Genomic DNA, 57671 nt, shown 5'->3' with positions numbered 1-57671 from the left:
GAGCGCGGCCAGCTCGACGCGGCGGAACAGCGCGTTGCGGACCAGTACCCGGAAGGCGCGGGCGTTGGCCGTGACCGGCTTGACCTGGTCGGCGCGCTCCTGGGCCTCCTCGGCCGTCTCCACCTCCGGGTTGGCGAGCTGCTCCCACTCGTCCAGCAGGCTGGAGTCGACCTGCCGCACCATCTCGCCCAGCCAGGCGATCAGGTCCTCGAAGTCGTCCGACTTCAGGTCGTCCGGCACGGTGTGGTCCAGCGCCTTGTACGCGCTCGCCAGGTACCGCAGCACGATCCCCTCGGTCCGCGCCAGGTCGTAGTACGAGGTGAACTCGGTGAAGGTCATCGCCCGCTCGTACATGTCGCGGATGACGGACTTCGGCGACAGCGGGTGGTCGCCCACCCACGGGTGGCTCTTGCGGTAGACGTCGTAGGCGTGCGTCAGCAGCTCCTCCAGCGGCTTGGGATAGCTGACGTCCATCAGCCGTTCCATCCGCTCCTCGTACTCGACGCCGTCGGCCTTCATCTCCGCGACCGCCTCGCCGCGCGCCTTGTTCTGCTGCGCCGCGAGGATCTGCCGGGGGTCGTCCAGCGTCGACTCCACGACCGACACCATGTCGAGCGCGTAGGACGGCGATTCCGGGTCCAGCAGCTCGAACGACGCGAGGGCGAAGGTGGACAGCGGCTGGTTGAGGGCGAAGTCCGACTGGAGGTCCACCGTCAGCCGGACGATGCGGCCCTCGGCGTCGGGCTCGTCGAGCCGCTCCACCACACCGCCGTCCAGCAGGGAGCGGTAGATGGCGATGGCACGGCGGATGTGCCGGAGCTGGTTCTTCCGCGGTTCGTGGTTGTCCTCCAGGAGCCGGCGCATCGCCTCGAAGGCGTTCCCCGGCCGGGCGATGACCGCCAGCAGCATCGCGTGCGTGACCCGGAACCGGGAGGTGAGCTGCTCGGGCTCGGAGGCGATCAGCTTCTCGAAGGTGTTCTCCGTCCAGCCGACGAAGCCCTCCGGGGCCTTCTTGCGGACCACCTTGCGGCGCTTCTTCGGGTCGTCGCCCGCCTTGGCCAGCGCCTTCTCGTTCTCGACGACGTGTTCCGGTGCCTGGGCGACGACGAAGCCCGCGGTGTCGAAGCCCGCCCGCCCGGCGCGGCCCGCGATCTGGTGGAACTCCCGCGCCCGCAGGGTGCGGACCCGCTGGCCGTCGTACTTGGTGAGCGCGGTGAACAGCACCGTCCGGATGGGCACGTTGACGCCCACGCCCAGGGTGTCCGTACCGCAGATCACCTTCAGCAGCCCGGCCTGCGCCAGCCGCTCCACCAGCCGCCGGTACTTCGGCAGCATGCCCGCGTGGTGCACGCCGATGCCGTGCTTGACGAACCGGGACAGGTTCCGGCCGAACTTGGTGGTGAAGCGGAAGTTGCCGATCAGCTTGGCGATCTCCTCCTTCTCCTCGCGCGAGCACATGTTGATGCTCATCAGCGCCTGCGCCCGTTCGACGGCCGCCGCCTGCGTGAAGTGGACGATGTAGACCGGCGCCTGCCGGGTCTGGAGGAGTTCGGTCAGCGTCTCCGTCAGCGGCGTCGTGCGGTACTCGTACGACAGGGGCACGGGCCGCGTCGCCGAGCGCACCACCGCGGTGGGCCGGCCGGTCCGGCGGGTCAGGTCCTCCTCGAACCGGGAGACGTCACCGAGCGTCGCCGACATCAGGACGAACTGGGCCTGGGGGAGCTCCAGCAGCGGGATCTGCCACGCCCAGCCGCGGTCCGGTTCCGCGTAGAAGTGGAACTCGTCCATCACGACCTGGCCGATGTCGGCGTCCTTGCCGTCCCGCAGGGCGATGGAGGCCAGCACCTCGGCCGTGCAGCAGATCACCGGGGCGTCGGCGTTCACGGAGGCGTCACCGGTGAGCATGCCGACGTTCTCGGTGCCGAAGATCTTGCAGAGGTCGAAGAACTTCTCCGACACCAGCGCCTTGATCGGCGCGGTGTAGAAGGTCACCTGGTCGTTGGCGAGCGCCGTGAAGTGTGCCCCGGCCGCCACCAGACTCTTCCCCGAGCCGGTCGGCGTGGAAAGGATCACGTTCGCCCCGGAGACCACCTCGATCAGCGCCTCCTCCTGGGCGGGGTACAGCGTGATGCCCCGCTCCTCGGCCCAGGTCGAGAAGGCCTCGAAGAGGGCATCGGGGTCGGCATGGCTCGGCATCTGATCGATAAGGGTCACACCCCCATACTGCCTGGCCCCCGCCCGGATCAGGGAACCGGCCGGTCGAACGATGATCATCCGGGCATTACGCTGAGTCGCCGACACGGCGTCAGAAAAGGGAAGACGTCGGAGGTGAAGGGGCGGAACGACCATGATGGGACCGGCGCACTCGCTCTCCGGGGCCGCGGCCTGGCTGGGGGTGGGAGCCGCCGCCGCGGGCGCCGGACATCCGATGCCCTGGCCGGTGCTCGTCGTCGGCGCCCTGATCTGCGCCGGGGCCGCCCTCGCCCCGGACCTCGATCACAAATCGGCCACGATATCGCGCTCCTTCGGCCCGATATCCCGGATCCTCTGTGGCGTCATCGACACCCTCTCCCACAGCGTCTACAAGGCCACCCGCGGCAAGAGCGACCCCCGGCGCAACGGGGGGCACCGCACCCTGACCCACACCGCGGTCTGGGCGGTGCTCATCGGCGCCGGCACGTCCCTGCTGGCCGTGGAGGGCGACCGCTGGGCGGTGCTCGGCATCCTCTTCGTCCATCTTGTGCTGGCCGTCGAGGGGCTGCTGTGGCGGATGGCCCGCACGTCCAGCGACGTCCTGGTCTGGCTGCTCGGCGCCACCAGCGCCTGGATCCTCGCCGGTGTGCTCGACCGGCCCGGCAACGGATCCGACTGGCTGTTCGCCGACCACCCCTACCTGTGGCTGGGCCTGCCCATCGTGCTCGGCGCCCTCGTGCACGACATCGGGGACGCCCTGACCGTCTCCGGCTGCCCGATCCTCTGGCCGCTCCCCATCGCCCGCAAGCGCTGGTACCCGGTCGGACCGCCGAAGGCGATGCGGTTCCGGGCCGGCAGCAAGGTGGAGATCAAGGTGCTGATGCCGCTCTTCATGGTGCTCGGCGGGATAGGGGGACTCGGCGCGCTGGACCTCATCTGAAGCCCCGGCGGGATGGCCCCCGGGCCGCCGAACGGCACGTCACGAAAATCATGACGCCCCGTCGGGCCGTCCCCCTACGGTGGCCCCATGCCTGCCGCCTCACCGATCCCCTCCCTGCTGTACTACGCGGGTTCCCACGACCTGCTGAAGGAAGTCGCCACCCGGCTGCGCCTGACCACCGGCCCCCGCGACCCGCTCCCCAAGGGGCTGTGGGAGAAGAACCGCGCGATACGCCGGCACGCCCAGGAGGCGGCCGAGGACGAGAAGCGGACCACGCGGCGCCGCGCGTCGTTCGAAGGGCTGATGCGGGACCCCGGCCAGGAATGGGCGCGTGCCGCCACCGACTTCCCACCCGGATACCTCGCCCGCACCGACCTGCCGGACTTCCTGGCGGCCTGGCGGGACGGCGAGGCCGCCTGGCCCTTCGCCGGTGCCCCCTTTCCCCGCGACTTTCTCCTCTCCTCCCACCCGCTGCTGCGGCTGCGCGCCCTCCTGCCCGACTGGCCCGAGCCGGGATACCGACGAGACCGCGTCCACCTGGACGCCGGGGAACAGACGGCGGCCGGGCTGCTGCTGGCCCGCGCCGACCGGTACGACCTGCTCGGGCAGGTCGTGGCCGCGGGCGGCCGGGCGCTCCTCGACCCGGTCCGTCCCGCCTTCGAGACGTCCCTGCGCGAGCGCAGCACCCGAGCGCTGCGCACGGCCCTGGCCGCCGAACGGCGCCGCCGCGACCGCCTCTTCCGCGATTTCGCCGCGGAGGCGGACCCGGAGCCCGACGAGCGGTGGATCGCGATCGACTGGGACGCCGTACGGCAGGCGGTGGACGCCGGCGGCCCACTCCTGCGCGAGCGGGCCCCCGAGATCGTGGCCCACCCCGAGTGCCCGCCGGACCTGCGCGTCCTGGTGGCCACCCGAGGAGCGGACGCGTTCGTGTGGTCCCGGCTCCTGTCCGACCGCCCCACGGGCCTGCACCTGCTGCGCACCCTGCCGATGCGGCCGGACCGCTCCCTGGCGGTGCCGTTCTCCTACACGGGCGAGGCCGGCGTCGGCGTCGGCGACCTCCTTGACGTCGCGCACCCCGCCGACCTCCTGCTGAGGGACGCGGCGGGGCTGCCCGGGATCGTACGGTGGCACCCGATGAAGTGCGTGATCACGGAGGACGACGAGCGGGGGCCGAGGCGGCTGGTCCGGGGCATCACGGAGGCGGCCGACCGCCGCCTCGGCGACGATCCCGGAGCCTGGACCATCGGCTGCCGCCTTGTGTCGGGCCGCCGCTTCACCGGCTCGGTGAACGAACTGTTCGAGAGGGCGACAGCCGGCCGCCCTCGCCCGCGGCCCGGCCGTGACGACGGCCGCGTACCGACGGCGGAGGCGCCTGACCCCGGACGACACCCGGCGCCATGAGAACGCCGGCCACCGGACGGTCCCCCTCCGACGCGGGGGCGTTGCGGCCGGCCGCCAGGGGCGGATGATGGACCTCACGGCGGCGCGGGCCGTGGCCCGCTCCCCGCCGGCGCCCCTACGCGAGCGGAGGACCGCGGCATGCCCGGACCGGACGCCGAGACCGAGACGGAGGTGCTGATCGTCGGTGGCGGGCCGGTCGGGCTCACCGCCCGGGCCCTCCTGGAACGCTGGGGCGTGCGGACCCTGCTGGTCGAGAAACACCGCGCGCTGTCGCCTTTCCCACGCTCCCGGCTCGTCAACGTGCGCTCGATGGAGATCTTCCGCGGACTCGGGGTGGCCGCCGGAATCACCGCCGTCGCGTTCGCGCCGGAGTACGGCCGTATCCGCTTCCGCGACACCCGGGACGGCCCGGACTTCGCGTCCGCGGCGATGGTCGGGATCAACGCGCCGGTTCCCGAGAGTCCCGTACGAGGGGTGGTCAGTTCGCAGGACCGCCTGGAGCCCCTCCTGCTCGGCGCGGCGGACGCTCCCGTCCGGTTCGGGACGGAGCTGACCGCCCTGACCGAGGACACCCACGGCGTCGAGGCCCTCGTCGTCGACCGCGACAGCGGTGCCGGGACACGCGTCCACGCCCGTTACGTCCTCGCCGCCGACGGCGCGCACTCCAGCGTCCGGGGCCTGCTGGGCATCGGCACCACGGGCCCCGGCGCCCTGGGGAACATCACCACCGTCGTCTTCGACGCCGACCTCGGCCCCTGGAGCACCGACCGGCCCGCCGGGGTCTACTTCACCGCGCACGGCTCCTTCCTCCCGCTCTATCCGGAAGGCGGCTGGTCCTGGTTCGCCCCCACCCCCGACGACCCGGAGCACGCCGACTGGGCCGGGATCGTCGCCCGTGCCCTCGGCCCCGGCGCGCAGGCGGGGATCGAGGTGCTGCGGGTGCAGCAGTGGGTGATGCAGGCGTTCGTCGCCGACGCATTCCGGCACGGTCGCGTCCTGCTGGCCGGTGACGCCGCGCACGCGATGCCCATCATCGGCGGCCTGGGCATGAACACCGGCGTCGCGGACGCACACAATCTGTGCTGGAAACTCGCGGGGGTACTCCGGGGATGGGCGGGGTCACCCCTGTTGGAGACCTACGCGGCGGAACGCCGGCCCGTCGCCCACCGGACCCTCCGCCAAGCAGTGGCCAACACCCGGCTGCTGCGACAGGTGCAGCAGCACCGCCAGGAACAGATCCGACGCGGCGAGACGACGCCTGAACGGATCGAACTGCCCTGGTCGGAAGAGTACTTCGCCCAACTCGGTCTCGTACTGGGCTCCGCCTACCGCTCCGGTGCCGTCCTCACCGAGCACGGCACCCCACCCGAACCGCCCGACAGCGGCACGGACTACGTCCCCACGCCGGAGCCGGGCCACCGCATGCCGCACCGCCGGCTCGCCTCCGGCCGCTCCACCCTCGACACCCTCGGCGAATGGTTCACCGTCCTCACCCCGGACCCCGCCCGCTGGGAGCGGCAGGCCGGCGCCGCAGCGCACTGGCCGCTGCGCGTCGAGCCCCTCCCGCACGAGCACCTCGACCCCTGCCGCCTCGGCCCGCACGGAGCGCTGCTCGTCCGGCCCGACGGCCACATCGGCGCCCGTTGGGACGACGCGCCGCCCGGCGGCGGCGCCCTCCGCCACGCCCTCACCGCGATCACCGGCTCCACGCCCCCGTGACGAGTCCCGCGAGCCGCGCCTACCGCTGCCAGGACCGCCACAGCGCCGCATACGTCCCGTCCGCCGTCACCAGCTCGTCGTGGCTGCCCAGTTCGCTGATCCGCCCGTCCTCCGCGACCGCGATCACATCGGCGTCGTGGGCCGTGTGCAGCCGGTGGGCGATGGCCACGACCGTCCGGCCCGCCAGCACCCTGGCCAGTGAGCTCTCCAGCCGCCGGGCCGCCCGCGGATCCAGCAGTGACGTCGCCTCGTCCAGCACCAGCGTGTGCGGGTCGGCCAGCACCAGCCGCGCCAGCGCGATCTGCTGGGCCTGGGCCGGGGTGAGGGCGAGTCCGCCCGAGCCCACCTCGGTGTCCAGACCCTTCTCCAGCGCCCGCGCCCACTCCTCGGCGTCCACCACCTTCAGTGCCGTCCACAACTCCTCGTCACCGGCACCGGACCTTGCCAGCAGCAGGTTGTCGCGCAGCGAGCCGACGAAGACGTGGTGCTCCTGGTTGACCAGCGCCACGTGCCGCCGTACCCGCTCGGCCGGCATCCGGGACAGCTCGGCACCACCCAGGGTCACGGCACCGGAACGCGGCGCGTAGATCCCCGCCAGCAGCCGGCCCAGCGTCGACTTGCCCGCACCGGACGGACCGACCAGCGCCACCCGCGTGCCGGGCGGCACGTCCAGGGACACGCCGTGCAGCACGTCCGTCCCCGGGGCGTAACCGAAGCGCACCCCGTCGGCCCGCAGGGCCCGGCCCTCGGGCCGGACCTTCTCGTCACCGCCGGCGGGCTCGATCTCGCGGACGCCCACCAGCCGGGCCAGCGACACCTGGGCCACCTGGAGTTCGTCGTACCAACGGAGCACGATGCCCACCGGCTCGGTCAGCATCTGGGCGAACAGCGCGCCGGTCGTCAACTGGCCCACGGAGATCCACCCCTGGAGGACGAACACCCCACCGAGGAGCAGTACCGAGCCGGTCACCAGCGCGTGCGTCATGGTGACCACCGGGTAGAACACCGTACGCAGCCAGAGTGTGTAGCGTTCCCAACGCGTCCACTCCCGGATCCGCCGGTCCGAGAGCGCCACCCGGCGCGCGCCCAGTCGGTGCGCCTCGATCGTCCGGCCCGCGTCCACCGTCTCCGCCAGGGCCGCGGCGACCGCGGCGTATCCCGCCGCCTCGGAGCGGTAGGCGCGCGGGGCGCGCGGGAAGTACCAGCGGCAGCCGGCGACCAGCAGCGGCAGCGCCACCAGCACGGCCAGTGCCAGCGGAGGCGCCGTCACGGTGAGCGCGCCCAGCAGCAGCGCCCCCCATACCACCCCGATCGCCAGCTCGGGGACGGCCTCCCGCATCGCGTTGGCCAGCCGGTCGACGTCGGTGGTGATCCGGGACAGCAGGTCACCGGTGCCCGCGCGCTCCAGCACGCCCGGCGGCAGCCGCACCGAGCGGACCAGGAAGTCCTCGCGCAGGTCCGCGAGCATCTCCTCGCCGAGCACCGCGCCGCGCACCCGCATCATGCGGGTGAACAGCGTCTGCACGGCCAGCGCCACCGCGAACAGGGAGATCACCGGGCCGAGACGGACGGCCGTGCCCTCCGACAGGTCCTCGACGAGGCCGCCCAGCAGGTAGGGGCCCACCATCGAGGCCGTCACCGCGACGGAGTTGACCGCCACGAGGAGGACGAGTGCCCGCCGGTGCCGGCGTGCCAGCTCCCGTACGCAGCGGCGGACGGTCGCCGGCCCGCCGACCGGCAGGGTGGTCGCCGACTCCGGCGCCGCCGGGTCGTAGGAGGGCGGTGCCACACCGATCATGCCGATTCCCCGATCCGATCATTCGCCGCGGGAGGCCGTCCGCCCGCCGGAGCCGTCCGCCCGCGCACCGCACCGCTCGCCGCTTCCGTGCGGACGGCGTCCGAGTCCTCGTCCGCACCACACACCCCGTCCTCCTCGCGGGTGACCGCCGCGCGGTAGGCCCGCTGCGTGCGCAGGAGTGCCTCGTGCCGCCCCACCGCCACCACCCGCCCGTCCCGCACCAGCACCACGCGGTCGGCCCGGTCGAGCAGCAGGGGGCTGGAGGTGAACACCACCGTCGTACGCCCCTCGCGCAGCGCGCGCACCCCCTCGCCGACCCGGGCCTCGGTGTGCGCGTCCACCGCCGACGTCGGCTCGTCCAGCACCAGCACCTCCGGGTCCACCAGCAGCGACCGGGCGAGTGCCAGCCGCTGCCGCTGGCCGCCCGACAAGGACCGTCCCCGCTCGGTGATGTGGGCCGCGATGGCGCCGGCCGACGGGTCAGCCGCGGATCGCGCCAGCGAGTCCAGGACGTCCTCGCAGCACGCCGCCGCCAGGGCCGCCTCCGGTGCGACCCGCCCGGACGAGGGCACGTCCAGCAGCTCGGCGAGGGTGCCGGAGAGCAGCACCGGGTCCTTGTCCTGAACCAGCACCGCCGCCCGGGCGGCCTCCAGTGGCACCTCGTCCAGGGCCACCCCGCCGAGCAGCACCGACGGCGAACCGGCGGGGGCTTGCGGCGCGTGCCCGCCGAGCCGGTCGGCGAGCAGCCCGGCGGCGTCCGGGTCTCCGCACACCACCGCCGTCAACTCCCCGGCGCGGGCCCGGAGTCCCGTCAGCGGGTCGTGGAGGTCGCCGCCGAGCGCCCGGTCCGTCGGACCGCCGGAGCTCTCTCCGGACGCCTCGGCCGTGCGCCGCAGCGCCAGCAGTCGGGCCGCCCGGTCGGCCGACGGCCGAGAGAAGGAATAGGCCATGGCCGCCTCCTCGACCTGGCGCATCGGGAAGAGGAGGAACGTCACGACGCCGTAGACGGTCACCAACTCGCCCACTCCGACCCGGCCGTCGCGGACCAGCCCCACGCCGAGCCAGACCACCACGATCATCAGCAGTCCCGGCAGCAGCACCTGGACCGCCGCGATCAGCGCCCACATGCGCGCGCTGCGCACGGCGGCCCCCCGGACCTCCTGCGACGCCCGGCGGTACCGCGAGAGGAACAGCTCCTCGCCGCCGATGCCGCGCAGCACCCGCAGTCCCGCGACGGTGTCCGACGCCAGCTCCGCGGCATGACCCGCCGACTCCCGCTGCGCGTCCGCCCGGCGCGTCGCGGGCGGCAGCAACGGCAGGACCGCGAGCACCAGCAGCGGCACGCCGACCGCCACCACCCCGCCCAGCACCGGCTGGTAGAGCACCAGGCCCACGCAGACGGCGAGGGTGGTGCAGACCGCAGAGAGGAACCGCGACTGGGTCTCCACGAACCATCCGACGTGTTCCACGTCCGCCGTCGAGACCGTGACGATCTCACCGGCGGCGACCCGCCGCGTCAGCGCCGAACCCAGCTCGGCCGCCTTGCGGGCCAGCAACTGCTGCAACCGGGCCGCGGCGGTGATCCAGTTGGTGACGGACACCCGGTGCAGCATCGTGTCGCCCAGCGCGGTGAGGGCGCCCAACAGCAGCATCAGGCCGCCCGCCGCCGCCAGCCCGGACCCCGACCGATCGACCACGGCCTGCACCGTCATGCCCACGGCCAGCGGGAACAGGGCCACGGCGGCCATGTGCAGCGTTCCCCAGCCCAGCGCCGCCAGTTGCCCGCCGAGCTGCCTGCGGCTCAGCCACCACAGCAGACGCGGACCGGACCGGACGTCCGGTACTCCGGGGTCGGCATAGGGAAGATCGCGAATACGCATGACGTCCCAAGGGCGCGGAAGGGGAGGGAAGAAGGGAGAGCCGTGCCAGCGTCGCCCTCCTGGCACGCCGAGTTCAACCGAATTTCGGCGTCCCCGCACACCACGCGAACATCAGGCCAAAGGTCTACTGGTGCGTCGCGCGGCGACGCGCTTCACTCCTGCCGCATGAGACGACTGTTGCGCGCACTGTGCGCCGGGGCCGCTGCCCTGGCCCTGGGCACCGGCACCGCCGTGGCCGCGGGCCCGCCGGACCCGCCCGCCGAATTCGGCACCGACTGGCACGACCCCGTCACCGCCGCGCCCCCGGTGGCCGTCCCGGACACCACCTCCTGCACCGTGACCCTCGCGGACACCGAATTCCGTGACTACACGCCCTACAAGAGCACCTATACGCCCCCCAAAGGCTGCGGAGACCGCTGGAACAAAGTCGTCCTCCGCCTCGACGGCTCGGTCGCCGGCCGCCAGTACGACCGACTCGGCTACCTCCGCGTCGGCGGCGTCGAGGTGCTGCGCACCTCCACCCCCGAGCCGTCTCCCGACGGCATCGCCTGGAAGGTCGAGAAGGACGTCACGCGGTACGCCGCCACCCTGCGCTCACCGCAGCCCGTGGAGATGCTCATCGGCAACCTCGTCAACGAGACGTACACCGGCGTCATCAAAGTCAGGGCGACCCTGACCTTCTACGCGGCCGAGGGCCGGGTGCGCCAGGCCGCCACCCCGGACCGGGTGCTGACCCTGGACGGCGCCCACGAGGCGGGCACGGCGTACGAGGGGACGGTGACCACGCCGCGCAACACCGAACGCGTCGTCGCCGAGGTGTACGCGACCGGATCCGGCGGCGGGTGCGAGGAGTTCTGGTACCTGACGGTGCCGAACGCGGCGCCCTACTCCTGCAAGGCCGCCGACGGCCCGTACCGCGAGGTGAGAGTGGCCGTCGACGGCCGGCTCGCGGGGATCGCCGCGCCCCACCCGACCATCTGGACCGGCGGCTGGTCCAACCCCTTCCTCTGGTACGTGATCCCGGCCCCGCGCGCCTTCGACGTGCGCCCGCTGGAGTACGACCTCACCCCGTTCGCCGGACTGCTCAACGACGGCCGGCCACACCGGATCACCGTCTCGGTCGCCGGCGTCCCGGCGGGACAGAGCGGCTGGAGCACCCCCACCAACATCCTCGTCTGGCAGGACGCCAAAGCCTCCCGCGTCACCGGTGAACTCACCGGACACACCGAGAGCACACCGGAGAACGACACGGCGTACACCCCCGGCGCGACCCACCGGTTCACCGCCAAGGGCGGCCACACCCTGACCGTCTCCGGATACCTGGACACCTCGCACGGCAGGGTGACGACCACCGTGCGCCGCGGCGTCACCGCCTCCTCCGCGCACCACTGGACCGAAGGCGAGGGGACGGACGGGCTGCGCGCCCGCTGGGCCGACGACGAGGCGGTCACCGTGCACGGCCGCGGGCCCGCCACGACCACCCGCACCCAGCGCGCGTACACCCTGGACGGCGAGATCACCGGAGCCACCGGGCCGCGCCTGCGGACCGTGATGACGACGGGCGACCGCGCCGAGAGCGTCACCCTGCGGGGCGGCGTACGGACCGGCTGGTCACGGCTGGACGACACCTACACCGGCGACGCCTCCTACAACCAGGACGTGCCGCGCGACCAGCGGCACGCCACCGGTGTCTCACGCGAGCACTACCGCCTCACCGGGCCCGGGCTCTGCCACGACCGGACGATCGCCACCGCCCAGGGCGCCCTCACGGAGGACCGGAGCCGCTGCTGACGCGGGTCAGCGCGGCGGGTGGTGCGGGAGCTGCCCCCGCATCAGCTCGCCCAGCAGACCGCCGAGCACGTCGCGCTGCTCGGCGGTCAGCGGGGACAGGATCTCCTCCACCGCCGCGCGCCGGGCCTCACGCATCGCGCGGAGCGTCTCCCGGCCCTGCTCGGTGAGCTCGATCCTTATCACCCGGCGGTTGCAGGGGTCGGGCACGCGGCGCACCGCGCCGTTCGCCTCCAGGGCGTCGACGAGGGTGGTGACCGCCCGGGGCACCACCTCCAGCCGCTCGGCCAGATCGGCCATGCGCGGCGGCTCCTCGCAGTGCGCGACGGACCGCAGCAGACGGGACTGGGCGGGCGTGATGCCGACCGGGTCCAGATAGCGCTTCTGCGCGCGATTGAGCCTTCGGGTCAGCCGCAGGAGCTGCTCGGCGAGCTGTCCGGACGTGTCGGGGACGGTCATCGGGCCAGATTACCAAGAGCATGTGCATTGTGAGTATAGGTAACAGTGAGCTATGCTCTCTACGAGCGTCGGTGACCGCCCTCGGCCCACGAGGCCTGTGCTGTGCCCCGCCGTGCCGCCATCCGTGGCACCGCCCCGCCGGCCTCCCGCTCGCCCCGCTCGTCTCGTCCGTCCATTGCTCGTCACCGTTCCGCACAACTCGTCCGCACAGTCGCACAGCTCGTCCGCACCGCCTGTCCGTATCGACCGCCGGACCGTCCCCCACCGGACGTACCACCGGACCGCCACGCGCCGAAGGAGCCCCTTGCGCCCCCACGAACCCGAATGGACCCCACCGCCCCCCGACCCGGAACACCCCGCCCAAGTCCGGCGCATCCTGCGCCTCTTCCGCCCCTACCGCGGGCGCCTCGCCCTCGTGGGGCTGCTCGTGGCCGCGTCCTCCCTGGTCACCGTGGCCTCGCCCTTCCTGCTGCGGGAGATCCTGGACGTCGCCATCCCGCGGGGCCGTACCGGGCTGCTCACCCTGCTCGCCCTCGGCATGATCGCCGCCGCGGTCGTCACCAGCGTCTTCGGCGTGCTCCAGACCCTGGTGTCCACCACCGTCGGCCAGCGCGTCATGCACGACCTGCGGACGGCCGTCTACGCCCGGCTGCAGAGCATGCCCCTCGCCTTCTTCACCCGGACCCGCAGCGGCGAGGTGCAGTCCAGAATCGCCAACGACATCGGCGGCATGCAGGCCACGGTGACGTCCACCGCCACCTCGCTGGTCTCCAACCTCACCAGCGTGGTCGCCTCGGTCGCCGCCATGCTGGCCCTCGACTGGCGGCTGACCGTCGTCTCCCTGCTCCTGCTCCCGGTGTTCGTATGGATCAGCCACCGGGTGGGCCGCGAGCGCAAGAAGGTCACCTCCCAACGCCAGAAACAGATGGCCGCCATGGCCTCCATGGTCACCGAGTCGCTCTCCGTGAGCGGCATCCTCCTGGGCCGGACCATGGGCCGGGCCGACTCGCTCACGGCCGCCTTCGCCAAGGAATCGGAACGGCTGGTCGACCTGGAGGTCAGGGCCAACATGGCCGGCCGGTGGCGGATGTCCACCATCGGCATCGTCATGGCGGCCATGCCCGCGCTCCTCTACTGGGCGGCAGGGATAAGCCTGGAAGCCGGCGGCCCCGCCCTGTCGATCGGCACGCTCGTCGCCTTCGTCTCCCTCCAGCAGGGCCTGCTGCGGCCGACCGTCTCCCTGCTGTCCACCGGCGTCCAGGTACAGACCTCGCTCGCCCTCTTCCAGCGCATCTTCGAGTACCTCGACCTTCCGGTGGAGATCAGCGAGCCCGAGCGCCCGGTACGCCTGGAGAAGATCCGCGGCGAGGTCCGCTTCGAGGACGTCGGCTTCGCCTACGACGGCCCGGACGCCGCCCGGGCCACCCTCGCCGGCATCGACCTCGTCGTCCCCGCGGGCGGCAGCCTGGCCGTCGTCGGCCCCACCGGCTCCGGGAAGAGCACCCTCGGCCACCTCGTACCCCGGCTCTACGACGTCACCGGCGGCCGGGTGCTCATCGACGGAGTGGACGTCCGCGATCTCGACTTCGACACGCTCAGCCGTGCCGTGGGCATCGTCTCCCAGGAGACGTACCTGTTCCACGCCTCCGTCGCCGACAACCTGCGGTTCGCCAAACCGGACGCCGACGACGACGAGATCCGCGCCGCCGCCGAGGCCGCCCAGATCCACGACCACATCGCCTCCCTGCCCGACGGCTACGACACCCTCGTCGGCGAGCGCGGGCACCGCTTCTCCGGCGGCGAGCAGCAGCGGCTGGCCATCGCCCGCACCATCCTGCGCGACCCGCCCGTCCTCATCCTGGACGAGGCCACCTCCGCCCTGGACACCCGGACCGAACAGGCCGTCCAGAAGGCCATCGACGCGCTGTCCGAAGGCCGCACCACCATCACCATCGCGCACCGCCTCTCCACCGTCCGCGACGCCGACCAGATCGTGGTGCTCGACGGCGGGCGCATAGCCGAGCGGGGGACGCACCGCGAACTCCTCGCCGCCGACGGCCGATACGCGGCGCTGGTGCGCGGCGACGCCCGCCTCGCGGTGACGGTCTGAGACCGAACACGAGCGGCGGTGGGGGCCGTTCCGCACGGCCCCCGGCCGCCGGGCCTCAGATGCGGCCCGGCGTCGTCAGAGAGTGTCCAGGTCCACGGCCTCCGCCATCAGCCGGTACCCCGCGTCACCCGGGTGCTTGCGGTCGCCCGAGTCGTAGCGGGGAGAGAGGAGTTGGGGGTCATCGGCCGAGACCAGGGCGGCGTCGAAGTCCGCCACCGCGTCGAACTCGCCCGAGGTGCGGATCCACTCGTTGGCCGCCAGCCGCTTCGCCTCCGCCCGAGGCGTGTGGTACTCGGAGCCCTTGAACGGGAGGACGGTCCCGCCGATCACTTTCACACCGCGCTCACGGGCCCGCCGGATCAGCTCCCGGTAACCGGCGATCAGTTCGTCGGCCGACACCTCGACGGCGGGCTTGTACATCGGCAGGTCCACCTCGCTGAAGCCGATGTCGTTGAGGCCCACGTGCACGATCACGGCACGGACCCCGGGCTTGTCGAGCACGTCCCGTTCCAGCCGCGCGGAAGGCCGCTCGCCGAACCACGGCGAGTCATGGAGCAGCAGATTGCCGCCGATCCCCGCGTTGAGCACGGCCCACGGCCGGCCCGCCGCCGCCAGCCGTTCGGCGAGGGCGTCGGGGTAGCGGGCGTCGGCCCCCACGGAGGAGCCGAAGCCGTCCGTGATGGAGTCGCCCAGGGCCACCACCGCCCCCTCGGCCGCTCCCTCCCCGGTCAGCTCGATGTCGGACAGCAGGTACCAGGAGTGCGTGACCTCGTCGAAGCCCGCCCCGGAGGCCGATCCCGTGCGGTCGCCCGCGGCCCGGTAGGTCTCCGCCCACGCCTGCGAGTGAAAGGTCACCGGCCCTGTCGGACCCTCGAAGTACAGCGTCAGCGCCAGGGAGTCGAACGCCGCCACCCGCAGCTCCACCGGGTCGCTCACCACCACGCCGCCCGCCGGTATCCGCACCGACGAGGCGCCGCCGAAGGTGAGCGCCCGCACGGACTCCGGCCGAACCTCCGCCCCGCCCGCGCCGAGCGCCAGCGCCGCCCCGTCGACGGTCAGCGGCCCGGTGCCGTAGCGGTGGGACAGCCGGACACGGGCCGACGTTCCGCCGCCGGTCACCCGGACGATCTGGCGGACGGACTGCCGTGCGAACCCCGTCTCGGACCAGTTCTCACCGAAGCCGGCGCTCGGCCGCTGCACCGCTGCCGCCCACCCGGCCGCCCACCCGGTCCGCGCCTCTCCGCCGACCGGCGCCGCCGTCCCCACGAGCTCCGCTTCCCGTACCGTCATGGTCTTCCTCCTCGTTCGCGTGATCTCCGCCGACGAGGAACAGCCTGCCGGTCCGGCGGCGGCCCACCCAGCCCCCGCCGCTTCGTACGCGGGCCGTGCGTACCAACGCCAGGGTCACCCTCCCGACGCCGCCCGGTCCCCGGCCACCAGCACGACGTCCAGCACCCGCGGCCCGTGCACGCCCTCCACCCGGTCCAGCTCGATGTCGCTCGTCGCCGACGGCCCGGAGATCCACGTCAACGGCCGGGCGGGATCAAGGCGTTCGAGGGCCTGCGGGACGGAGTCCACGAGCTGGTCGGCGGTCCGCACCACGCACACATGGTGGTCGGGAACCAGCGTGATCCGGCGCCGCCCCTGCCCGGGACCCCCGTCGAGGACGACCGTCCCGGTCTCGGCGACCGCCAGCGCGCACCCCGTGACGACGCTGTCCACGGCGTCCAGCTCACGCACCGTCAGGCCGGGGGAGTCCACCACCACCTTCACGTCCGCCCCGGCCAGCCAGCCGTCCGGCAGTCCGGCCGGTACCACCACCCGGCGGGCGCCCCGCCCGGCCAGCACCTCCCGGAGCAGGGCCGGCAGCCCGTCCTCGCCGGTCCGGTGCACGGTGGCCCGGTAGTCCGCCAAGTGCGCGGCGAGCAGCGCCGCCGACTCGGCGGGCGACCGCCGGCCGTGCACCCGCAGGTAGTCGCGGGGCACGGGGTGATCGCGCGGCCGCTCGTACGCCGGGACGTCGGCGAGGGCACGCCGCACCCGGCCGAGGATCCGCGCCCGGCTCGCGCCGCCCGCCGGACGCCCCACCGCTCCCGAGCCCGTACCCGCGCTCACCGCGCACCTCCTCGCGTCCGCGCCCACCAGTCGCGGAACGATTCCTCGGGGATCTCCGGCAGCGCCCGGCCGTCCGTCCACGCCCGGCCGGGGCCCGGAAGCCGTCGTGGGGCGAACCGGCCGGCCCGGGCCACCGGCCGCCGGACGCGGCGGAGCAGCTCCGGCCGGTCCAGGGCCCAGGCCGCGCCCGCCACCACCCACCGTTCCGGAGCGCGCCGCCGGGCCGGACGCACCACCGCCCGGGTACCGCGGACCGTCGCCTGGCCGCCCTCCGCCACCCGTTCCCGCAGGTGGACCAGGACCTCGGGGATGTCGATGGCCACCGGACACACCTCGTAGCAGGCCCCGCACAGCGAGGACGCGAAGGGCAGCGACCGCTCCAGCGGCCCGGCCGTCCCGCGGAGCTGCGGGGCGAGGATCGCTCCGATGGGGCCGGAGTAGGGCGAGCCGTAGGCGTGCCCGCCGGCCCGCTCGTACACCGGGCAGACGTTGAGACAGGCCGAGCAGCGGATGCAGCGCAGCGCCTGGCGGCCGACCGTGTCGGCGAGGGTGTCGGTCCGGCCGTTGTCGAGCAGCACCAGGTGGAACGAGCGCGGACCGTCGCCTTCCGTGGTGCCGGTCCACATCGACGTGTAGGGGTTCATCCGCTCGGCCGTGGAGGAACGGGGCAGCAACTGGAGGTAGATCTCCAGGTCCCGCCAGGTGGGCACCACCTTCTCGACGCCCACGACGGAGATCAGCGTCTCGGGCAGGGTCAGGCACATCCGCCCGTTGCCCTCGGACTCGACGACCACCATCGTCCCGGTCTCCGCGACCATGAAGTTGGCGCCGCTCACGGCCACCCGGGCCCGCAGGAACTTCTCCCGCAGATGCAGCCTGGCCGCCTCGGCGAGGTCGGCGGGACGGTCGGTCAGCCCCTCGGGCGCCGGCCGCCCCCAGTCGGCCATCCGTTCGCGGAAGATCTCCCTGATCTCGCCCCGGCTCCGGTGGATCGCCGGGACGAGGAGGTGGGACGGCAGATCGTCCCCCAACTGCACGATGAGTTCCGCCAGATCGGTCTCGTACGCCCGGATGCCGGCCGCCGCGAGGGCCTCGTTGAGGCCGATCTCCTGCGTCACCATGGACTTGACCTTGACGACCTCCCGTTCGCCGGTGGCCCGCACGAGCTCGGTGACGATCCGGTTGGCCTCCGCCGCGTCGGCCGCCCAGTGCACCGTCCCGCCGGCCGCGGTGACGCGCTCCTCCAGTCGGACCAGGTAGTGATCGAGGTGGCGGAGGGTACGGTCCTTGACGGCCGCGGCGGCGGCGCGCAGTTGGAGCCAGTCGTCGAGTTCGGCGACGGCCGCCGCGCGGCGCGCCCTGATGGTGGTGGTGGCGTGCCGCAGGTTGGCGCGCAGTCGCGCGTCCCGCGTCGAGACGGCGGCGGCCCGGGGGAACGAGGGCATGCCGAGCGGTACCCGACCGGTCATCGCGCGTCCCCCTTCGCGCCGGAGGCCGGACCGGGACCGGACGGTGGACCGGTCTCCGTTCCGCGCCCGGTTTCCTTCCCAGGCCCGGTTTCCGGCTCCGGTTCCGTCCCGGCCGCCGCCTCCGCGCCCGTCGAGGCCAGGATCTCCGCGATGTGCACGGGCCGTACCGCCGCTCCCTGCCGGGTGAGGATGCCGCCGATATGGGCCAGACACGAGTTGTCCGCCGCGCAGAGGGTTTGCGCGCCCGTGGCGACGACGGCGCGGGCCTTGTCCGTGCCCATGGCGACGGAGACGGCGGCGTTCTTGACGGCGAACGTCCCGCCGAAGCCACAGCACTCCTCGGCGCCCGCCGACTCCAGCAGTTCCAGGCCCTTCACCCGTTCCAGCAGCCGACGCGGCCGGTCGCCCAGGCCGAGGGCGCGCAGCCCATGACAGGTGGGGTGGTAGGTGACGGTGTGAGGGTAGTGGGCGCCGACGTCCGTCACCCCCAGGACATCCACCAGGAACTCCGTCAGCTCGTACGTCCGGGGCACGACTTCGGCCACCGCCTCGGCCAGCCCGCCGTCCCGCCCCTCGGCCGCTGCCCGGGCCGCGATCCGCGGGTACTGCTCGCGGACCATGGCCGCGCAGGAGGCGGACGGCGTGACGATGTGGTCGTACCCCCGGAAGGCGTCGGCGTACCGGCGGACCAGCGGCTCGGTGGGCCGCCGGTAACCGGTGTTGAAGAACGGCTGACCGCAACAACTCTGCTCCGCCGGGAACGCCACCCGCACCCCCAGCCGCTCCAGCAACGTGACCACGGCCCGGCCGGTGTCGGGGTACAGCATGTCGTTGACGCAGGTCACGAAGAGGCCGACCACTCCCGGATCCGGGGAGCGGAGAGAGCCGCGTGGGTCGGGAGACGCGAGGGGGCCGGGCGGACGGTGGGGACCACGAGAACCACGGGAGCGTCGCAGCATGATGCGCATGCTACGGATCGGGCCGCGTGAGGGGCACGCCCCGCGGCGCCTTTCCGCCGCAGCGCGCGGGGTGCGGTACGCGGGTCGCGCCATGCGGAACGCACGCCCGGCGTGCGGTGCGGCCGGGGTTGCGGGAAACGCCCGGGGCGCGCCGACCGGCTCGTGACCACGCGGCGCCTCACGAGGCGGAGGCGAGCGCTCGCGTAAGGCTCGTCGTCTGTTGCTGTTCCGGCGGGGCGATCGCTCGGTGGGTCCGTCGTCTGTTGCTGTTCCGGCGAGGCGAGCGCTCACGTGGGCCCAGCGTCCGTTGCTGTCCCGGCGAGGCGACCGCCGGCGCGGACCCGCTGTCCGCTGCCGGCGCACGGGGGCCACCGCCCGCACGGGCTCACCGTCCATCGCCCCCTCATCGAAGCGGTCGCCCGCCGCGCGCACACCGCGCCCGTCGCTATCCCACCGAGGCGACCGCCCGTTCGCGTACACCGTTCGTCGCTCCGACCCCGTCCTCCCCGGCGAGCAGCTTCCGAATCTCCCGTATCGCGCTCCGGCCGGCCCGGTTGGCGCCGATGGTGCTGGCCGACGGTCCGTACCCGACCAGGTGGATGCGCGGGTCACGGAGGACGCGCGTGCCGTCGAGTCGGATGCCGCCGCCGGGTTCCCGCAGCCGCAGCGGTGCCAGGTGGTCGAGTGCGGGCCGGAAACCGGTGGCCCACAGGATGACGTCGGCGGAAACGGTCCTGCCGTCTGCCCAGGCGACGCCCTCGGGGGTGACGCGGTCGAACATCGGCAGCCGGTCGAGGACGCCCGCCTCCCGCGCGCGTTCCATGGCGGCGGTCATCGGCAGCCCGGTGACCGACACGACGCTGCGCGGCGGCAGTCCCTGCCGGACGCGGTCCTCCACCAGCGCCACGGCCTCCCGGCCGCGCGCCTCGTCGAACGGTCCCTCCCGGAACACCGGTGGCCGGCGCGTCACCCAGGTCGTGGCGGAGGCCACGTCGGCGATCTCCAGCAGGTGCTGGACGGCGGACGTGCCGCCGCCGACGACCACCACGCGCAGGCCGGTGAAAGCCTCCGGGCCCGGGTAGCGGGCGGTGTGCAGTTGGCGGCCCCGGAACAGCTCCTGCCCGGGGTAGCGCGGCAGGAACGGCCGGTCCCACGTACCGGTGGCGTTGACCAGTGCCCGCGCCGACCACACCCCGGCCGACGACTCGACCCGCAGCCGCCCGGTCCCGGGCCCGGTCGCAGTCCCGGCCCCGCCGTCCTCGTGTACCGCCCGCACGTCGACGGGGCGCCGGACCCGCAGGTCGAACTCCGCCTCGTAGGCGGAGAAGTAGCCGCCGATCACCTCGGACGAGGGCCGGGCGTCGTCCGCGCCCGTGAGCGGCATCCCGGGCAGTGCGTGCATGCCGTGGACCCTGCCGTACGTCAGGGTGGGCCACCGGTACTGCCAGGCGCCGCCGGGCCGGGGCGCGTGGTCCAGCACGACGAAGTCGCGGTCCGGCTCGTAACCGGCGCGGCGCAGGTGGTAGGCGGTGGAGAGCCCCGCCTGCCCGGCGCCCACGACCACGACGTCCACCGCCCGCACCACCGCCATTTCGTTCATGGTTCTACCAACGAGGCGGCGGGGGGATCTCTTCCCGGGCCTTCAGGACCGAGCCGGTGCGGTGCCCAGCGCGGCCAGGTAGTCGTCCAGCAGCTCGGTCTGGCGCCCGGGCGGGAACGCCGCCGGGTCGAAGAGGGACTGCACCACCAGGCCGAGCACGAAGGCCTGGGCTCCGGCCGCGATCCGGTCGGGGTCGCCGGGCGGCAGCTCGCCGAGCTCCTGAGCGGCGGCGACGAGCTCCCGCAACCGGTCGCGGCTGCGTGCGTACCGCTCCGCGTGGCCCTCGCTCAGTGCCGGGTCGGCGAGCGCGGCGTCCCAGGAGGACACCCAGACGCGGTTGCTGTCGGTGGCGGCCGGGGTGAGCGGCAGGATGTCCAGCAGGGCGGCCCGGACGGCGGGCAGGCCCCGGAGCGCCACGCGCCGCGGCCGGGCGGCGCTGCGCCGGTCGAGCAGGTCGAGGGCGTGGGCCAGCAGGTCCCGTTTGGCGGGGAAGTAGTGGGTGAGCAGACCCGTGGTCGCGCCCAGTTCGGCGGCGACCGCGCGCATCGTCAGCCCGCCGAAGCCGTGCGCGGCGAGTACGCGCCAGACCGCCTCGGAGACGTCGCGGCGCCGGGCTTCGTGATCGCCCTTGGTTCGTGGCATGCTGCCACCGTACATAACCGTAACGCTTGTTGTGTGAATGGGGTCATCATGTTCTCCCTCCCGCTGCGGGACGACGCTCTGCTCCGCCCGCTGGAGATATGGCACGCCGAGGAGTTCGCGGCGCACATGGACCGGGCCCGGGAGCACATCCGCCCGTGGGTCGGGCCCGCGTTCGTCACCGACGACCTCGACGGCGCCCGCTCCACGCTGCGCCGCTACGCCGAGCGCCGGGCGGTGGACCAGGCCGGCCTCTTCGGCATCTGGCGGGAGGGCACCCTGGTCGGCGGTGTGATGTTCGTGGAGTTCGATGCCGCGCTGGGCTCCTGCGAGATCGGCTGCTGGCTGGAGCCGGCCGGCGAGGGCCACGGCCTGGTCACCGCTGCCTGCCGCACTCTGCTCGACTGGGCCCTCACCACCCGCGGCCTGCACCGCGCCGAGTGGCGCTGCCGCGCCGACAACACCCGCAGCTCCGCCGTGGCCGAGCGGCTCGGCATGACGCTGGAGGGTGTCCAGCGCGCGTACTGGCCCTACGAGGGTGCGCGCTACGACAAGCAGAACTGGGCGATCCTCGCATCCGAATGGCAGGACCGCCGGCGCTGAATCGCGGGTGGCGGGACGGAGGCGGCGGACGGCGGCACGCGGCGTCCGGGTTCCGCCGGTTCGCCGTACCGGTGCCACGCCGGCCGGGGGACGGCCCGCTCCGGTTTGCCGATCCCGGGCCGGTGCGGGTAAGGGGTGGTGCATGACCGATACCTTCACCACCCGCACGGTGGACATCACGACCGGCTCGAACGAGACGGTGTACGACCTCACCAGCCACTGCGCCCACTTCTTGCGGGAGGTGGCGGCAGGCCGGGACGGCCTGCTCAACGTCTTCACCCCGCACGCCACCGCCGGCCTGGCGGTGATCGAGACGGGCTCGGGCAGCGACGACGACCTGCTGGCCGCCCTCCGCGACCTGCTGCCGAAGGACGACCGCTGGCGGCACCGGCACGGCACCCCGGGGCACGGCCGCGACCACGTCCTGCCCGCCTTCGTCCCGCCGCACGCCACGCTGCCCGTCGTCGGCGGCGAGCTGGAGCTGGGGACGTGGCAGAGCATCGTCCTCGTCGATACGAACGTCGACAATCCGCACCGCAAGGTGCGGCTCTCGTTCCTCGGCTGATCCGGCACGGGGCTGACCCGGCACGGAGTCGGCCCGGTGCGGGGCTGACCCGGTGCGGCCGCGGGAGGGGCGCCGGGGCCGGGCCCGCGGCCGGGGCGGCGCGCCGGGCGGTCCGTCGAAGGACCGCCGTGCGCGCGCCGGCCGGCCGGGGGCGGCGGCTCAGTCGTGCTGCGCGAAGCTGGGGAGCTGACGCAGCTTCACCTTCGAGGTCGTGTTGAACGACCAGTCCAGCATCTTCACGGCGTCGGGGTACCGCTTGGTCGGGTCGTTGAGCAGCACGCCCACGACCGTGCGCTTGCCGCGCTGGGCGGCGAACACCAGGCACGGACCGGCGGCCGTGCCGGTGCCGGTCTTGATGCCGATGGCGCCCTTGTAGGACCCCAGCAGCTTGTTGGTGTTGTACCAGGTGTACGTGCGGTTGACGTTCGCCGCCTTCTGGCGGGTGCTGGTCGCCTTGACGACCGTGGCGAACGTGCTGTTGCCCATCGCGTGCCGCGCGAGCTTGGCGATGTCGCGCGGGGTGGAGTGGTTCGTCCCCACCTGCGATATGCCGTCGAACGAGTCGTACTTGGTGTTCTTCATGCCGAGCGCGGCGGCCTTCTTGTTCATCTGGGCGATGAACGACTTGGTGCGCGCGGCCTCGGTCTTGCCGGTGCCGAAGTTGTCGGCGAGCGCGTACGCCGCGTCGCACCCGGACGGCAGCATCAGGCCGTACAGGAGCTGCCCGACCGTCAGCTTGTCACCGGCCCGCAGGTCGGCGGTGCTCGCGCCGTTCTTCGTGACGTAGTCGCGGTACGCCTTTTTGATGGTGATCTGCTTGTTCAGGTTGACGCCCCGCGTATCCAGGACCACGGCGGCCGTCATGATCTTGGTGGTGCTGGCCATCTGGCGCTGGGTGTCGGCGTCCTTGGCCCACAACTGCCGGTTGGCGCCGCTGTCGAGCAGGAACGCGCCCTTGGCGGCGATGCCCGTCGGGCCGGTCGACGCCTCGGCCGTGGCCGCGGGCACGGCGACCGCGAACGCGGCGGTCGACGCGGTCACCGCGGCTCCCCACCGACGGGCCCGTCTTCCCCCAGATTGCTGCATATTACGTCTCATTCCTCACGAGTTGTCCCGGGTCTCTCAAGGCCGGGTGGAACCAGCAGATCCTCCCACCCTTCCGGGGCCCGGGGGAAACCGGGCACCGGACGCTTGCCCGGCGGGCGACAACCGGGTCGTGAGGGTGGCGGGAGACGCCCGGGAGCGGCGGACGCGCCGCCGTACGAGGGGAGATGAGGACCGGTCAGACAGTCGGAGGAAACGCGGGCGTCAGATGCCGCCGCCGGCCGCCGGGGCGGTGGAACGCCCGCGGGCGCGGCCCTCGTCCTTCCGCCGGACGTCCTGTTCCACCGCGCGCAGTAGCCCCGTCATGCGGTAGGGGACGCGCTCCCGCAGCACCATCTCGGTCCGGGTGCGCACCACGCCCGGAAACTGCACCAGTCGCTGGATCACGTCCTCCAGGTGGGCGGCGTCGCGGGCGACGACCCGCACCATCAGATCGCCGGCGCCGGTGATGGAGAACGCCTCTATGATCTCCGGCACCTCCGCCAGCGCTTCCGCGACCGGGTCGAGATGGCCCTGGGTGACCTCGATGTGCACGAAGGCCAGGACGGGGTGGCCGAGCGCGGCGGGGGACAGCCGGGGGCCGGTCCCCGTGATCACCCCGTCCCGTTCCAGCCGGTCGAGCCGGGCCTGGAGGGTGCCGCGCGCGATGCCCAGCAGCCGCGCGTACTCCCGCGCACTGGTCCGCGGCTGCTCCAGCAGGAGGCGCAGGATTCTGGTGTCCAGGGCGTCTACGGCCATCGGCGGACACTCCCTCGTACTCGGGTGCCGGGCCGTCACTGTACCAATGGCCCAGTCCGCGGCCCGCCACCGGGCGGCGGGCCGGCGGCCGGGCAGGCCATCGGCCCGCCGCCCTTCGCGGAAGTCGGCGAGGACGGGCGGAAGGGCCCGCGCTCAGGCCTCCGAGAGCGGAGACCGCGGGCTGCTCAGCACCGGCCCGGCCAGGCCCGCCACCGCCCGCTCCAGGTCGTGGAGGTGGGCGAGGGCCCGCTCCGCGCCCGGGTGGTGCTGGGGAGCCGCGAGGCCGAGCTCGGCCGCCGAGGCCGGGGCCTCCGTCGCGGGCAGCAGGGCGCGCAGCGCCGCCTCGACCCGCTGACAGGCGGCGGTCAGCCGGGCGTCGTGCGAGGCGTCCGGGTCGGCGGCCACCTCGGCCAGACCGCGCGCCTGCCGGACGCAGTCGTCCAGGTGGGCCGTCACCAGCCGGGCGCGCTCCTTGCGAGCCCGCAGCGGGCTCAGCGGGTGCAGCAGCGGGGCCAGCGACATCCGGACCCGGGCGAGGAGGAGCTCCAGCTCGGCGACGTACGGCGCCGGATCCGCGGCCGCCTCCCCGGCCAGCCGCCGCGCCGACTCGGCCGTGCAGTGCCGCACCGTCAGCATCGCCCGGCGGATCCAGGCGTCGGTGGTGGCGTGGGTCGTGACCGGCAGCACCAGGGCGACCGCCAGGGCCGAGGCCGCCGCGCCCACCAGCGTCTGCTCGAAGCGCAGGAGCAGCAGGCCCGGGTGGAGGACGCCCAGCAGCCCGTACAGCAGGGACGCCATGACGGTCACGAAGAACATCATCCAGCTATAGGAGGGGGCGGCCGTGTAGAAGATGCCGAAGACGCAGAGCGCCACGAGGACCGCGGTCGGCGCGGGGGCGCCGTGCAGCGGCACCGCGACGACCAGGCCGACGGCGATGCCCGCCACCGTGCCCACCACGCGGCGGAATCCCCGGACCAGGGTCTCCCCGCGCGAGGCGGTGTTCACGAAGATCCACCACGCGGTGCCGACGGCCCAGTACCAGCGCTCGTCCGAGACCAGGTGCCCGACGCCCAGCGCCAGGGCGCAGGCGAACGTGTTCTGGAACGCCTGCCGGGTCGTCGGACGCTCCAGGCCGCGCGCCGCCGCGGGCGCGGGGGCGATGACCGGCGGCAGCCGCCGCTCCCAGCACCAGAGCCCGAAGCGCACCAGCGACGACGAGACCAGCGCCAGCGCCATGGCCGCGTAGAGCTCCGCCAGCCCCTCCGGCGCGGCGTGCAGGAACTGCGCCATGAAGAACATCATGAAACCGAAGATGCCCAGCGCCTGCCCCCGGGGGCCCCAGCGCCGCGCGTACACCCCGGCGAAGACGACGCCGAGGAACGCCGCGTCCCGCGCCACGGGGAGGGCGTGCAGCACGGTCGCGAGCGCGAGGACCGGGACGCCGACGGCGGGCAGCCACGCCGTCGTGACCGCCTGGTCGCGAACCCGGGCATCGGTGACGGTGAAGAGGGCGAGCAGCGCGGTGAGACCACCGGCGATCGCGGCCCCCACCGAACCGGTCGCCAGATGCGAGACCGTCACCGCCAGACCCACGCCGAGCACGGCCCGGGCCGAGTTCCGCAGCCGGACGCGGCCCGGATCCGGAGCCGCGAACATCTTCTTCAGCTTCACCACCCTCTTCCGATCGCGCGCACAAAAGAGGCGCCGCGGGGATCCCGCAGCGCCATTGACGGGTTCATCAAACCATCCATGGACCATATGGCTCAAGACAAGGGAGAAAAGATGAGCCATTGGCCTGCCTTTACCCGACGGTAACCCGGCGCGCACAGGGCCAACGGACCACCTTCAGGCCGCCTCCGGACCGGCCGTGACGGGGCGGCGCCGGGCGATGTCAGTGGTGCCCTGTAGCGTCGGGACATCGACGTGACGGGGACGTTATGCGGAGGGGACGCGATGGCCATCGGCGGACGGCGCGAACGGCGTGCCTACATCGGCTCGTTCACGAGAGCGGGGGGCCCGGGCATCACCGTGGCGCGGGTGGACGGTGAGACCGGAGCGCTGACACCCGTCCGTTCCACCGCCGTCGCGGCGGACCCCTCGTTCCTGGCCCTCTCGGCCGACGGCGGCGTGCTGTACGCGGTGAGCGAGACGGAAGGGGGCACGGCGACGGCCTTCTCCCTCGCCGACCCGGACCGCCCGGAACCGCTCGGCCCGGCCGTGCCCGTCCAGGGCGACGCCCCCACTCACCTCGCGCTCGCCGGAGCCCGCCTGTTCACCGCCAACTACCGGTCCGGGAGCGTCAGCTCCCTGCCCGTCGCCGCCGACGGCGGCCTCACCGTGCCGTCCGTGGTGCTGCGGCACGAGGGCAGCGGGCCGGTGGCCGAACGGCAGGAGGGACCGCACGCCCACGCGGTGGCCCCCGACCCCACGGGCCGCTGGCTGCTCGCGGTGGACCTCGGCACCGACTCCGTCCACCTCTCCGCGCTCGACCCCGCCACGGGCGAGCCGGTGCCCCACGGCGAGACGCGTCTGCGCCCCGGCAGCGGCCCGCGGACGCTCGTCTTCCACCCGCGGGGACACCGGGCGTACGTCCTCAACGAGCTCGACCCGACGGTGACCGTCTGCCGCTGGGACGCCGGATCCGGCGCGCTGGAGCCGCTGGAGACGGCACCCGTCGTGGGCGCGGGGGCGGCCGACCCCACGTACCCCTCGACGCCCGTGCTCTCCGCCGACGGCCGGTTCCTCTGGACGGCCAACCGCGGCGACGACACCCTCGCCACCCTCACCCTCGACCCCTCCGGGGACGCGCCCCGGCTGCGCTCCACCGTGAGCTGCGGCGGGCGCTGGCCGCGCCACCTCGCCGCCCACCCGGACGGCGGGCTGCTGTACGCGGCGAACGAGCGGTCGGGCGACGTCACGTGGTTCACGGTCGACGCCGACACGGGCATACCCGAGCGGGCCGGTTCGGTGGCGGCGCCGGCCGCCTCGTGCGTGGTCTTCCGCTGAGTCCGAGGGTCTCGCGGAGGCGTGCGTACGGGGCGCCCGGCCCCGAAACGCGGGAAGGGCCTCGGCAGAGGCCCTTCCCGGCGGTCACACGGTGGTGCGCTCCGACGGCTACGCGGTGGTGCGGCGGATCAGCGCACCGGCGCGTGCATCGGCGAGGGCTGGGAGGCGATGCCCAGCAGCTCGGTGTACTTGGCGAGGACGAGCCTGCCGATCGCCGGGTACGCGCCCAGCGGCTCCGCCGCCGCGCAGCCCGCCTCCTTCGCGGCCATGGACGGCAGCGCCTCGTCGGCCTCCGGGCCGATCAGGCACGGCGCGAGGGCCAGATTGCGCGAACCGGACGAGCGGAGCTCGTCGGCGGCACGGGCCACGGCGCCCTCCTCGTCCAGACCGGCGGCCAGTACGGGCACGGCCAGGCGCGCCGACAGCAGCATGCCGGTGATGCCGGCCGCCTGCACCGCCTCGGGGCCGCCGACCGTGGCCAGGACGATTCCGTCGGCGGCGGTTGCGACGGTGAACAGCCGGGCGCGGTCGGCGCGGGCCAGGCCCGCCTCCGAGAGGCGCACGTGCAGGGCCTCGGCGAGCAGCGGGTGCGGGCCGAGCGTGCCCGTCAGCTCGAAGGCCGAGCCGCTGCTGACGACCGACTGGCGTATGCGCCGCAGCACGGACGTGTCGGGGCCCGCCAGCAGCGGCACCACGACGGCGGCGGGCCCGTGGGCCCAGGCGGCGGCCTCCTCGTCCGAGGCGGCCTGCGCTTCGCTCATGCGAGCGGTGTGCCGGGCCGCGGCGTAGCCGAGGACGGAGTCCAGGGCGGGGAACCCGCCGGCGTCGCCCTCGGCGTCCACGTAGCCGATGCGCGCGTCCAGGCCGGGGAGCTCGGAGCGGGCGATGCTCAGGGTCTCCTCGGCCAGCCGGCGCGCGGCCGGGCCGGGGACGCCGGGCACCGCGAGCACGAGCGGGGGCGCGGCCGCCGGTGCGGTCACGGGCTCCGGCCTCCGGTGCCGTCCGGACTGGCGGGGTCGGGGCATTCGTACAGGCAGGCCGGACGTGGGCCCTGTGGGGGAGCTCATGGCGCCGCATGTTATCCGGTCGGGAACCACCCTGTTTGGGCGGGGGGCGATTGACCAGCCTCTGTCCTGATTTATTCGGTGGCTGATCCGATCACCCGAAGATGTGTCCGAGTGGCGCGGCGGCCGGCTCCGCGACCGTGACGCTCAGCAGCGATCCGTCCGCCGGAAGCAGCAGACGGTCCGTCATCAGGGCGACGGCGATGCGGGACGCGCCGTCCAGGGGCGATCCCTCCGCGACCGTCTGACGGGCATACGGAAGTTGCTTTCGCAACTCCTGACGGAGCGGCAGCAGCAGCGGGGGGCCGATTCCCGCCAGCCCTCCGGTGAGCGCGACGACCGGCGCGCGGGGATCGACGGGAGCACGGGCATCGTCGGGGCCGTCAGGGGCGTCGGGGCCGGCAGGGTCATCGGAGCCGGCGTCGGAGCCGGCGTCGGAGCTGCCAAGGCCGTCGGCGGGGGCGCAGGCGCTCCCGGTGCCCTTGTCCATGGCGCCCCCGGTGCCTGCCGTCCTCCGCGGTTCGACCCCGCCCGCGGAAGGGCAGGCCGCCGCCGCGGCCTCCGCGATGTGCCGTGCCGCGGTCCGCAGGATGTCAGCCGCCACCGGGCACACGGGCGCGCACCGGCCCACCTCGGGCGCGAAGGAGGCCAGCACGGCCGCCCGGTCCGGCCGGGGATAGAGCGACCCCGGCAGCTCCGGCGCCGGGCCGAACACGGCTTCCAGCCGGCCGAGCAGCGCCGTGGAGCCGCCCGCCCGCCCGTCGTACGCCCGCAGCGCCGCCTCCAGCCCGGCCCGGCCGATCCAGGCGCCGCTCCCGCAGTCGCCCAGCAAGTGCCCCCACCCGTCCGCACGCCGCCAGCCCTCGCCCGGAACGAGCCGGGTGCCGAGCGCGACCAGCCCCGTCCCGGCGGCCACGACCACGCCGGGGCGCTGGCCGACGGCACCGGCGTACGCCGTCACGGCGTCGGAGGCCAGCGCGAGCCGCCGTACGCCCAGTTCGGCGCGGAGCACACCCGGCAGCACGGCCCGGAGACCGTCACCGAGCGCCACCATGCCCGCCGCGCCCACACACCCGGCCACACAGCGGCCGGCACCGGCCCGGCGCAGCAACTCCCGGGCGGGCGGCAGGATCCGGTCGAGCAGGACCCGCGCGTCGAGCCCCCGCTCGCCGACCGGCACGGGCTCCGACGCGGACCAGGTGAGCGCCGGCCCGCCGCCGTGCACGGGAGAGACGGCTACACGAACGCCCGAGCCCCCCGAGTCGACCGCCAGTACATGGCCGTCCCCCCGCGCCGGGCGCCGACGTGACGTCAGTTCCACGGCGCGGCACGGCCGGTCGCGTAAGACCTCATGACCGGCACCCTACCCCCGGGCTGCCCGCCCCGCTCAGGGCAGCGGCCGGCACATCGGTGCCGAACCCCACCTGATCGGCGGGCCGTTGGCGCTGCCGTACGGTCGCGACCCGAAGAGCCCGCGATCCGCGAACATGGGAGACGAACGCGTCGACTCCCCACACGGCACGCCCCGCAAGCCGGCGGCGGCAGGTTGCGCGCGCCCCGTCCCGTCCCGGGAAATCATCATCAGCGGCCCACCGCGAGCGAGCAGGGCGCGGATCGCCTGCTCCGTGACCTCCTCTCCCTCCTCCCGGCCCTTCTCTCGGCCCTTCTCTCGGTGGGGCGGGCCGACGTCGGGCGCGATGGAGCTGTTCAGGCCCGCGGCAATGACCGGACGGTTGGGGGACCGGGGACGGCCCGACGGCCGGGAAAGCACCCGGAGCCGTCCCCCACCGGCCGCGGGGCGCTCGTCGGCCTGAGGTGACCTGAGGTGAACGGGAGATCAGAGGTGAACGGGCGAAGGGGACCGGCGGGAGCCGGTAGAGTGGCGTGGCGTGGGAGCAAGGCCTTTGAGTGAACTTGTCGAGCCCGGTTGGGCGGACGCGCTGAGTCCTGTCGCGGGGCGCATCGCCGCGATGGGCGATTTTCTGCGTGCGGAGATCGCAGCGGGTCGTACCTACCTGCCCGCCGGCCCGCACGTACTGCGCGCCTTCCAGCAGCCCTTCGACGAAGTCCGGGTGCTGATAGTCGGGCAGGATCCCTACCCCACTCCGGGTATGGCCATCGGGCTCAGCTTCGCGGTCGCGCCCGAGGTACGGCAGTTGCCGGGCAGCCTCGAGAACATTTTCCGGGAACTCCACAACGACCTCGGGCTGCCCAGGCCGTCCAACGGTGACCTGACCCCTTGGACCCGGCAGGGCGTGCTGCTGCTCAACCGAGCCCTGACCACCGCTCCCCGGAAGCCCGCCGCCCACAGGGGCAAGGGCTGGGAAGAAGTCACCGAGCAGGCGATCCGGGCACTGGTGGCCCGCGGCAAGCCCTTGGTGTCCGTGCTGTGGGGGCGGGACGCGCGCAATCTGCGGCCCTTCCTGGGCGACTACCCGGCGGTCGAGTCCGCTCATCCCTCACCCATGTCGGCCGACCGTGGCTTCTTCGGTTCGCGGCCCTTCAGCCGAGTGAACGATCTGCTGATCCGGCAAGGAGCGCAACCGGTCGACTGGCGGTTGCCGTAAGGCGTCAGGGTGTGAGCGCGGCGAAGCCTCGACAGGGGCGCGGGCGGTGGCTGTGAACCGGTTGTTCTGCTCCTGTGCCGCCGTGGTGTCCTGTGCCGCCGTGGTGGTCTTCGGGTCGTCGAAGTCCTGATCGAGGCCGACGAAGCCGAGGCCGGCCAGAGGGCCCAGACCACCCGGCGAGCCCATAAGAATCTTCGACGCCCGACAATTTCGTTGAGCCCGCGCCTGTGATCGTGTTGGCTGTCGGCATCGAACCGTCAGTATCGCCGGTGTTCGTTTGATCGCTGGTGTCCGTTTGGCTGCGGCAGGGAGCGAAACGTGCAGGACGATGTCGTCGACCCCGGTGTCCATAATCGGGCAGCCTGGGACAAGTATGTCCAGGAGGGCAACGAGTGGACGAGGCCGGTGAGCGCTGAGGAGGTCGAGCGCGCCCGCATGGGCGACTGGTCGATTGTTCTCATCGGGCGCGAGCCAGTCGACCGCTCGTGGCTGCCGAAGGACCTGACCGGCAAGGACGTGTTGTGCCTGGCCTCCGGCGGTGGCCAGCAGGGGCCGATCCTCGCCGCCGCGGGGGCACGGGTCACCGTGTTCGACAACTCGCCCCATCAGCTCGGCCAGGACCGGATGGTGGCGGCGCGCGACGGACTTGAACTGCGCACCGTCCTGGGCGACATGCGCGACCTCAGCGCCTTCGACGACGCAGCATTCGACGTTGTGGTCCACCCGGTCTCGAACGCATTCGTACCCGACCTGGCGCCGGTGTGGCGTGAGTGCTTCCGCGTCCTGCGACCGGGCGGAACTCTGCTCACGGGCTTCCTCAACCCTGATGTGTACTTGTTCGACCACGAGGCCCTCGACGAGCGAGGCGAGCTGGTCGTCGTGCACAAGCTGCCCTACAGCGATGTCACGCACTACTCGGCCGAGGAACGCGCCGCGAAGTTCGGCGCGGATGCCCCTCTTGAATACAGTCACACCCTCACCGAACAGATCGGCGGGCAACTCGCCGCGGGGTTCGTCCTCACCGGCTTCACGGAAGCGCCGCACCAATCCAATGCATCCGCCCAATACATGTCGAACTATTTCGCGACGCTGGCGGTAAAGCCAGGCTGAGGCTTCCCTGAGATCAACAGGGAAGAGCTGATCCGGTTCTCCCCGCTGACGCCGGCGGACGCAGGGTTCGTCGATCCGGGCCGGGGCCGCGGTCCGAAGAACCGGCTGGGGCCGGCGGTTCGGCTACGTACCCTCCCGTGGCTCGAGTCCGTCCCGGACGACGTCGCCTCAGCGCCCCCGGCGGCGGTGGCCCGGCTCTCCGAGCACCTTCGGACTCCCCGCACAGACCGAGCCGGCATGGTGGCCGGCGCTGCTGAGGACATTCCTGCGTAGCGGAACGTCGTCCAAACGCGCATCGGTCACATGGGCAGGGACAGTAGGCCGGCCGGCCCGTCAGGCCATGACTCGGTGTCACGCAGGGGCAGCCACATGGCAGGCAACGGCATGGTGAGGTTGCCACCCGGTTGCTCGACCTCGACGTCCGAGGGCAGAGGTGTCCATCCCATTTTCGCGTAGACGGCAGTGCGATCCGGTCGGCAGAACAGGAGGCCGAGGCCGAAGCCCAGCCTCGAGGCGTGAAGCATGGTCGCGGTCACGACGAGCTTGGCCAGGCCGCGTCCCCGCATCTCGGGCGAAACGATCACACCGCCCAGACCTGCCACCTGCAACGTGGTGCCGCCGACGGAGACGGGTACAGCGACCCACCCGGCGTGCGCCACCAAGCGCTCTCCCGCCCGGATGCCGAAGTGATGCTCTTTGGCTCGCCAGATCAGGCCCAGGGAAGAGACCTCGAAGGGATCGGCGTTGTCTCCCGCGATGCTGCGCAGGTCGGCGGGCGTGTACTGCTGGAGAGCCGTCACCTGCGGAGAGAGTGACGAGGGGAGCGTGTGAAGGTCCTCGTCGGTCGAGTCGTCCGGCATCGCTCATCCTTTCCGTGCGGCATCGGTTTCGTGCCGTCGGCAGTTTGTGCCCGGCTCGGCGGGATCGCGTCGGCGTGGGGCACGAGCGGTGACCGCCAGCAGCAGGGCTGTTGCCAGGCCAAGCGCGCTTGCCACGACGAGTTGGACACGGTAGTCGAAGGCCGCGACCATGGCCGTGCCCGCGAGCAGGGCGAAAGCGGTCGGGGCGAAGATCACGGTGTTCGCCGTGGCCGCGACCCGGCCGAGGAGTGCGTTCGGGGTTTCCTTCTGGACCGTGGTCAGCGCGCTGATGAGCGGCCACGGCAGGCCCAGGCCGATGAGCAGGCTGCCGCCCAGCACGACGGGGACGAGAGCGGTGAGCCGGGCCAGCGCTCCGAGAGCGAAGAGGGTGAGCCCGACGGCCGACAGGGCGCGTGCCGGAACGCGGCGCAGGAACGCGCCGGCGGCCAGGCCGCCGACGACCGAGCCGAGCCCCTGGACGGAGTTGAGGACGCCGGCGAAGGCCGCGGGCTGGTGCAGCCTGATGTCGAGGAGCGCGTACGTGGCCGCGCTGTTGAGGCTCGACGCCGCCATGGCGCAGCCACCCGCGACCACCAGGGAGCGCAGCATCGGATGCCCCCATAGGTAGCGGATCCCTTCCGCGGTCTCGGCGGTCCAGTTCGGCCGGGGCCGGTGTGCGGGACTGGATTCACGCACGCGGATCAGGCTGAACGCGGCCGCGCCCAGGAGGAAGGACAACGCGTCCAGCAGAGCGACGGTGGGGCCGCCGAGAACGGTGAAAAGGCCGGCGCCGACCAGCGGACCGAGCAGTTTGTTGCTCTCGATCGCGGTCCGGACCAGACCGTTGAAGTCCCCGCGCAGTTCGCCGGGAACGGCTGATGTGACCAACGCCGTCTCGGCGGCGTTCATGAGCACCGACCCCGCACCCACCATGGTCAGCACGGCGAAGAGCAACCAGACGTCCTGCGAAGAACGCACGGCGAGCGGCGCCGTCATGGCCACGGCCAGAGTGAGACTCGTGGCGATCAAGAGCGTGCGGCGGCGCATCCGGTCGGCCAGAGTGCCGATGAACGGTCCGGCCAAGGCGGGTACCCAGGAGCAGAAGCCCACCAAGGCGGCGAGGCTGTTGGAACCGGTGAGCTCCTTCACCCAGACCCCGGCGGCCAGAAGCAAGGCCGAATCCCCGAAACCGGAGATGATCACTCCCGTCATGTAGAGACGGGCATTGCGGTTCCGCAGCACCGTGAACAGGCCCACGGCCATAACCCGCCCCCTTCGTCGCGTCGTTGCCGGGCTCCGGCACCCTACCCCCAACCGTTTTGTTGGGGGTAGGGTGCGGCCATGGCGGCATGCGCTTTACTGGCCGGTGTGACCGACGCAGACCCTGTCCTCAGAGCGCTCGCCCATCCTGTGCGGCTGCAGATGCTCACGCTCATGTGGCCCGGACCGATGTCCGCGGCCGAACTCTCCCGTGAGATGGGCATCTCCCATGCCCTGGCCAGTCGGCACCTTCGCAGCCTGGACGCCGTCGGCTTGGTCGAACTGGCCGAGGAGCGCACCCGCCGCGGAGGCAGGGAACGCCGCTACCGCACCGTCCATGGTTCACCGCTGTCCGACCGGAACGACGGGGCGCGGTTGCTGGGAGCGGCCTTGGCCCACACACTCAAAGAGCGTGCCGTGCACCGGCATCCGGAAGGCCGGGGGGTGACGGTCGATGCGGAACTGTGGGTGGAGCCGGAGGCGTGGGACCAGGCCCGGCAGAAGCTCGCCGACATCGCGGCGGAACTCCACGACGCCGCCCGCCCGCCGCATTCGCCCGGGACGATGCCCGTAGGTGTGACCCTGATGGCCTTCCCCATGCGGGAGACGCCGCGCGCTCACACCCAAGAGGAGCCGTCACGGCCAACGCCCGCCGCCGAAGGCCTGGTTCATGAATCAACCGATTCCCGGCGAGATCGGTGACATCGTGATCCGGACCCGCCGACGCCCGGCGAGTTCCGCGAATCGTGGCAGGCGAAATACCCGTACAAGGCGGCCTGGGTGAACCATGAACGGCTGACGCTCCGGGGCGGCCGCAGGTCTCGCCCTTTTGCAATGCCCAACGCGCTACCGCTCGTTGATCGATGTTCGGGCCGTATGGCGGGCCAAGTACCCGTACGAAGCCCTGTGTCCGGGCGAACCATTACCGACGTACCAGGGCGGCGGGCGGTACCACCAAGGGGAACCGCCCGCCCGGCGCGGGTCAGAGGAGGCAGATGAGGCCGAGGAGGTTGAGGAGGCAGTCGGGCCGGCCGGAGGCCGCCGGGCCGGAGCCCAGGAGGCCGGAGTCCGTGCCGTCGGAGTCTGTCCGGACGGACCCGGAGTGGCCGGAGCTCACGCGATCGGAGTTCGCGAGGGCGGAGCCTGTGTGGGCCGAGTTCGTCCGGCCGGGGTCCGTGTGGCCGGAAGCCGGCCGGCCTCCGGTCGGCAGGGTGTGCGTGCGGAGTTCCTTGAGGCCGGGAAGACCGGCGGCGCGGACGGGTGTGGCGAGCAGGGCGACGGTCGCGGCGACCCCTAGGAGTACGGCGACGAAGCGGCGCATAACGGCCCTCTCTGGTAGGGCGGTTGGGGACACGCCAAAGGTGCCCGTGGCGCTGCCGGCCATGCCCGCCTTCACCCGAACGAGCCCGGATTGGACACATTCCCGACGACCGCGTCGTGGTTCAACCGGCGTTGCGGGGAACGGGAGGCGCCCCGTGCTCCACGAGAAAGTCGGTGAGGACTCGTGCGAGCCGCTCGGGCTGGTCCTCGGGGATCAGTGTGGACGAATCCTCGATCTCGACCAGTCGGCCCCGCGGATAGAGCTCCGCCAGCCGCGGCCCGTGCTCGCGTGGCATCAGCCGGTCCTCGGTGGCCCAGACGACGAGGACCGGGCGGTCGAACGCGCGGAGTCGCTCGCTCCAGCGGAGCAGGGTCCGGCGGTCGGGCGCCGAGGTGGCGAACTTGGCGAAGTCCCGGCGGATGGCCTTGCTCCGGCTCGCGGGGCCGAACCACTCGGCGATGAGCTCGGGCGGGGTGCCGCGCAGGCTCATCCCGCCGTATCCCCGGGGGTGATCGCGGAACGCGGGGACGCGCATGAGGGCGGTGAGGAACCGGACGCCTCCGGGTACCCGGCAGACCGCCGACAGCGGCTTGGCCGGTCCCGGCGGGAAGTTGTCGAACGCCTCGCAGGCCACCAGCACCATGCGCGCCAGGCGCCCGGCCCGCCCTTCCGTGATCAGGAACTGGCCGCCACCCCAGTCGTTGAGCACCAGCGTCACGTCGTCCAGACCGAGCCGTTCGATGAACTCGCCCAGCAGCAGGGCGACCCCGGTGTGCGACAGGTCGGCGTCCGGGCGCATCGGCCGGCGGTGACCGCCGAGGGGCAGCGTCGGCAGGACGCAGCGGTAACCGTCCAGCAGCGGAACCACCTTGCGCCACTGCTTGCCGTTCATCGGCAGCCCGTGCGCGAACACGAGCACCGGCCCGTCACCGCCGGTGTCCTCGTAATCGATCGTTCCGGACGAGAGTTCGATCTCCAATGTCCCACCCCCACACGGTGATTGACTCCTGTCAGTCAAGCACACACAGGCAACAGGGGCAGCGCTCAGCCCCCGGAACCCGCCCGCGCCGCCACCAGCAGGCCCTCCCAGTCCGGGATCTTGACCGGGCCCCGGCCCAGGTCGCGGCCGAGCGCGGTCTCCGCCGCCTCGATGCCCAGCCAGCCGCGCCACTCCACCGGCTCCGCCCCCGCCGCCCGCAGCGCCGGGCGGGGGTCCCCGACCGGGCCGCGGGCCGTCAGCAGCCCGGGGGCATCGGCGAGCAGGGCGGCGACGGTCTCCTTGGCGCAGGGCCGGTTGGTGCCGATCACCCCGGTCGGGCCGCGCTTGATCCAGCCGGCCACGTACTCCCCGGGCGACGGGACGCCGTCCCGCAGGACGCGGCCCGCCTCGTGCGGCACGGTCCCGTTGGCCTCGTCGAAGGGCAGCCCGCCGATCGGCACCCCCCGGTACCCCACCGAACGCAGCACCAACTGCGCCTCGACGTCCTCGAATTCACCCGTTCCCGCCACGCCCCCGGCGCCGTCGGGGACGGTCCGTTCGAAGCGCACCGCCCGTACGGCGTCGTCGCCGAGCAGGGCCACGGGTCGCAGGAAGAAGCGCAGGTGGATGCGGCGGCCGCGGCCGGGGTCCGGCCGCCTCGACCACTCCCGCAGCACCTCCACGTTGCGGCGGACCGCCGCCGGCAGACCGGACGGGTCGTCCCACGCCGGGTCCAGCGCCGCCTCGTCGGCCCGGACCAGGGTCCGCACCCCGTTCAGCCCCCCGAGTTCGCGCAGCTCCTTGGTGGTGAACTTGGCCTGCGCCGGGCCGCGCCGGCCGACCATGTGGACGTCGGTCACCCGGCTCGCGGCCAACGCCGCCAGCGCCGCGTGCGGCACGTCGGTCGTCCGGAACTCGTCCGCGCCCCGCGCCAGCACCCGGGCCACGTCGACGGCGACATTGCCGACCCCGATGACCACGGCCGAGCGGGCGGGCAGCGAGAAGCCGTCGGGCGGGGTGTCCGGGTGGGCGCTGTACCAGGAGACGAAATCCGTGGCCGACCAACTGCCCGGCAGGTCCTCGCCGGGAATGCCCAGCCGGCGGGCGGACGCGGCGCCCACGCAGTAGACCACCGCGTGGTACAGCTCCAGCAGCCGCCGAGGGGGGATCTCGCCCGGTCCCTCACCCGCCCGCACATTGCCCAGGAAGGAGATCCGCGGATGCTCCAGGGCCGCCCGGAGGGTGTGCTGCAGCGACTTGATCTTCTCGTGGTCCGGGGCGACCCCGTAGCGCACCAGCCCGTACGGACAGGGCAGCCGGTCCAGCACGTCGACCGTCACGTCGGGCACGATCTCCTGCTGCACCAGGGCCTGGGCGGTGAAGACCCCGCTCGGCCCGGACCCCACGACTGCGACGCGAAGCACGGAGGTTCTCCTTCCGGCGGCTGCGTCCAGCATCCCACCGGTGTCCGCGCACGGCAGCCTCTCCCGGGCCCCCGTCACCCCCGGCTGCGCGCTCCCGCCTCACACCCCCGGCGGGGGCGGCTCGGCGCCGGGCGGGCGGCCGAGATCCCAGTCCAGCCCGTAGCGCTGGAACAGCTCCGATCTCAGCCGGTCCGCCGGCATCGGCGCTCCGGGAAGCAGGATCGCCACCACCGCGCCCATCATCAGTGCCCGCAGCAGCCGGTAGTCGGTCTCCGGGTCGGCGGAACCGTACCGGTCGACGGTGTCGCGGAGCAGGCCCGCGAGGCGCTGCTGCTCCGGGCACTGGATGAAGCCCTCGGACTGGAGGATGCCCGCCATGTGGGTGCGCATCAGCCGCGGCCGGTCCCGGGCGAGGCCCAGGATCGCGTCGATGGCACGCGCCAGCCGTTCCCGCCCGTCGGGGCTCACCGGCTCACGCTCCAGGGCCGCCGCGAGCTCCATGTGCATCAACCGGTGCACCGCCGACTGCAGCAACTGCCGTTTGCCGGGGAAGTAATACGAAACGAGCCCCCGCGCGGCGCCGGCCCGGCAGGCGATGTCCGCGAGGGTCGTCGCCTCGTAGCCGCGTTCGTCTATCAGTTCGACGGTTGCCTGGAGGAGCCGCTCACGAGACCTGCGGCGCAACTCCTCATTGACCGACGCACTGCGGGGGGACATGCTGTAACTCCTGCGTTGACTGGCTCCGAGCCAATATACTCAGGAGCATACCGGTCGGTCCGCCCGCTGAGCAGGGAGAACCCGGTATGACCGCTGATTCGGGCGACGCGGGGGATCGCCCGAATCGGCGGCTTTCGCCTGCCCGCCCGCGTTCGGCTCGGCGGTGACGCGGGCTCCCCGGCGCATGGCATGACGGCCGTGAGCGGCGCGGGCAAGGGGCCCGCCCCGGCCACGCCTCCCGCCCGCCGGCGGGCCGCCCGGCGCCCCGCGAGCCGTTTCCCACCCCACGTCCGCCGGTGGCCCTCCGGGCGAACGGCCGGTCGCGCACCTGGTGGAGCGGCTCGCATGGCGGGACCCTCCGTTCCATGGCGGGTGACGAGGGAGGGGACGCGCACCCGGGCGGCGGGGCTCCCGACGCTTGGCCGGGAGGCTCCGACGGCTCCGAGGGTTCGGATCGCTTCGGTGGCTTCGGTGGCTTCGGTGGCTTCGGTGGTGCGGAGGGGTTGGGCGGTTGCGGCGACGCGTACGACGATGAATCCGACGACGGTGAAGGGCTGTTGGCCCGCCGGCCGGAGACGGCGGACTGCCCGGAGTGCGGTCGGCCGCGCGAACTCCGTCCGACGGACACCGGGCACTGGATCCTCCTCGAACCGTGTTCTTACCCGGTCGCCGAGGTGCCTGAGACACGGCGGTGGTTCCACGCGGACGACGGGCGGACGGTCGTCAACGGGGCCGGCGCGCCGACGCGGCCGGACGCGTGCAGGGTCGCCCACCGGCCCGTTTGCGCGGCGCGAGAATTCTCGCCGCACTGGTGGCCGCTGCGCGTCTCGCTGTGGCTGCACCACCGAGCCCTGGCGGGCCTGCCCTACGAGTGACCCGCCTGCGGCTTGAGCGCCCCGGCACCGGCCGAACCGGCCCCGGTTCCGGCGTCCGCGCCGACGGCCGGGCCGGACGGCGCCGGGTTGGGCGGCGGCGAGCCGGGCGGCGCCGGGCTGAGTGACGAGGAACTGGACGGCGGCGGGCTGGGCGACGCCGGGCTGGGCGACGAAGAGGTGGACGACGAAGCGGTGGGCGACGAAACGGTGGATGTCGAGGAGGCGGTACGCGCCGGGTTGGGCGCCGTTGGCCCGGGCGCCATGGGCCGGGAAGGCGTCGGCCCGGAAGGTACCGGCGCGCCCTGCGGCCGGTCGGTTCGCCCCGGCCGGTCGGACGACGGCCGGCCGGGGCGAGGAGGGGGAGCGCCGCCCGGCGCCCGAGGGGCCGCCTCGCGACCGCCGTCGGTGAGCAGCCGGGGCGCCAGCGCGGCGCCGAGGGTCGCGGCGGCCGAGGTGCCGAGGACGGTGCCCCAGGCCACCGGGCCGAGCGGTGAGCAGCCGAAGAAGTGGCTGACGCCCGGCGTCTGCACGACGGAGACGAGGGCCAGGGCGGACAGGCCGGCGGTGGTCAGGACGAGGGGGCTGCGCCAGTCCGTCGTCAGGGTCTGCCCGAGTTGCGTCAGGACGAGCGCGGCGAGACCCATGGTGCTCGCGCGCCCGGCCCGGCCGGTGGCGCGCCCGCACTGCCAGGCCACGGTGGCGCCGAGCGCGGTGGCCGCGCCCCGGACGGCCAGGGCGTGCCCCAGCTCGCGGCCGAGCGGGGCGGGCACCGGGCCCGCGGCCAGGTCCTCGTCCTCCGCCGCGCCGGTACGGGCGACCGCGATGGCCAGCGCGGGCAGCATGTCGGTGAGCAGGTTGACGAGCAGGAACTGCCGCGTGCCCAGGGGTGCCCGGCCCGACACGGCGGTGCCGAGCACGGTGAACGCGACCTCTCCCGCGTTGCCCCCGACCAGTACGGCGACCGCGTCCCGGACGCTCCGCCAGAGAGCGCGGCCCTCCAGCAGGGCGTCCACGATGCGACGCGGATCCGGTTCGGCGAGCACGAGGTCCGCGGCGGCCCGCGCGGACGTGGACCCGTGGGCGGACAGGCCGATGCCCACGTCCGCGAGCCGGATGGCGGCGGCGTCGTTGATCCCGTCCCCGGTCATGGCGACCACGCGGCCGGCGGACCGGAGGGCGTCCACGATGCCGGCTTTCTGCTCGGGGGAGACCCGGGCGAACACGGTGGCCTCGGCGACGCGGGCCGTGCGTTCGGGTTCGGGCAGGGTGTCGAGCCGGGGGCCGGTGACGACCTCTCCGGCGGGGATGCCGAGTTCGCGGGCGACGGCGGCGGCCGTCGCCGGGTGGTCACCGGTGATCATGACGACGCGGGTGCCCGCCTCCGTGAGCCGCCGGACGGCTTCCGCGGCGCCGGGGCGCGGGGTGTCGGCGAGCGCCAGGAAGCCGAGCAGCGTCAAGTCGTGCACCGCGTCTTGGAGTTCGGGCTCGTCGGGGACGCCGCCGGTGGGGGAGGACTGACCTTCTTCGTGCGGGGAGGCGTGGAGAAGTGCGCTCGCGTCGCGTGGGGAGACGTGAGCGGACCGGCTCTTGTCGTTCGAGGCGGCGACGCCCGCTGGGGCGGTGATCACGGACCGGCCCGCGCCGTCCGACGCCACGGCGCCGCGTCGCCCACGGCCCTCCGGCGTGCCCCCGGGGCCCGGGCCTCCCTCGCTCGGTGCGGCGGCGGTCGGGCGTGCCTCGGCGACGGCCAGGACTCGCAGCCCGTCCCGGGCGAGTTCCTGTACCAGGTCCTGCGCGGCCCGCAGGCGGTCCGCGTCGAGCGGGGCCACGGCGCCGTCGCCGGTCGTGACCGTCGCGCAGCGGGCGAGCACCGTCTCGGGGGCGCCCTTGACGGCGAGGAGGGGCGTCCCGGCGTCGGTGCCGAGGGAAGCGGAGTAGCCGCGGCCGGTCTCGAAGGGCAGTTCGGCGGTGAGGTGCCAGGTGCGGTCGGGGGTGCCGTGTGCGGTGGCGGCGTCCAGGACGGCCCGGTCGGTGGCGTGCGGCGGCGGGCGGCCGGGAACGGCCGGGGGACAGGCGCGGGCCGCGGCGCGCAGCAGCCGCCGGCCGTCCGGGCTGTCGAGGGGCGGCGGGTCCTGGCCCGGGACGGCCAGCCGGGTGACGGACAGTTGCCCGCGGGTGAGGGTGCCGGTCTTGTCGAAGCAGACGGTGTCCACCCGGCCCAGGGCCTCCAGGGCCCGCGCGGAGCGGGTGAGGACGCCGTGGCGCGACAGCCGCCGTGCGGCGGCCGACTGGGCCACGGTGGCGACCAGCGGCAGCCCCTCCGGGACGGCGGCCACCGCGATGGCGACGCCCGAGGCGACCGCTTCCGGCAGGGGGAGGCCGCGGACCAGCCCGAGGAGCGTCACCGCCCCGCCGCCGAGACCGACGGCGGGGAGCGCGGTCCGGGTGAGGGCGGCCAGTCGGGCCTCGATGCCGGGCGCGGCGCCGGCCTCGCCGACGAGGTCGGCGGCGCGGCCCGCCTCCGTCCGTGCCCCGGTGGCCACGACGACGGCGTACCCGGTGCCGGCCAGTACCGTGCAGCCCTGGTAGACCATGCAGGTCCGGTCGGCGAGGTCGGCTCCGGGCGTGGCCCGCGGGTCCTTGGGGACGGGCGCGGACTCACCGGTCAGCGGGGACTCGTCGAGTTCGAGCCGGTCGGCGGCCAGCAGCCGGGCGTCGGCGGGGACCACGTCGGAGGAGCCCAGCGCGACGACGTCGCCGGCGCGCAGCTCCTCGGCCGGAACGGTTTCGACGGGCGCGGCGGCGAGGGAGGCGCAGAGGCCGTCCGGGGCGGCGCCGGACGGGTCGGGCGGGGACCACCGCAACCGGCGGGCGGTGGGGCGTTCGGCCGACAGCAGCCCGTGCAGCGCCCGTTCGGCGCGCAGCCGCTGCACCCCGCTGATCAGGGCGTTGCCGGTCATCACCCCGCCGACGAGCGCCGAGTCGACGGTGGAGCCGACGGCGACGGAGGCGGCGGCACCGAGGGTGAGGACGGGGGTCAGCGGGTCGCGCAACTCCTCCCGGACCGCGCCCAGGAGCCGCCCGGCCCCCCGCACCGCGGGACCGGCCACCGGCAGCCGGGCGACGGCCGTGAGCGGCGCGGGGCGCCGGGCGGGATCCGGTGGGGCGGGCGAAGGATCCGCTGACGTCCGCAGCAGGGACAGCGTCTCCCAGGGCCCGAGGGCGTGCCAGGTCCCCCGGACCCGCCCGGGCGGCAGCGGACGCGCGGCCACCCGGCGGGCGGCCAGCAGCCCGCCCGCCATGGCCACCAGGGCGGCGCCGTGCACCGGCGAGGTGGCGAGACCGGCCCGCCCGCTCCGTGCCCCGCCGGTGGCGATCAGCGCCCCGAGCAGGGAGCCGCCCAGGGACAGTCGGGCGGAGGCGGCGCTGACCTCGCGGGCCGGTTCCAGGGCCGCGAGCACCCGCCAGACGAGCGCCGTCCCGGGGCCGCAGACCAGGTCGGCGGACCAGCACGGCCGGCCCGGGGCGCCGGGGCCCGGCGGCACGGTGACGGCCACGTCAGCGGCGGCCAGGGCGCGTTCCCCTGCTGTCGCGACGAGCAGCACCACCTCCCCGTCGCGCTGGAGCCGCCGCACCTCCTCGCACAGGGGAGTGCCCGCGGGCACCGTGCGGTGGGCGCGCGGCAGCAGTTCGCCCGCGCCGGCGTGCTCGGTGAGGAGTACGCGGCGGGTGGGGCCGCGGGCGACGGCGAGGAGCGCGTCGGCCAGCGGGTCCAGTGCGCAGCCGACGAGGATCCGGCCGGCCCGCGCCCCGCCGGGGTCCCACAGGTCGAGAGGCAGGCCCCCGGCGGCGTCCGGGCCTCCCGCCGGGGCGTCGCGGGCGCGTTCCAGCCGCCAGCCGTCCGCCGTCCAGGGGCCGGGCCCGCACAGCTCGCGGAGGGCGAACCGGGCGAGGACGCGGTGGGCGGCGCTCCACAGGGCCGCCTCGTCGAGCTCTCCGGTGACGGCGGCGGACAGCAGCCGGGGCCGGGGAGCGTACAGCGCCGGCGCGTCGAACAGGACCGTCGTGACCCGGTCGAGCCGGCGCAGCGCGGCGGGGTCGAGGGGCAGCGCGCCCGCGCGGGCCAGGTCACGGCCCAGCCGGGCGGCGAACGCCTCACGGCCCGCCTCGGCGGCCTTGGGCGCGGTGGCCACGACGGTCCGGGCGGCCCGTTCCGGGTCGCGGGTCCAGGCGAGCAGCCCGCCCGCGCCGAGCAGGGCGGTCAGCGCGGTGCGCCGGCCACAGGACTCGACCGGGCCGTCCGGCAGCGGCACCGGCCGGGCGGCCCGGCCGGGGGCCCGCCGGGGCAGGTCCGCGCCGCGGCCCACGAGTTCGGGCTCCCGCAGGGCCCAGACGTCCTGCCGGGCGCGGATCTCGGCGAGCTGCCAGACCCGGTGCACCAGGTCCAGGGCCAGCGGACCGGCGCCGCGCGTCAGCGCGTGGGCCGCCGCGTTGAAGGCGGCCAGCAGGACGTCGGCGTGCTCGCGGCCGAGCCGGTCCTCCAGCAGACGGCGCAGCTTCGGCTGGGTCTCGGCCAGCACGACGGGCAGCCGCAGGGCGGGCGGCAGGGACGGCACCGGGGCGATCCGGCGGGCGGTCGCGCACACCAGGCCCACGCAGTCGGCCGCGAGCGCCACCCTCGCCAGCGTCGCGGGCACCGTGTCGAACGGCGGACGGGGGCCGTCGGCGTCGAACGTGCCGGCCCCCAGGTGCTCGTCCTCGACGCTTCCCACCAGTTCCAGGAGGTCCGCCATGGCGACGCGGTCGTCATCGGCGTCGATCACCACGTGTCCCAGGACGGCGTTGACCTCGGCCCAGTTCACCCCCTCCACCTGGTGCAGGGCGGCGCACAGGGCGGACGCGAGCCGGTCGTGCCGTTCGCCGCGGCCGAGGCCCCGGACCTCCAGGTGGACGCGGCCGCCGCTCGTCCAGATCCGGCGCCGGGTGCGGTCCCGGCCGCCCTCCGCGAGCGCGCCGGCGGCCTCCGCGAGACCGGTCGCCACGGCGTCCGTCAGCGAGGAGAGCGCCTCGCCCGCCGTCCGCCGCCCCCAGCGGTACGCGCCCGCCGCGGTGTCCCACGCCAGGGCCGGGCCCTGACGCAGCGCGGTCCCGACGAGGGTGGGCACCAGCGCGCTCCACGACCCCACCGGCACCTCCCGCTCGTCGGACCGTCCGCCGTCGCCGTGGCGCCGCGCCCGTCGGCCGGGGAGGCGAGAGGCGCGCACACCGAAAAGGAAGATAATGGGAAAAGTGCATGAATGCCGGTATTTCCGGCAGGGCATTGGAGGGACAGCCGTGAGCCACCACACCAAGCACGCCCACAAGCACTCCGCCCACCGCTGGCACCCCGCCGACGACCGGGAAGCCCACGACCGGGAAGCCGAGCACCGGGAAGCCCACGACGAGCGGGCGGGCCGCGGGCCCGAAGGCGCCGAGGGGCCCGGGGACGCGGCGGCGCGCCGGCCCGCCACGGGCGTCGCGCACCGGGAGGGCGGACGGACGGTCACCGTCACCATCCCCGTCGACACCATCGCCGGGGTCGCCGCGGAGGCCGTGAAGCTGCCGGTCACGGCGGCGCAGCGGATCCTCCCGGCCAAGGGCGGGCTGCCCCTCTACCTCGGCGTCGGCGCCCTGGGCGTGGCGGGCGTCCTGGACTGGCCGGTGGCCGCGGGCATCGGCATCGGTTACGCCGTGCTCCGCAAGGGCGGCGACCTCAGGCCGCCGCCGTCCCGGCACCGAGAGGCGTCGGGGTGATCCGCATGCGGCCCTGAGGCCCGGGTACTCGGAGTGTTCCACGCAGAGCGCCGCGGAAGGGGCAGCAGCATGAGCGACACCACACCGTCCCAGGCCGAGGGGGAACGGGACGACGACGATCTTCCGGAGCGGTCGCACCCCGACACCCCGCGGACCACGCCGTCCCAGGCGGAGGGCGAACGTGACGACACCGACGAGGGCGCCGGCAAGGACACCGGGCCGCGCGGCCGCTGACGAACGGGCCGCCGGGCCGTCAGGAAGGCCGCTGCGGGCCCGCCGCGAAGGCGCGGCCCCGGCGGCGCCAGGCCACCAGCACCGCCGCCAGGCCGGTGACCGCGATGAACGCCACGGCGGCGAGGAACGCCGGGGAGCCCGGCGACGCGGCATGGCTGCCGGCGATCACGTACGCGGTGGTGCTCGGCGCACTGCCCAGCGCGGTGGCCAGCAGGAACGGAGCCCAGCCGACCCGTGAGACCGCCGCACAATAGTTCGCGGCGGCGAAGGGCACCCCCGGGAAGAGGCGCACCGCCAGCATCGAGCGGAAGCCGTGCCGGCTCAACTGCCGGTCCGCCGTCCGCAGCCAGCGGGCGCGCAGCAGCGGACGCAGGGCGCGCTGACCGAGCAGCCGCGCGAGGCCGAACGACGCCGCCGAACCGAGCACCGTGCCCACGAGCGCGGCCACCGCGCCGGCCTGCGTCCCGAAGAGGGTGCCGGCGGCGACGCTCAGCACCGGCCGGGGGACGAACGCCGCGGTGCACAGGCCGTACGCACCCGCGAACAGGACGAACGACAGGCTGTAGGGGACCCCGTCGGGAAGGCCCTCGGTCAGCAGCCGTTCGGGGTGACAGGCCAGGACGGTGGCCACGGCGCCGAGGACGATCAGCACCAGCAGGGCCAGACGGGACCAGGGGGAGCCGAGGGCACGCACGAGGCGCCGTTCGGCGGGGCCGGGGACGGGCGCGGCGGTTTCGTGCACCGAAGGAGCGTAACCGACACGGCGGCACGCGCGGTGTGATCGGCGGATGAAGTGAGGGGCGCGTCGGAGCGCGGCGGCCGCCCGGGACCGCCGCGCCCGTCAGCCGCCCGGAGCCGCGGCCCCTTCGCGGACGAGACCGGTGTAGTTCTCGGCGAAGCTCGTCGCGGCGGCGCGGGAGCCGGTCAGATGCCGCAGTCGGGCCCGGCGCAGCCGCGCCTCCATCGCGTCCTCGTCCGGGTGCGGATGGAACAGCCGGGTCAGCCACGCCGAGAAGTCCTGCGCCTGCCAGACGTGGCGCAGACAGGTCTCGGAGTACCGGTCCAGCGGTTCCCGGTCGCCGCGGCCGTACCAGGCGGCCAGCGCGCGGGCGAGCACGACCGCGTCCGCCACGGCGAGGTTGAGGCCCTTGGCGGCGGTCGGCGGGACGATGTGGGCGGCGTCGCCGGCCAGGAACAGCCGCCCGTACTGCATCGGTTCGGCCACGAAACTCCGCATGGACGTGATGCCGTGCCGGCTGAGCGACCCCTCGTGGAGGGGCTCGCCCGCGGGGCACAGCCGGGTGCGCAGCTCGGCCCGGATCCGGTCGTCCGGCCACCGGGCCAGGTCCTCGTCGGGCGCCACCTGGAGGTAGAGCCGGCTGACCGTGGGGGAGCGCATGCTGTGCAGGGCGAAGCCGCGCTCGTGGACGGCGTAGACGAGCTCTTCGCCGGCCGGCGGCGCGGCGGCCAGGACGCCCAGCCACGCGAAGGGGTACGTCCGCTCGTGGCCGGTCAGCCGGCCGGCGGGGACGCTGCGGCGGGTCACGCCGTGGAAGCCGTCGCAGCCGGCGACGAAGTCGGCGCGGACGACGGTGGGTTCACCGCCGAGGGTGCACCGCAGGGTGACGGAGTCCCCGGCCGGGTCGCCCGGCACGATGTCGTCCACGCCGAAGTACGGGGGCTCGCCGGCCTCCGTACGGGCGCGGATGAGGTCCTTCACCACCTCCTGCTGTCCGTACATCGTCACCGTCCGGCCGCACAGCTCCGCGGTCGACAGGCGGTGCCGCTCCCCGTCGAAGCGGAGCTCGAACCCCTCGTGGACCTGGCCCTCGCGGTCCATGCGCCGCCCCACGCCGATGTCGCGCAGCAGGTCCGCGGTGCCCTGTTCCAGGAGCCCGGCCCGGACCCGGCCCTCCACGTACCGGCGGTCGCGCCGCTCCAGCACCACCGAGCGCACCCCTTCCAGGTGCAGCAGATGGGCCAGTACGAGGCCGGCCGGTCCCGCGCCGACGATGGCGACCCGGGTACGGAGCGTGCGCATGGCGTATCCCTTCCTCTGCCCGTGCCGCGGGCCGTCAGCCGGTGGGGGCGGGCCGGCGGCCCGGGAACCCGGCGTCCAGCAGCCGCAGCAGCGGGGTGGCCTTGACGGCGGTCTCCTCGAACTCCGCCGCCGGGTCCGACAGCGCCACGATCGCCCCGCCGACGCCGTAGGACACCCGGCCGGGGGCCGTGACGACCGTGCGGATGACGATGCTGAGATCGGCCGCGCCGGAGAGGGACAGGTAGCCGATCGCGCCCGAGTACACGCCGCGCGGCCCGGCCTCCAACACGTCGATGAGGCGCATGGTGCGGATCTTCGGCGCCCCGGTCATGGAGCCGCCGGGGAACGCCGCCCGGACGCAGTCCACCGCGGAGCGGCCGGGGCGCAGCCGGGCCCGGACGGTGGAGACCAGTTGGTGCACGGTGGCGTAGGTCTCGACGGCGAACAGTCCGGGGACGTGGACCGAGCCGATCTCCGCGCACCGGCCGAGGTCGTTGCGGACCAGGTCGACGATCATCAGGTTCTCCGCCCGGTCCTTCTCGCTGGTGCGCAGGTCCTCCCGGAGCAGCGCGTCCTCGGCGGGGGTGGCACCGCGCGGCCGGGTGCCCTTGATGGGTTTGGACTCCGTCAGCCCGTCCGCGGAGACCCGCAGGAACCGTTCCGGGGAGGTGCTGAGCACGGAGAGGGAGTCCAGGAGCAGCAGCGCGCCGAACGGCGCGGGGCTGGTGCGGCGCAGGAACCGGTAGGCCTCCCAGGGGTCGAGGACGCCGTCGGCGTGCACCATGTTCGTCAGGCACACCTCGTAGGTCTCGCCGCGGCCGATCGCGTCCTGGCAGGTGTCGATGGCGGCCAGGTACGCGTCCCGGTCGTGCCGCAGCCGCGGCGCGGAGAGGTGCTGCGGCGCGGGGACGGGTGCGGGGTCCGGTCCGGGGCGGCGGTCGGCGAGGCGGGCCAGCGCGGTCCGGGTGCGGTCCAGCCAGGCGCGGGCCGGCCCTTCGGCGCCGGGCGCGGCCAGGGCCAGCAGGTGGGTGCTCCCGGTGAGGTGGTCGAAGACCACCGCCCGGTCCGCGTAGATCATGACCGCGTCCGGATTGGGGGAGCGGTTGACGCGGTCGCCGCCGCACTCGGCCTTCAGCTCGTAGCCGAGGTAACCGACCCAGCCCAGGGTGAACTCGAACGGCAGCTCCGGCACGTCCACCCGGCGCGCCGCCAGGTCGCGGTCGAGCCAGTCGAAGAACGGGCCGCCGACGATCTCCACCCCGTTGCGGGAGGTCACCGTGACCGTGCCCTGCCAGACGTCGGCCGTGACCACGCGGGCCAGCGGCCCGTCGGCGTCGCCCATGGCGGAGAACCGGCCGAGGGAGGCGTCCGCGGCGCTGCTGTCCAGCCAGAACGCGTGCCGGGAGGAGCGGAAGAGGTGGTCGAAGACCACCTCGGCGGTGGCGGCGGTCGGTATGCGCTCGGCCAGCACGCGCCAGCGCGGGCCGGTGGCCGCCGCCCGGACACCGCGCGCCGCCGGGGTGTCACCCGCCGCCCGCGCGCCGTTCCCCGCCGGGATGCCGCCTGACGACGGCCGTGGGCGCGGCGCCGTGGCGGGCCGGCGGGCCGGTGGGGCCGGCGGGCGCGGCCGGCCCGTCCGCCGGTACCAGTCCTCCGTCAGCTCGCGGAAGTTGCGCAGCAGCCGGTGGCCGTGCTCGGTGCACACCGACTCGGGGTGGAACTGCACGCCCCACAGCGGCCGCCGCCGGTGACGGACGCCCATCAGGACGCCGTCCGGCGTCCTGGCGAGGGCCTCCAGCTCCGCCGGGAGGCAGTCGACGGCCAGGGAGTGGTAGCGGACGGCGTCGAAGGGGGACGGGATTCCGGCGAACAGACCGGTTCCGGTGTGCAGGACGGGTGACACCCGGCCGTGGCGGACCTCCGGGGCCCGGCGGACGGCGGCGCCGGCCAGGTGGCAGATTCCCTGATGGCCGAGGCAGACGCCGAGGAGGGGCAGTCCGCCGGTCTCGACGATCTCGCGGCAGATGCCGAAGTCCCCGGGGCGTTCCGGGGTTCCGGGCCCCGGGGAGATCACCACGTTGTCGAATTTCCGCAGTTCCCCGGCCGACGGGCAGGGATCGTCATTGCGGAGCACCACCGGTTCCGTGCCGTTCACTTCGGCCAGGTAGTGGAAGAGGTTGTAGGTGAACGAGTCGTAGTTGTCCACGAGCAGCGTACGCACTGTTGTTTCCCCCGTATTTCCGGAGAGCCGTGATCGGTGGCTTCCGGTGAAAGCGCGGCACGCGGCGCCCTGCCTCCCGCTCCGTGGATTCCCCAGCTATTTCCCGGCCTTGCCGCTTTCCGGTTCCCCTGGGATTTCCGTGGTACCGGTGGTGTCGGTGGTGTCCATGGCGGAAAAAAGGAGCACGCGGGTCGCCGCCGCGATGGTGATGGCGCGTCGCAGACGACCGCCCGGCACGCGCCTTCATCCTGTGCCGGCGCTCGCTGATCGCGCGTGGAAAGCGTGCAGGTTCAGCGCTCCGCGGCACGCGGCGCGAACGGGCCGGGGCGGCACGGCCGGCCGCCGGCCCGGGCCACGGCCCGGACATCCCTCATGGCAATCCCCCCGTGGGCCGCTGTTCGGGCGGGCTCCGCACCCCACGCCCTGGGATCCTCAGCAGCCTGTCAATTGACAGGATGTGCGGGCCATTGACCCCATGTCAAGCGCTTTCCTGAGACCTCGTCCGCATTTCTTTTCGAAAGGCGCTGATCGATTTCGAGGGGATGGGGAGCGGCGTCGGCCGAGTGGGGTGTCCGGGTAAGGCGTGCGCGGCCCGACGGGGGTTGACGCGGCGGTGGGAATCCTGCTCTGCTGAAGACGGCCCGGCGCGTTCGGGCCGGTTTTTGTGGCACATTCTGACGCCACATCAGACGAACGGGGGCGTCGCCGATGGAGGTCGGCATCAATTTCTTCCCGGACGTACACCACCACGACAAGGCGGCGGACCGGTATTTCGCCGAGTGCCTTGAGCTGGTGGAGCTCGCGGACGGGCTGGGGTACCACCACATACGCATCGTGGAGCACTACTTCCACCAGTACGGCGGTTACTCGCCGAATCCGATCGTGTTCCTCGCGGCCGCCGCGGCCCGCAGCCGTAACCTGAGGCTGATCACCGGCGCGGTGCTGCCGGCGTTCAACCACCCACTGAAACTGGCCGGGGAGATCGGGATGCTGGACGCCATCTCCGGCGGGCGGCTGGAGGTGGGCTTCGCCCGGGCGTTCCTCCCCCATGAGTTCCGGCGGTTCGGGGTGGACATGGACACCAGCCGGGCCCGGTTCGACGAGGGCGTGGACGCGGTACGGCGGCTGCTGGCCGAGGAGGACGTGACCCTCGACGGCCGCTTTCACTCCTTCCCGCCCACCACCTCCCTCCCCAGGCCCACGCAGCGGCCGCACCCGCCGCTCTGGATCGCCGCGCTCTCCAGCGAGCAGAGCTTCCGGCGGGCCGGCGAACTGGGCTGCGGCATCATGGCCAACCCGCTGGCCGCCGACACCCTGCGGCACTACCTGGAGGTCTACCGCAAGGCGTGGCAGGCCGCCGGCCACCCGGGACGCGGCCGGGTGATGCTCGCCTTCCACATGCACTGCGCCCCCGACCGGCGGACCGCGGAGGTGCGGGCCGAGGAGCCGGTCAACGCCTACCTGCGCAGCCTGACGGCCGCCGCCTCGGACTGGACCGGCGGGGCGTCGAGCGCCGACTACCCCGGCTACCGGCAGATGATCGAGAAGCTGGCGGCCGACGACTTCCGCTCCGTCCGCGCCCGCTCGGCGGCGCTCGTGGGCACACCCGACGACATCGTGGACGGACTGCGGGAGTTCCACGACCGCTGCGGCGGCTTCGAGGTGGCCAGCCTCCAGGTGAACTTCTCCACCCTGGATCCCGTCCTGGCCGCCGAATCGGTGGCCCTGTTCGGCGAACGGGCCCTGCCCCGGCTCCGGGCGGCACGATGACCGAGCGCTCGACCTCCGACGCGTCGCCGGTCCCCGACGCGTCGCCGGTCCCCGCCTCCCCGGACCCCGCTTCCTCAGGTACCGCCTCCTCCGTCACGGACTACCGCGACTCGCTGCGGCGCAGCCGTGAGAGCCGCGGCCGCCGCGACCGGCCGGCGGAATTCCCGCTCGGGGGGCGCGACTGGACGCTGCTCGACGACGTCTTCCCGCCGGTCTACTCACCGTCCACCGCCACCTTCCTCGGCCTGCTCGATTTCCCGCGCGGCGGCACCCTCCTGGAGATCGGCTGCGGCGCCGGAGTGATCGCCGTCAGCGCCGCCCTCGCCGGCTGCGCGCGCGTCGTCGCGACGGACGTCAACCCGCACGCCGTACGCAACACCGCGCTCAACGCGGCCCGGCACGGGGTGGCCGGCCGGGTGCGCTGCCGGGAGAGCGACATGTTCGCCGCGCTCGCCCCGGACGAGACCTTCGACCTCGTCTTCTGGCACTCGAACTTCGTCCGCGCGCCCGAGACGCTGACCCGGCTGAGCCTCCACGACGTGGCCTACGTCGACCCCGGCTACCGGGCGCACCGGGCGTTCCTGCGGGAGGCGCCGGACCGGGTCCGCCCCGGGGGCGGCGCGCTCCTGGGATTCGGGAGCAGGGGCGACACGACGTCGCTGCGGCGGCTGGCGGACGAGGTTGGCGTCGTCCTGACGACCGTGGCCGCGCGGACGGTCAGGGAACGGGACGACGTGGTGGAGTACCGGCTGCTGCGGCTGAGCCGGGGCGCCCCGGCGGCGGGAGGAACGACCGGGTGAGCGGACCGGCCGGGGAGCCGCGCGGGGGCGGCGGCGCGGTGCTCGCGGTGTGCGTGCTGCTGGTGGGGGAGTTCCTGGCCATCTTCGACGTCTCCGTCGTCAACGTGCTGCTGCCGGTGGTCCAGCGGGAGCTGCGCGCGGGCGACGCGCAGACCTACCTGGTCGTCGCCTGCTACGGAATGGCGTACGCGGGCCTGCTGGTGACCGGCGGCAAGCTGGGAGACCGGTACGGGATCCGGCCGCTCTTCCGCACCGGGACGGCCGTTTTCGGTCTGGCCTCCGTCGGCTGCGGGCTGGCTCCCTCGATCGAGGTGCTGGTGGCGGCGCGGGCCGCCCAGGGCGTCGGGGCGGCTCTGCTGTTCCCCCAGGTCCTGGCCGGAATCCAGACGGTCCTGCCACCCGCCCGCCGGGGCGCGGCCGTCGGGGCGTTCGGCGCGGTCCTGGGCGCGGGCTCGACGCTCGGCCAGCTCGGCGGCGGGGTGCTGACCCGGCTCGACCTCGCCGGCAGCGGCTGGCGGTCGGCGTTCCTGGTGAACGTGCCGGTCTGCGCGGCCGTGCTGGTGGCGGCCCGCGCCCTGCCGCGCGGCGGCCGGCCGCGGGCCGGCGCGGGGCGCCCGGACCTGCCCGGGGCCGCGCTGCTCGCCGTCGCCGTGGCCGCGGCGGTGCTCCCGTGGTCGCTGCCCGGGAACGGGCCGGGCCGCGTGGCCCTCGCCCTGGTGGTCATGGCCGCCGCGGGCACCGGCTTCGTCGGGTGGGAACGCCTCCTCACCCGCACCGGTGGCGCTCCGCTGCTGCACACGGCGCTGTTCCGGCGGTGGACCTTCGGTGCGGGACTGGTGCTGTGCCTGGTGTTCTTCGGTACGCAGGTGCCGTTCTACGTGGTGCTGTCACAGACGGCCCAGGAGGGCGCCGGGCTGAGCCCGCTGGCGTCGGCCGGGCTCTACGCCGGGCTGGGCACGGCGTTCCTCGTGGCCTCGGTCGCCGCGGGCCGGGCGGACCCCCGCCGGGCGGTCCTGCTCACCACCTGCGGGCCCGCCCTGATGGCCGTCGGCTACCTCGGCCTCGCCACCCTGCCGGCCGACCGGCTCCACCCCGCCGACGGGCCGGCCACGATCTTCCTGGTCCTCAACGGACTCGGCGCGGGCGCGGTGGCCCCCACCCTGATCCGTTTCGTCCTCGCCGGCGTCGACACCCGCCTCTCCGGCGTCGCCTCCGGGCTCCTCGCCACCGCCCAGCAGATCGCCAACTCCGTCGGCGTCATGGTGGCCGGTGCGGTCTTCCACGCCACCCGCGGCCCAGACGTCCTCTCCGGCTTCCACGGCGCGCTCCTGTACTTCACGGCGCTGGCCGCCGCGACCGTGGCCCTGGCCGTGGTGGTGGCCCGGGGGCAGGAGGGGGAGCGGGCACGACGCGAGGTGGTGGAGACGGCGGGAGAGACGCGAGGGGTGGGGAGGGAGCGGTGACGCCGTCGGGGCCGGGAGGCCGGTGCGGCGGCGTGCTTGGGGTACAGCCGCGGGAGCCTGGCCCCGGCACGCGCCTCGGCGGCCTGTTCAGCCGCGTGCGGGGCCGGGGCCCGGGCGGCCGGCCCCGTACGGGGACGCGGCGACGGCCCGGTGTCCGCCCGGGACCTGTCCGCATCCATTGGCTGACAGGAGCCGGCCGGTGACAGTCGCGGTGCCCGAACCGCGGCTCCGAGCGGGGGCAGCGGGGACGGCCCGGGAGCGGCGACCGTCCGGGAGGCGCTGGTCGCGCACCCGCCGCCACGCTCCCCACCCCGGTGAAAACCATTCGACGCCTCCTACGGCGTGAGCGAGCATCAGAAGCATGCTCCGGTCCGTCACCAGCGCGCGGAAGCCCGCACCCGCGGGCGCGCTCGGAGCTGCCCACCCCGGTGACCCGGTCCGCACGCCCATGCCCTCCGGCATGCCCGTGCCTCCCGGTGCTCCCGTCGGACCTCTGGTCCCGACGCGACGCTGACCCTTCCCGGATCGCCCCCGGCGGCCCCGTACGGGGAGGGTCGGCCAGGCCGCGGGGCCCACGACGATCCAGTCCGGCGCAGCACCGGAGAACCGGAGTCCGCAGCATGTCCCAGCAGGCGTTCACCCATACCAAGCCGCACGTCAACATCGGCACCATCGGTCACTTCGGCCATGGCAAGACCACGCTCACCGCGGCGATCGTCAAGGTGCTTGCCGCGCGGGCGACGGCCGTGCCCGTCCCCGTCCCGGTACCGCCGGCCGCCGTACTCGTCGCCGGTCCCGACCGGGTACCGGACGAGGGGTGCGGCGGCGCACCCGGCACGCGCCGGGAACACGAGCGTCCGGCGCAGTCGGACCCCGGGCGCCCGGAGCACGTACTCCCGGATCGCCGGCTCCCGGATCACCGACTTCTGGACCACCGGCTCCCGGACCACCGCCTTCTGGAGCTTGCAGACCCGGAGCGCGAGCACCCGGAGCGCGAACACCTGGAATACGAAACCGACTTCCGCCGCTACACGCACACCGACCTGCCCGGCCGCGCTGACCGCGTCGCCCGGGTGATCGCGGGCCTGTCCCGGCTCGACGGGGCGATCCTGGCCGTCTCGGCCGTCGACGGCGTCGGGCCGCAGACCGTCGAACACGTCCTGCTGGCACGTCACATGGGCGTCGAACACCTCGTCGTGGCGCTGACCAAGGCCGACGCCGCGCAACCCGAACTGACCGCCCTCACCGAGGTCCGAGTCCGCGAGCTGCTCTCCGCGCACGGATACCGCGGGGAGCTGACCCCGGTCGTCCGGGTCGCCGCCCTCGGCGCCCTGGCCGGCGACCCCCGCGCGACCGCCACCATCGAGGCGCTGCTCGACGCCGTCGACACCTGCCTCCCCGATCCGCCGCGGGCCGTGGCCGCGCCGTTCCTGCTGCCGGTGGAGCGGGTGGTGATCCTGCGTGGTGTGGGCGCCGCCGTCACCGGCGCGGTAGAACGCGGCAGTGTGCGCCTCCGGGACCTGGTCGAGGTTCCGGAGGCGCGGGCGCGAGCGGAGGTCACGGGTCTGGAGAGCTTCGGACGTCCGCTGGACACAGCCTGGGCGGGCGACCGGGTCGCGTTGGTGCTCCATGGGGCGCGGGAGCGTGAAGTCCGGCGCGGGGACGTCGTCGTCGCGCCGGACAGCGTGACCACGCACCACCGCTTCTCCGCCCGACTGCGCCTGCTCACCCCGGAGGACGGCGGCCGGCACGCGCCCTTCGCCACCGGCGTCCGGGCCGGGTTCCACTTCCGTACGGCGGCGCCGGCCGGCCGGCTCGACCTCGGCCCGCGCGGACTCGTGCGCCCGGGCGAGACGGTCGACGTGACCGCCGTCCTCGACCGCCGGGCCCCGCTCGAACCCGGGCTCCCCTTCGTCCTCCGCGAGGGCGGACGCACCGTCGGCACGGGCACGGTCACCGCCGCGGAGGGGTGACGGGCCGGCGGGCGGCGCCGGACAGGTCCGGACGGTCCCCGGCGCTCGGCACAATGGTGTCGTGGACGAACCGATACCCGTGACCCGCGACGTCGACGGCGGCACCGCCAAGCTGCTGCCCGACGTCGACCGTGAGCGCGCCTGGCTGCTGACGGTCGACGGCGCGCCCCAGTCCTACGTCGACCTGGGGGACCCCGCGCACCTGGAGTTCGAGTACGCGCGGCGGATCGGGCACGTCCTCGACACGGCGGCCGAGCCGGGCCGGCCGCTGGACGTCCTGCACCTCGGCGGCGGTGCCCTCACCCTGCCGAGGTACACCGCGGCCACCCGGCCGGGATCGCGGCAACTGGTCGTGGAGGCCGACCGGGGGATCGTCGGGCTGGTGGCCGAACACCTGCCGCTGCCCGCGGAGTCGGGCGTCACCGTCCGCGCCCAGGACGCCCGGGCCGCGCTGGAGGAGGCCGCCGACGCCTCGGCGGACGTGATCGTCGCCGACGTCTTCGGCGGTTCGCGGGTGCCCGCGCACCTCACCTCCGTCGAATACGCCCGCTCGGCCGCCCGGGTGCTCCGCCCCGGCGGCCGGTACGCGGCCAACCTGGCCGACGGGGCGCCCTTCGACTTCCTGCGGTCCCAGATCGCGACGTTCGCGGCGGTCTTCCCCCGGCTGTGCCTGATCGCGGAGGCGTCGATGCTGCGCGGCCGCCGGTTCGGCAACGCGGTCCTCGTCGCCTCCACCGCCGAGCTGCCGCTGGACGTCCTGGCCCGGTGCGCCGCCGGGGACGCCTTCCCCGCGCGGGTCACCCACGGCGACGCCCTGGCCCGCTTCGCGGCGGGCGCGGTCCCGGTGGGCGACGGGGACGCGGTCGGGTCGCCGGAGCCGCCGAACGGGGCGTTCGGGATCGGGTGACGCGGCAGCCCGCCGGACCGGGCGGATGCGAGCGGTCCGCCGGATCCGTCAGGAGGCGGACGGCAACGGCCGCAGCGAACTCATGATCTTCTTGACGACGTCGTCCGACACCTCGTCCTTGACGCCCTTGGCGGAGTACAGCACCCAGGTCACCAGGTCGCCGTCCTTGTTCTTGAACGTCACGGTGAACGCCTTGCCGTCCGTCGCGCAGGAATCGGACTTGTCGACCCCGGTCACGGTGGCCGACGAGGTGTAGCCGCTGACGCCGTGGTCGCTGGTGAAGGGCTTGGGCTTGGTCCGGGCGAAGCGGCCGGTCTTCTTCTGGTCGTAAGCGGCCCAGACCCAACTGAGGGCCTCGGTCTCGGCGGCGTCGGCCTCGCTCTTCGCCCCCTGCGCGCCCTTGGTCCCGGTGCCGCCGATGCTGTTGTTCGCCTTGCACGCGCCGGGCTTGTAGCTCGCGACGGAGCTCATGCTGATGACGGACTTGCCCTTGTCGTCCAGGAAGCCGGACGACATCCCGGGCTCGACCTTCCAGTCCGCCGGCACGTCGAAGACCGTCAGCCGCTTGGCGCTGATGACGGGCTTCCAGCCGTCGATCACCGGCTTGACCGCGTCGTCGTCCCCCCGCCCGCCACCCGTCGGCTCCGGCGTGGCGGAGCCGCTGGGGGAGGCGCTCGCAGACGCGGACGCCGGTGCGGAGGCCGGCGGCTTGGGATCCTCATGGGCGGAGGTCTTCTCGCCGTCGTCCTTCAGCACCACGAAGCCGGTGACCACCGCGGCCGCCACCACGGCCAGGGCCGCCGTCACCGCGATGACGGTGGTGCGCCGGCCGCCGCCCCCGCCCGGCGGGCCCGGCGGAGCCGGCGGCGGAGGTGTCTGCCACTGCGGCCCGCCCGGCTGTCCGCCCCCGGTTCCGCCCGGCTGCGCGTAGGGGTTCTGCTGCGGGTGGGCGGGCTGCCCGTACGGATTGGGCTGTCGGTACCCCGGCTGCTGGTACGGGTTCGGCTGCTGCGGGTTCTGCTCGCCCCCGTTGGCGGGCTGCTGTCCTGGCCACATGGCCGACAACCATAAGGGGCCGAGACGGCGGGTAGGATCGCCGGCCCTTTTCGCCTCGCCCTACCGACTGGTAACTTCGCTCCATGTCTGACACGACCCAGCCCTCGATCGGCGATCTGCTCGCGGCCACCGTGCCCATGGTCCGCA

Annotated in this window: 46 protein-coding genes and 1 pseudogene (2 of these 47 cut by a window edge); 21 read left to right on the top strand and 26 right to left on the bottom strand. The window is 74.1% G+C overall.

Going from position 1 to position 57671, the window contains the following annotated elements:
• Positions 1 to 2214, bottom strand: partial view of a DEAD/DEAH box helicase gene (locus ACZ6X9_RS07285; protein WP_469776959.1) — the 5' portion only. 300 nt of this gene lie to the left of the window's left edge; 2214 of the gene's 2514 nt are visible here — the first part of the coding sequence; its start codon is at positions 2212 to 2214; the stop codon falls past the left edge of the window.
• 133 nt (positions 2215 to 2347) lie between these two features.
• Between ACZ6X9_RS07285 and ACZ6X9_RS07280 the strand changes: the two genes are divergently transcribed.
• The 3 genes from ACZ6X9_RS07280 to ACZ6X9_RS07270 all read left to right on the top strand — a co-directional run bounded on the left by ACZ6X9_RS07280 (position 2348) and on the right by ACZ6X9_RS07270 (position 6256).
• Complete coding sequence (locus ACZ6X9_RS07280) at positions 2348 to 3133, top strand: metal-dependent hydrolase (protein ID WP_469776958.1); 786 nt, start codon at positions 2348 to 2350, stop codon at positions 3131 to 3133.
• A gap of 87 nt (positions 3134 to 3220) precedes the next feature.
• Entirely contained in the window at positions 3221 to 4537 is a 1317-nt protein-coding gene (locus ACZ6X9_RS07275) for a hypothetical protein (protein WP_469776957.1), read from the top strand.
• A 138-nt stretch (positions 4538 to 4675) separates the two neighbouring features.
• Positions 4676 to 6256: an FAD-dependent monooxygenase gene (locus tag ACZ6X9_RS07270; protein WP_469776956.1), complete on the top strand. Its 1581-nt coding sequence runs from the start codon at positions 4676 to 4678 to the stop codon at positions 6254 to 6256.
• Between the two features lie 19 nt (positions 6257 to 6275).
• Here the strand turns inward: ACZ6X9_RS07270 and ACZ6X9_RS07265 are convergent, their stop codons facing one another.
• Positions 6276 to 8054, bottom strand: a complete 1779-nt coding sequence (locus tag ACZ6X9_RS07265) for an ABC transporter ATP-binding protein (protein ID WP_469776955.1) — start codon at positions 8052 to 8054, stop codon at positions 6276 to 6278.
• The gene (locus tag ACZ6X9_RS07260) at positions 8051 to 9934 is read right to left on the bottom strand and encodes an ABC transporter transmembrane domain-containing protein (protein WP_469776954.1); all 1884 of its coding nucleotides are present in this window, start codon (positions 9932 to 9934) and stop codon (positions 8051 to 8053) included. The genes ACZ6X9_RS07265 and ACZ6X9_RS07260 overlap by 4 nt, the downstream gene beginning before the upstream one ends.
• Positions 9935 to 10099: 165 nt before the next feature.
• Here ACZ6X9_RS07260 and ACZ6X9_RS07255 point away from each other — a divergent pair, with 165 nt between their 5' ends.
• Positions 10100 to 11725, top strand: a complete 1626-nt coding sequence (locus ACZ6X9_RS07255) for a peptide-N4-asparagine amidase (RefSeq protein WP_469776953.1) — start codon at positions 10100 to 10102, stop codon at positions 11723 to 11725.
• Between the two features lie 6 nt (positions 11726 to 11731).
• Here the strand turns inward: ACZ6X9_RS07255 and ACZ6X9_RS07250 are convergent, their stop codons facing one another.
• A complete protein-coding gene (locus ACZ6X9_RS07250; RefSeq protein ID WP_469776952.1) occupies positions 11732 to 12181 on the bottom strand; it encodes a MarR family winged helix-turn-helix transcriptional regulator in 450 nt (149 codons plus the stop codon).
• Positions 12182 to 12485: 304 nt separating this feature from the next.
• Here ACZ6X9_RS07250 and ACZ6X9_RS07245 point away from each other — a divergent pair, with 304 nt between their 5' ends.
• On the top strand, positions 12486 to 14291 hold the full coding sequence (locus tag ACZ6X9_RS07245) for an ABC transporter ATP-binding protein (RefSeq protein WP_469776951.1): 1806 nt from the start codon (positions 12486 to 12488) through the stop codon (positions 14289 to 14291).
• A gap of 75 nt (positions 14292 to 14366) precedes the next feature.
• Here the strand turns inward: ACZ6X9_RS07245 and ACZ6X9_RS07240 are convergent, their stop codons facing one another.
• From ACZ6X9_RS07240 to ACZ6X9_RS07215, 6 genes and pseudogenes are all read right to left on the bottom strand, one after another.
• Positions 14367 to 15581 (bottom strand): SGNH/GDSL hydrolase family protein, encoded by a 1215-nt coding sequence (locus ACZ6X9_RS07240; RefSeq protein ID WP_469776950.1) that lies wholly within the window; start codon positions 15579 to 15581, stop codon positions 14367 to 14369.
• Positions 15582 to 15695: 114 nt separating this feature from the next.
• Entirely contained in the window at positions 15696 to 16406 is a 711-nt protein-coding gene (locus ACZ6X9_RS07235; protein ID WP_469776949.1) for a LutC/YkgG family protein, read from the bottom strand.
• Positions 16403 to 17875: a lactate utilization protein B gene (locus ACZ6X9_RS07230; protein ID WP_469776948.1), complete on the bottom strand. Its 1473-nt coding sequence runs from the start codon at positions 17873 to 17875 to the stop codon at positions 16403 to 16405. Before ACZ6X9_RS07230 ends, ACZ6X9_RS07235 begins: the two co-directional genes overlap by 4 nt.
• Positions 17872 to 18735 (bottom strand): (Fe-S)-binding protein, encoded by an 864-nt coding sequence (locus ACZ6X9_RS07225; protein ID WP_469776947.1) that lies wholly within the window; start codon positions 18733 to 18735, stop codon positions 17872 to 17874. The genes ACZ6X9_RS07230 and ACZ6X9_RS07225 overlap by 4 nt, the downstream gene beginning before the upstream one ends.
• A gap of 544 nt (positions 18736 to 19279) precedes the next feature.
• Positions 19280 to 20443: pseudogene (locus tag ACZ6X9_RS07220) on the bottom strand (FAD-dependent oxidoreductase); the annotation flags it as partial.
• A gap of 33 nt (positions 20444 to 20476) precedes the next feature.
• Entirely contained in the window at positions 20477 to 21076 is a 600-nt protein-coding gene (locus tag ACZ6X9_RS07215; RefSeq protein ID WP_469776946.1) for a TetR/AcrR family transcriptional regulator, read from the bottom strand.
• A gap of 48 nt (positions 21077 to 21124) precedes the next feature.
• On the opposite strand from ACZ6X9_RS07215, the gene ACZ6X9_RS07210 reads away from it, so the two are divergent.
• Positions 21125 to 21676, top strand: coding sequence for a GNAT family N-acetyltransferase (locus ACZ6X9_RS07210; protein ID WP_469777633.1), 552 nt, complete (start codon positions 21125 to 21127; stop codon positions 21674 to 21676).
• Positions 21677 to 21818: 142 nt separating this feature from the next.
• Positions 21819 to 22241, top strand: a complete 423-nt coding sequence (locus ACZ6X9_RS07205) for a YjbQ family protein (RefSeq protein ID WP_469776945.1) — start codon at positions 21819 to 21821, stop codon at positions 22239 to 22241.
• Positions 22242 to 22400: 159 nt separating this feature from the next.
• Here ACZ6X9_RS07205 and ACZ6X9_RS07200 read toward each other — a convergent pair whose 3' ends face one another.
• The 3 genes from ACZ6X9_RS07200 to ACZ6X9_RS07190 all read right to left on the bottom strand — a co-directional run bounded on the left by ACZ6X9_RS07200 (position 22401) and on the right by ACZ6X9_RS07190 (position 25739).
• Positions 22401 to 23327, bottom strand: a complete 927-nt coding sequence (locus tag ACZ6X9_RS07200; RefSeq protein ID WP_469776944.1) for a D-alanyl-D-alanine carboxypeptidase family protein — start codon at positions 23325 to 23327, stop codon at positions 22401 to 22403.
• Positions 23328 to 23549: 222 nt separating this feature from the next.
• A complete protein-coding gene (locus ACZ6X9_RS07195; protein WP_469776943.1) occupies positions 23550 to 24083 on the bottom strand; it encodes an Lrp/AsnC family transcriptional regulator in 534 nt (177 codons plus the stop codon).
• Positions 24084 to 24236: 153 nt separating this feature from the next.
• On the bottom strand, positions 24237 to 25739 hold the full coding sequence (locus tag ACZ6X9_RS07190; protein WP_469777632.1) for an FUSC family protein: 1503 nt from the start codon (positions 25737 to 25739) through the stop codon (positions 24237 to 24239).
• Between the two features lie 297 nt (positions 25740 to 26036).
• On the opposite strand from ACZ6X9_RS07190, the gene ACZ6X9_RS07185 reads away from it, so the two are divergent.
• Positions 26037 to 27089, top strand: coding sequence for a lactonase family protein (locus tag ACZ6X9_RS07185; RefSeq protein ID WP_469776942.1), 1053 nt, complete (start codon positions 26037 to 26039; stop codon positions 27087 to 27089).
• Between the two features lie 128 nt (positions 27090 to 27217).
• Here the strand turns inward: ACZ6X9_RS07185 and ACZ6X9_RS07180 are convergent, their stop codons facing one another.
• Together ACZ6X9_RS07180 and ACZ6X9_RS07175 are read right to left on the bottom strand one after the other, a co-directional pair.
• Complete coding sequence (locus ACZ6X9_RS07180) at positions 27218 to 28156, bottom strand: sirohydrochlorin chelatase family protein (protein WP_469776941.1); 939 nt, start codon at positions 28154 to 28156, stop codon at positions 27218 to 27220.
• A 91-nt stretch (positions 28157 to 28247) separates the two neighbouring features.
• Entirely contained in the window at positions 28248 to 29378 is a 1131-nt protein-coding gene (locus ACZ6X9_RS07175) for a BadF/BadG/BcrA/BcrD ATPase family protein (RefSeq protein WP_469776940.1), read from the bottom strand.
• 664 nt (positions 29379 to 30042) lie between these two features.
• On the opposite strand from ACZ6X9_RS07175, the gene ACZ6X9_RS07170 reads away from it, so the two are divergent.
• The 3 genes from ACZ6X9_RS07170 (at position 30043) to ACZ6X9_RS07160 (ending at position 32103) form a co-directional block, all read left to right on the top strand.
• On the top strand, positions 30043 to 30720 hold the full coding sequence (locus tag ACZ6X9_RS07170; RefSeq protein WP_469776939.1) for a uracil-DNA glycosylase: 678 nt from the start codon (positions 30043 to 30045) through the stop codon (positions 30718 to 30720).
• 318 nt (positions 30721 to 31038) lie between these two features.
• The gene (locus ACZ6X9_RS07165; protein ID WP_469776938.1) at positions 31039 to 31830 is read left to right on the top strand and encodes a class I SAM-dependent methyltransferase; all 792 of its coding nucleotides are present in this window, start codon (positions 31039 to 31041) and stop codon (positions 31828 to 31830) included.
• Between the two features lie 12 nt (positions 31831 to 31842).
• Positions 31843 to 32103 carry a DUF4158 domain-containing protein gene (locus ACZ6X9_RS07160; RefSeq protein ID WP_469777631.1) on the top strand — a complete coding sequence of 87 codons (261 nt, stop codon included), beginning with the start codon at positions 31843 to 31845 and terminating at the stop codon, positions 32101 to 32103.
• A gap of 26 nt (positions 32104 to 32129) precedes the next feature.
• Here the strand turns inward: ACZ6X9_RS07160 and ACZ6X9_RS07155 are convergent, their stop codons facing one another.
• On the bottom strand, positions 32130 to 32690 hold the full coding sequence (locus tag ACZ6X9_RS07155; protein WP_469776937.1) for a GNAT family N-acetyltransferase: 561 nt from the start codon (positions 32688 to 32690) through the stop codon (positions 32130 to 32132).
• Positions 32691 to 32693: 3 nt separating this feature from the next.
• Positions 32694 to 33953, bottom strand: a complete 1260-nt coding sequence (locus ACZ6X9_RS07150; protein ID WP_469776936.1) for an MFS transporter — start codon at positions 33951 to 33953, stop codon at positions 32694 to 32696.
• A 105-nt stretch (positions 33954 to 34058) separates the two neighbouring features.
• On the opposite strand from ACZ6X9_RS07150, the gene ACZ6X9_RS07145 reads away from it, so the two are divergent.
• Entirely contained in the window at positions 34059 to 34652 is a 594-nt protein-coding gene (locus tag ACZ6X9_RS07145) for a helix-turn-helix domain-containing protein (protein ID WP_469776935.1), read from the top strand.
• Positions 34653 to 34932: 280 nt separating this feature from the next.
• Here the strand turns inward: ACZ6X9_RS07145 and ACZ6X9_RS07140 are convergent, their stop codons facing one another.
• The 4 genes from ACZ6X9_RS07140 to ACZ6X9_RS07125 form a co-directional block, all read right to left on the bottom strand.
• Positions 34933 to 35271: a hypothetical protein gene (locus ACZ6X9_RS07140; RefSeq protein ID WP_469776934.1), complete on the bottom strand. Its 339-nt coding sequence runs from the start codon at positions 35269 to 35271 to the stop codon at positions 34933 to 34935.
• 121 nt (positions 35272 to 35392) lie between these two features.
• Entirely contained in the window at positions 35393 to 36250 is an 858-nt protein-coding gene (locus ACZ6X9_RS07135) for an alpha/beta fold hydrolase (RefSeq protein WP_469776933.1), read from the bottom strand.
• Between the two features lie 65 nt (positions 36251 to 36315).
• Positions 36316 to 37674, bottom strand: a complete 1359-nt coding sequence (locus tag ACZ6X9_RS07130; protein ID WP_469776932.1) for an FAD-dependent oxidoreductase — start codon at positions 37672 to 37674, stop codon at positions 36316 to 36318.
• Positions 37675 to 37773: 99 nt separating this feature from the next.
• On the bottom strand, positions 37774 to 38391 hold the full coding sequence (locus tag ACZ6X9_RS07125) for a TetR/AcrR family transcriptional regulator (protein WP_469776931.1): 618 nt from the start codon (positions 38389 to 38391) through the stop codon (positions 37774 to 37776).
• Between the two features lie 365 nt (positions 38392 to 38756).
• Here ACZ6X9_RS07125 and ACZ6X9_RS07120 point away from each other — a divergent pair, with 365 nt between their 5' ends.
• Positions 38757 to 39266: a DUF6083 domain-containing protein gene (locus ACZ6X9_RS07120; protein ID WP_469776930.1), complete on the top strand. Its 510-nt coding sequence runs from the start codon at positions 38757 to 38759 to the stop codon at positions 39264 to 39266.
• Here the strand turns inward: ACZ6X9_RS07120 and ACZ6X9_RS07115 are convergent.
• Positions 39257 to 44530, bottom strand: coding sequence for an HAD-IC family P-type ATPase (locus ACZ6X9_RS07115; protein WP_469776929.1), 5274 nt, complete (start codon positions 44528 to 44530; stop codon positions 39257 to 39259). The two genes, ACZ6X9_RS07120 and ACZ6X9_RS07115, sit on opposite strands and share 10 nt — an antisense overlap.
• 70 nt (positions 44531 to 44600) lie before the next feature.
• Here ACZ6X9_RS07115 and ACZ6X9_RS07110 point away from each other — a divergent pair, with 70 nt between their 5' ends.
• Complete coding sequence (locus ACZ6X9_RS07110; RefSeq protein WP_469776928.1) at positions 44601 to 45059, top strand: hypothetical protein; 459 nt, start codon at positions 44601 to 44603, stop codon at positions 45057 to 45059.
• A gap of 69 nt (positions 45060 to 45128) precedes the next feature.
• Positions 45129 to 45293, top strand: coding sequence for a hypothetical protein (locus ACZ6X9_RS07105; RefSeq protein ID WP_469776927.1), 165 nt, complete (start codon positions 45129 to 45131; stop codon positions 45291 to 45293).
• 19 nt (positions 45294 to 45312) lie between these two features.
• Here the strand turns inward: ACZ6X9_RS07105 and ACZ6X9_RS07100 are convergent, their stop codons facing one another.
• The 3 genes from ACZ6X9_RS07100 to pabB all read right to left on the bottom strand — a co-directional run bounded on the left by ACZ6X9_RS07100 (position 45313) and on the right by pabB (position 49555).
• Complete coding sequence (locus tag ACZ6X9_RS07100; protein WP_469776926.1) at positions 45313 to 46035, bottom strand: TVP38/TMEM64 family protein; 723 nt, start codon at positions 46033 to 46035, stop codon at positions 45313 to 45315.
• Positions 46036 to 46134: 99 nt separating this feature from the next.
• Entirely contained in the window at positions 46135 to 47334 is a 1200-nt protein-coding gene (locus tag ACZ6X9_RS07095; protein WP_469776925.1) for a 4-hydroxybenzoate 3-monooxygenase, read from the bottom strand.
• Positions 47335 to 47368: 34 nt separating this feature from the next.
• On the bottom strand, positions 47369 to 49555 hold the full coding sequence (gene pabB, locus ACZ6X9_RS07090) for an aminodeoxychorismate synthase component I (RefSeq protein ID WP_469776924.1): 2187 nt from the start codon (positions 49553 to 49555) through the stop codon (positions 47369 to 47371).
• A gap of 708 nt (positions 49556 to 50263) precedes the next feature.
• Between pabB and ACZ6X9_RS07085 the strand changes: the two genes are divergently transcribed.
• The 5 genes from ACZ6X9_RS07085 (at position 50264) to ACZ6X9_RS07065 (ending at position 56468) form a co-directional block, all read left to right on the top strand.
• Complete coding sequence (locus ACZ6X9_RS07085) at positions 50264 to 51325, top strand: LLM class flavin-dependent oxidoreductase (RefSeq protein ID WP_469776923.1); 1062 nt, start codon at positions 50264 to 50266, stop codon at positions 51323 to 51325.
• The gene (locus ACZ6X9_RS07080) at positions 51322 to 52125 is read left to right on the top strand and encodes a methyltransferase domain-containing protein (RefSeq protein WP_469776922.1); all 804 of its coding nucleotides are present in this window, start codon (positions 51322 to 51324) and stop codon (positions 52123 to 52125) included. The genes ACZ6X9_RS07085 and ACZ6X9_RS07080 overlap by 4 nt, the downstream gene beginning before the upstream one ends.
• Positions 52122 to 53588 carry an MFS transporter gene (locus ACZ6X9_RS07075; RefSeq protein ID WP_469776921.1) on the top strand — a complete coding sequence of 489 codons (1467 nt, stop codon included), beginning with the start codon at positions 52122 to 52124 and terminating at the stop codon, positions 53586 to 53588. The genes ACZ6X9_RS07080 and ACZ6X9_RS07075 overlap by 4 nt, the downstream gene beginning before the upstream one ends.
• A 620-nt stretch (positions 53589 to 54208) precedes the next feature.
• Complete coding sequence (locus ACZ6X9_RS07070; RefSeq protein WP_469776920.1) at positions 54209 to 55561, top strand: GTP-binding protein; 1353 nt, start codon at positions 54209 to 54211, stop codon at positions 55559 to 55561.
• Between the two features lie 61 nt (positions 55562 to 55622).
• Positions 55623 to 56468: a spermidine synthase gene (locus tag ACZ6X9_RS07065; RefSeq protein ID WP_469776919.1), complete on the top strand. Its 846-nt coding sequence runs from the start codon at positions 55623 to 55625 to the stop codon at positions 56466 to 56468.
• Between the two features lie 48 nt (positions 56469 to 56516).
• Here ACZ6X9_RS07065 and ACZ6X9_RS07060 read toward each other — a convergent pair whose 3' ends face one another.
• Positions 56517 to 57524 carry a DUF8017 domain-containing protein gene (locus ACZ6X9_RS07060; RefSeq protein ID WP_469776918.1) on the bottom strand — a complete coding sequence of 336 codons (1008 nt, stop codon included), beginning with the start codon at positions 57522 to 57524 and terminating at the stop codon, positions 56517 to 56519.
• A gap of 83 nt (positions 57525 to 57607) precedes the next feature.
• On the opposite strand from ACZ6X9_RS07060, the gene ACZ6X9_RS07055 reads away from it, so the two are divergent.
• A protein-coding gene (locus ACZ6X9_RS07055; RefSeq protein WP_469776917.1) for a DUF4442 domain-containing protein crosses the window boundary here: on the top strand, positions 57608 to 57671 show its 5' portion. The gene runs 392 nt beyond the window's last position; only the first 64 of its 456 coding nucleotides appear in the window; the start codon lies at positions 57608 to 57610; its stop codon lies beyond the right edge, outside the window.

This window comes from Streptomyces sp. NPDC052910 (assembly GCF_055585605.1).
The sequence above is the reverse complement of the archived record's forward strand: the minus strand, read 5'-3'. Positions and strand labels throughout refer to the sequence as shown.

Bases quoted from the DNA above. Each gene is read 5' to 3' on its own strand.
- ACZ6X9_RS07230 (WP_469776948.1), bottom strand. From the start codon at position 17,875: ATGACCGGTCGGGTACCGCTCGGCATGCCCTCGTTCCCCCGGGCCGCC.
- ACZ6X9_RS07265 (WP_469776955.1), bottom strand. From the start codon at position 8,054: ATGATCGGTGTGGCACCGCCCTCCTACGACCCGGCGGCGCCGGAGTCG.
- ACZ6X9_RS07275 (WP_469776957.1), top strand. From the start codon at position 3,221: ATGCCTGCCGCCTCACCGATCCCCTCCCTGCTGTACTACGCGGGTTCC.
- ACZ6X9_RS07270 (WP_469776956.1), top strand. From the start codon at position 4,676: ATGCCCGGACCGGACGCCGAGACCGAGACGGAGGTGCTGATCGTCGGT.
- ACZ6X9_RS07250 (WP_469776952.1), bottom strand. From the start codon at position 12,181: ATGACCGTCCCCGACACGTCCGGACAGCTCGCCGAGCAGCTCCTGCGG.
- ACZ6X9_RS07255 (WP_469776953.1), top strand. From the start codon at position 10,100: ATGAGACGACTGTTGCGCGCACTGTGCGCCGGGGCCGCTGCCCTGGCC.
- ACZ6X9_RS07280 (WP_469776958.1), top strand. From the start codon at position 2,348: ATGATGGGACCGGCGCACTCGCTCTCCGGGGCCGCGGCCTGGCTGGGG.
- ACZ6X9_RS07210 (WP_469777633.1), top strand. From the start codon at position 21,125: ATGTTCTCCCTCCCGCTGCGGGACGACGCTCTGCTCCGCCCGCTGGAG.
- ACZ6X9_RS07080 (WP_469776922.1), top strand. From the start codon at position 51,322: ATGACCGAGCGCTCGACCTCCGACGCGTCGCCGGTCCCCGACGCGTCG.
- ACZ6X9_RS07140 (WP_469776934.1), bottom strand. From the start codon at position 35,271: ATGCGCCGCTTCGTCGCCGTACTCCTAGGGGTCGCCGCGACCGTCGCC.
- ACZ6X9_RS07125 (WP_469776931.1), bottom strand. From the start codon at position 38,391: ATGTCCCCCCGCAGTGCGTCGGTCAATGAGGAGTTGCGCCGCAGGTCT.
- ACZ6X9_RS07120 (WP_469776930.1), top strand. From the start codon at position 38,757: ATGGCGGGTGACGAGGGAGGGGACGCGCACCCGGGCGGCGGGGCTCCC.
- ACZ6X9_RS07200 (WP_469776944.1), bottom strand. From the start codon at position 23,327: ATGCAGCAATCTGGGGGAAGACGGGCCCGTCGGTGGGGAGCCGCGGTG.
- ACZ6X9_RS07260 (WP_469776954.1), bottom strand. From the start codon at position 9,934: ATGCGTATTCGCGATCTTCCCTATGCCGACCCCGGAGTACCGGACGTC.
- ACZ6X9_RS07095 (WP_469776925.1), bottom strand. From the start codon at position 47,334: ATGCGCACGCTCCGTACCCGGGTCGCCATCGTCGGCGCGGGACCGGCC.
- ACZ6X9_RS07070 (WP_469776920.1), top strand. From the start codon at position 54,209: ATGTCCCAGCAGGCGTTCACCCATACCAAGCCGCACGTCAACATCGGC.
- ACZ6X9_RS07105 (WP_469776927.1), top strand. From the start codon at position 45,129: ATGAGCGACACCACACCGTCCCAGGCCGAGGGGGAACGGGACGACGAC.
- ACZ6X9_RS07195 (WP_469776943.1), bottom strand. From the start codon at position 24,083: ATGGCCGTAGACGCCCTGGACACCAGAATCCTGCGCCTCCTGCTGGAG.
- ACZ6X9_RS07240 (WP_469776950.1), bottom strand. From the start codon at position 15,581: ATGACGGTACGGGAAGCGGAGCTCGTGGGGACGGCGGCGCCGGTCGGC.
- ACZ6X9_RS07180 (WP_469776941.1), bottom strand. From the start codon at position 28,156: ATGAGCTCCCCCACAGGGCCCACGTCCGGCCTGCCTGTACGAATGCCC.
- ACZ6X9_RS07205 (WP_469776945.1), top strand. From the start codon at position 21,819: ATGACCGATACCTTCACCACCCGCACGGTGGACATCACGACCGGCTCG.
- ACZ6X9_RS07060 (WP_469776918.1), bottom strand. From the start codon at position 57,524: ATGTGGCCAGGACAGCAGCCCGCCAACGGGGGCGAGCAGAACCCGCAG.
- ACZ6X9_RS07190 (WP_469777632.1), bottom strand. From the start codon at position 25,739: ATGTTCGCGGCTCCGGATCCGGGCCGCGTCCGGCTGCGGAACTCGGCC.
- ACZ6X9_RS07085 (WP_469776923.1), top strand. From the start codon at position 50,264: ATGGAGGTCGGCATCAATTTCTTCCCGGACGTACACCACCACGACAAG.
- ACZ6X9_RS07155 (WP_469776937.1), bottom strand. From the start codon at position 32,690: ATGCCGGACGACTCGACCGACGAGGACCTTCACACGCTCCCCTCGTCA.
- ACZ6X9_RS07185 (WP_469776942.1), top strand. From the start codon at position 26,037: ATGGCCATCGGCGGACGGCGCGAACGGCGTGCCTACATCGGCTCGTTC.
- ACZ6X9_RS07215 (WP_469776946.1), bottom strand. From the start codon at position 21,076: ATGCCACGAACCAAGGGCGATCACGAAGCCCGGCGCCGCGACGTCTCC.
- ACZ6X9_RS07150 (WP_469776936.1), bottom strand. From the start codon at position 33,953: ATGGCCGTGGGCCTGTTCACGGTGCTGCGGAACCGCAATGCCCGTCTC.